Below are 55399 nucleotides of genomic sequence, written 5' to 3'. Positions count from 1 at the left end.
ACAACTCGTCCCTGATGACCCGGGTGGAGTAGCCCTTCCAGACGCCGAACTCCACGATGTGGCCGGGCACCGGCCGGGACAGCTGCACGGACAGCTCCAGGACCTGGGCCCGGGACGGATAGGTGACCTTGTTCCTGAGCTCGGGCCACTCCCCGGGAGCGCCGCCTAACCAGCTCCCGTCGAGCAAGGTGCGTTCTGACATGCGTAACCCCTTCGCAGTCGCTCGCGTTTCCGCCGAGGCAATCAGTAAGGGTGGGGTGCGGACCACGCCTGAATACGCACAGCAGTATGGTCGCCGCGTGACCCCCGCGTCACGGGATGTCGCACAAAGGGCTTGGGGTCACTCCTCCGACAGGACGCGCTGGGCGACGGCGAAGGCGGCGTTGGCGGCCGGGACGCCGCAGTAGACGGCGCTCTGCAGCAGCACCTCGCCGATCTCGTCCGGGGTCAGCCCGTTGCGCAGCGCCGCCCGCACGTGCATGGCCAGCTCCTCCAGGTGGCCGTGGGCGACGAGCGCGGTCAGCGTGACGCAGCTGCGGGTCCGCCGGTCGAGGCCGGGCCTGGTCCAGATCTCCCCCCAGGCGTAACGGGTGATGAAGTCCTGGAAGTCCCTGGTGAACGGCGTCGTACGGGCCACCGCCCGGTCCACGTGCGCGTCGCCCAGCACCTCGCGCCGCACCCGCATGCCAGGCGTCGAGGGGAGGTGGGCGAGCAGCGCGGCGGTCAGGCGTTCCGGCTGGTCGGCGGGGGCCAGATGGGCGGCGCCCGCCAGCTCCACGAGCGTCGCGCCGGGGATGCCGTCGGCGAGCTCCCTGGCGTGCGCGGGCGGCGTCGCGGGATCGTCCCTGCCCGCCACGACCAGGGTGGGGGCCTTGATCGCGGACAGCTCGGCGCGCACGTCGTAGCCGGCCAGGGCGTCGCAGCAGGCCGCGTACCCCTCGGGGTCGGCGGCGGCCAGGTCGTCGAGCAGCGCCTGCCGCGGCGGGCCGGCGAACCAGCGGGCGGCCGTGCTCTCCAGCAGCGGGCCGGTGCCCTCGGCGCGCACCAGCCGGGCCCGGTCGTGCCAGGCCGCGGGCTCGCCGAAGCGGGCGGAGGAGCAGACCATGGCGAGCGAGCGCACCCGGCCGGGGTGGCGCAGCGCCAGGGTCGCGCCGATCGCGCCGCCGATCGACACGCCCGCGTAGTGAAAGGAGCCGAAGCCCGCCGCGTCGGCGGTCTCCAGCACCAGGGCGGCCAGGTCCTCGACCGTGGCCACCGGGGCCGCCGGGGAGCCGCCGTGGCCCGGCAGGTCGAACCTCAGCACCCGGAACGTCCGCGCCAGCGCGGCGACCTGCGGCTCCCACAGGCGCAGGGACGTGCCGAGCGACGGTCCGAGGATCAGCGGCTCGCCGTCCGCAGGGCCGTCCAGCCGGTGGTGCACCATCGTCAGTCCTCCTTGAGAGCCCGCTCCACCAGGGCGCGGGCGGAGCCCGTGGAGCCGGACAGGGTCAGGTTGGCGCGCATGCGCTCGGGGTGCACCCGCAGCCCTCCGGCCAGCTCGGCCGCGTCGCGGGCGGCCCCGGCGACCAGGCGCAGGCACTCGCGCAGCGGCTGCCACTCGGCGTGCCAGGCGCCGGAGGGGCGTTCGTCCTCGGCGGCGAGCGCGGCGTACAGGACGGCGGCCAGCGCCGGGACCTGCCGCGCCGCCGCGGCGATCATGGTGGCGCGGACCGGGTTGCGCTTGTGGGGCATGGACGACGAGCCGCCGCCGACGCCTTCGGACAGCTCGCCCACCTCGGTGCGCGAGAGCACGAGCACGTCGGCCGCCACCTTGCCGAGCGCGCCCGACGCGAACGCCAGCGCCCCGCCGAGGTCGGCCACCGGCGTGCGCAGCACGTGCCACGGCAGCACCGGCTCGGCCAGCCCCAGCTCGGCGGCGAACCGGGCCACGAGCCGCAGCCCGGGATCCCCGCCCGCCCCCACCTCGTCAGGGCCGGGCTCCGGGCGCTCGGGAGCCTCACCCAGCCCGACCACGTCGGGGCCGGGCTCCGGAGGCTCGGGGTGGAAGGCGGCGAGGGTGCCCGCGGCCCCGCCGAGCTGGGCCGGCAGGGAGTCGCGGGCGGCGCGCAGCCGGTCGCGGGCGTCCAGGACCAGCTTGCGCCAGCCCGCCGCCTTCAGCCCGAACGTCGTCGGCACCGCCTGCTGGGTGAGCGTCCGCGCGGCCATCACGGTGTCGCGGTGCGCGGCGGCCAGCCCGGCGAGGTCGCCGGCGACCCGGCCGAGGTCCGCCAGCACCGGGCCCAGCGTCCGGTGCGCCACCAGCATGAGCGCGGTGTCCATGATGTCCTGGCTGGTCGCGCCCCGGTGGACGTACGCGCCGTGCGGCCCGGCCGCCGCGCGCAGGTCCTCCACGAGCGGGATCACCGGGTTGCCGCCGGAGCGCGCCCGCGTGACGAGCCCCGGCAGGTCGAACGCCGCCTCCCGCGCCGCCCCGGCCACCGCCTCGGCCGCCTCCCGCGGGGCCGCGCCGATCGCGGCCTGGGCGCGGACCAGCGCGACCTCGGCGTCCAGCAGGGCCCGCAGGACGGCGGCGTCGCCGGTCTCCCCGGCCGCGCCCCGCATGGGGGACAGCAGCCCGAGATCGGCTCCGGGGCCGGCCGAAGCTCCCGGGTCAGCCGAAGTCAAGGAAGACCGTCTCCTTCTCGCCCTGCAGGTGGATGTCGAAGCGGTAGAAGTCCTCACGCTCCGGCACGGCCAGCAGCGTCTCCCGCCGCTCCGGCGGCACCGTGTCCAGGAAGGCCGCGTCCCGGTCGAAGTAGACGCGGGTGAACAGGTGGTGCAGCAGGCCGCGGGCGAAGACGCACACGCTGATGTAGCCGTTCCCCGGCATGAGCGTGCGCAACCCGTAGCGGCCGTCGGCGTCGGTCGGCACCCGGCCGAAGCCGGTGAAGTCGAGCCCGTGCCGCCCGATCACGGCCCCGGTGACCGGGTCGCGGCGCAGCGAGCCCGGCCGGCCGCGCAGGTCGCCCGACGGGCCGGCCTGCCAGAACTCCAGCAGCGCGTCAGGCACCGGCACGCCGTCGCCGTCGTAGACGTACCCCTGGACGGTGATCCCGCCGGTGGCGAGGTCGCCGCCGCCGGGGAACGGCAGCGCGAAACCGTAGAACGGGCCGATCGTCTGCGAAGGGGTCGGCTTCAACGGCCCTCCTCCATCCAGGTGGCGGCCGGGCCGTCGAGGACGATGTCCCAGCGGTAGCCCAGCGAGAACTCGGGCACGGACAGGTCGTGGTCGTAGGCGGACACGAGCCGCTGCCTGGCCCGCTCGTCCGTCACCGACTGCAGGACCGGGTCGAACGGGAACAGCGGATCGCCCGGGAAGTACATCTGGGTGACCAGCCGCTGCGTGAACGCCGTGCCGAACACCGAGAAGTGGATGTGCGCCGGCCGCCAGGCGTTGACGTGGTTGCGCCACGGGTACGGCCCCGGCTTGATCGTGGTGAAGAGGTAATGGCCCTCGTCGTCGGTCAGGCAGCGCCCGACCCCGGAGAAGTTGGGGTCGAGCGGGGCGGGGTGGTCGTCCCGCTGGTGCCGGTAGCGGCCGGCGGAGTTGGCCTGCCACACCTCGACGAGCTGGCCGCGTACCGGCCGGCCGTCGCGGTCGAGCACCCGGCCCCGCACGGTGATCCGCTCGCCGAGCGGTTCGCCGAGGTGCTGCTTGGTCAGGTCGGAGTCGAGCGCGGTCACGTCGGAGACGCCGAACACCGGCCCGGCCAGCTCGGCCGCCTCCGGGTCCTTGACCGCGAGCGCCGGCAGCTTCGGGTGGCGGAGGATGCTGCTGCGGTAAGGGGGGAAGTCGCGCAGCGGATGGTTCGCCTCCTCGCCGGCGTGCGCCGCGTGCACCTCGGCGGTCTCGCGGTCGATGTCGGCTTGCGAGGGGGGTGGGATCATGGAGCGGCTACCTTTCCAGTACGACGGCCAGCCCCTGGCCGACACCGATGCAGAGAGTGGCCAGTCCGACGCCGGAGCCGGCCGCCGCGAGGCGGTGCGCCACGGCGCCGGTGACGCGGGCGCCGGACGCGCCGAGCGGATGCCCGAGCGCGATCGCGCCGCCCTCCGGGTTGACCAGGGCGGGGTCGAGATCCGGCAGCTCGGCCAGGCAGCCGAGCGTCTGGGCGGCGAACGCCTCGTTCAGCTCGGCGGTGGTGAGGTCGGCGAAGCCGCGGCCGGCCTTGGCGAGCGCCCGGGTCGCGGCCTCGACCGGGCCGAGTCCGAAGTAGCGGGGTTCGAGAGCGCTCGCGGCGCCGGCGGTGATCCGCGCCAGGGGTTCGCGGCCGCCCAGCCCGTCCTCGTCGGTGAGCAGCAGCGCCGCCGCGCCGTCGTTGAGCGGGGAGGAGTTCCCCGCGGTGACCGTGCCCTCCTTGCGGAAGACCGGCTTGAGCCGGGCGAGCTTGTCCAGCGAGCTGTCCTCGCGGATGCCCTCGTCCCGGGTGACGTCCCCGACGGGGACGATCTCGCGCTCGAAGGACGCCTTGGCCGCCTTCTGGTGGCTGGCCAGGGCGTAGGCGTCCTGCTCCTCGCGGGTGATGCCGTGCTTGCCGGCGATCAGCTCGGCGCCCTCGCCGAGCGGCACCGTGTGCTCGGCGGGCATCCTCGGGTTGACCAGCCGCCAGCCGAGCGTCGTGGAGACCAGCTCCGCGCCGCCCGCGGGGAAGGCCCGGTCGGGCTTGGGCAGCACCCAGGGGGCGCGGGTCATCGACTCGACGCCGCCCGCGATCACGGTGGAGGCGTCGCCGAGCGCGATCATCCGGTACGCCTGGATGACCGCCTCCATGCCGGAGCCGCACAGCCGGTTCACGGTCGCGCCCGGCGTGCTCACCGGCAGCCCGGCGAGCAGCGCGGCCATGCGGGCGACGTTGCGGTTCTCCTCGCCGGCCCCGTTGGCGTTGCCGAGGATCACCTCGTCGGGGGCCTCGACGCCGTTGCGCTCGGCGACGGCCCTGACCACGTGCGCGGCCAGGTCGTCGGGGCGGATCCCGGCCAGCGCGCCGTTGTGGCGGCCGAACGGGGTGCGGACGGCGTCCACGATGTACACGGTCTTCATGCCAGGACCTCGGCTTCCGTACGCTCGCGCAGCTCCTCGACGCTCACTCCCGGCGCGGTCTCCACCAGCCGCAGCCCGTCCCCGGTGACGTCGAGCACGCCGAGGTCGGTGATGACGCGGTGCACGCACGCCTGCCCGGTGAGCGGCAGCGAACACTTCCTGACGATCTTGGGAGAGCCGTCCTTGGCCGTGTGATCCATGATCACGATGACCTTGCGGGCGCCGTGCACGAGGTCCATCGCCCCGCCCATGCCCTTGACCAGCTTGCCGGGCACCATCCAGTTGGCCAGGTCGCCCGTGGCCGACACCTGCATCGCGCCCAGCACCGCCACGTCGATGTGCCCGCCGCGGATCATCCCGAACGACAGCGAGGAGTCGAAGAACGACGCCCCCTCGCGCACGGTCACCGTCTCCTTGCCCGCGTTGATCAGGTCGGGGTCGACCTCGTGCTCGTACGGGTAGGGCCCGACGCCGAGCAGGCCGTTCTCCGAGTGGAGGATCACGTCCACGTCGTCAGGCAGGAACGACGGGATGCGGGTCGGCAGGCCGATGCCCAGGTTGACGTAGTCGCCGTCGCGCAGTTCGGCCGCCGCGCGCGCCACCATCTCGTCCCGCGTCCAGCTCATGATCGGGTGGTCCTCTTCTCGATGCCCTTGTCGGCGGCCTGCTCGGGGGTCAGCACGACGACGCGCTGGACGAAGACGCCGGGCAGGTGGACCTCGTCCGGGTCCAGCTCGGTCAGCTCCTCGACCTCGGCGACGGTGACGCGCCCGGCCATCGCGGCCAGCGGGTTGAAGTTGCGCGCGGACTTGTTGAAGACGAGGTTGCCGTGGCGGTCGCCCTTGGCGGCGCGCACCAGCGCGAAGTCCGTCGTGATGCCGTGCTCCAGCACGTACGGGCGGCCGTCGAACTCGCGCACCTCCTTGGGAGACGAGGCGACGGCGACGGAGCCGTCCGGGTTGTGGCGCAGCGGCAGCCCGCCGTCGGCCACCGGCGTGCCGACCCCGGCGGGGGTGTAGAAGGCGGGGATGCCCGCGCCGCCCGCGCGCAGCCGCTCGGCGAGGCTGCCCTGGGGGGTCAGCTCGACCTCCAGCTCGCCGCTGAGGTACTGGCGGGCGAACTCCTTGTTGTCGCCGATGTACGAGGCCGTCACCCGCGCGATGCGGCCGGCGGCCAGCAGCACGCCGAGGCCGCCGCCGTCCACGCCGCAGTTGTTCGACACGACGGATATGCCGGTGACGCCGGTGTTGTAGAGGGCCTGGATCAGCACGTTCGGGATGCCGCTCAGCCCGAACCCGCCGACCGCGAACGACGCGCCGTCCCGCACGCCGGCCAGCGCCTCCTCGGCCGAGGCCACCACCTTGTCTCTCCGCACGACGCTCCAATTCACCGGGAGTGTTCGCATAGTGAACTTTTGTCCACTATTGTGGTATCGAGTATCCGTACAGAGGGGTGACCTGTCAAAGGAGCCCCCTCGACCGGAGGAGTGGCGGATGGAAGCGGCCGAAACCCCCGAAGCCGGACCCCCGGCCCCCGGGACGCTCGAACGCGGCCTCGCCGTGCTGCGCGTGCTCGCCGGCGACCCGGGCCGGCCCATGGCCGCGACCGACCTCGTCCGGGCGACCGGGCTCGCGAGAAGCGCCGTGGACCGGGTGCTCGCCACCCTCACCCACCTCGGCTACCTGCGGCTCGACGGCCGGGAGGTGCGGCTCGCGCCGCGGCTGATGGAGCTGGGGGAGGCGTACCTCGCGGGCGGCGGGCTCCGCGACGCCCTGTCGCCGCCGGCCGGGCGGCTGGCCGAGGAGCTCGACGAGTCGGTGTCGCTGGCCGTGCCGGACGGGGACGGGGTGCGCTTCGTCGCGCAGTTCACCCGGCGGCGCACCATGTCCGTCGCCTTCAGGGTCGGCGACCTGCTGCCCGCCGGCCGGTGCGCGGCCGGGCTCGCGCTGCTCGACCCGGCCGCGCCGTGGGCCGTGGACGACCAGCTCGTCGAGCCGGGGCTGGTGGCGGTCGCGGTGCCGGTGCGCGACCCGGCAGGGCGGGTCGTGGGCGCGGCCAGCGTGGTCAGCCACACCAGCAGGCACACCGCCGACGGGCTGCGCGCGTACGCCCTGCCCCGGCTGCGGGCGACGGTGACCGAGATGGAGGCCGCACTCGCCCGCCCGCCCCTGGACGAGGACCGGGGCAGGGAGCCGGGGGACGCCGTGGACGGGTCGCGAACGGCCAAGCAGGAGCTCGGCGCCGGCTACCTCCAGTCGCTGGCCAGGGGCCTGGCCGTCATGGTGGCGCTCGGCCGGCCCGGCGGCGCCACCCTCGCCGACGCCTCCCGCGCGACCGGCCAGCCCCGGGCGACCGTACGCCGCGCGGTGCAGACCCTGGAACGGCTCGGCTACGCCGCCGCCCGCGGCACCCGCTTCGTCCTGCTGCCGAAGGTGCTGGAGCTGGGCTACGCGCACCTGTCCGGCCTGCCCTTCCGCGCCGTCGTGCAGCCGCACCTCGCCGACCTGGTCGCCCGGGTGCACGAGTCGGCGTCGGTCGCCGTGCTGTCCGGCGAGGACATCGTCTACCTGGCCCGCCGCCCGACCCGGCGGATCATGAGCGTGGACATCACGGTCGGCACCCGCTTCCCCGCCTACGCCACGTCCATGGGCCGGGTCCTGCTCGCCGACCTGCCCGAGGAGCGGCTGGACGCCATCGCGGTCAAGCCGCTGTCCAGCCGCACCATCGCGACCACCGCCGAGCTGAAGGCGGTCGTGCGCCAGGTCGCCGCCGACGGGTACGCCCTGGTGGACCAGGAACTGGAGGAGGGGGTGCGGTCGCTGGCGGTGCCCATCAGGGACGGCTCAGGCCGGGTGGTCGCCGCCGTCAACGTCGCCACGCACGCCAGCCGCGCCACGCCCGGCGACCTGGTGCGCGAGGTCCTGCCGGAGCTGCGGGAGGCCGCCGCGCGGATGGCGGCCGACCTCGCGTACGTGCACGGCCCGGCCTGGAACGGCGACCTGCGCCAAGTGGTCCACCTCGGCCGCTGACCCGTCGCGGGCCCGCCGGCCGGGACTCAGCCGCGCCGGCGGCCGTGGCCGCGCTTGTCGGCGACGGCCCAGGCGGCGTCCCACGAGCGGTAGCGGCGGCGGTCGAGGACCCAGCGCCCGGCCGTGAAGCCGATGACGGCCAGCAGCACGGACGCCAGCACCGTGAAGACCGCCATGCCCGCCCCGCGGAAGCCGATCTCCACCGGCTTCTTCGGCGCGGTCGCCGGCCGCCCCTCGGCGTCGATCCAGATCCGCACCGCCGTGCCGCTCCTCGCCAGCCCCGGAGCCGGCACGTCACCGGTGCGCGCCGCGCCGTCCGGGCCCGTCCATCGCGCCTGCGCGCGCGGCAACTGCGGCGACGCCTCGCCGAACGCCGCCCTCGGCGGCGGCGCGTCCTGCAGCAGGGTCGCCGTCACCTGCTGCCGCCCGCCCGGCCCGACCCGGGTCTCGGCCATCCCGGTCTCGTACACCGCCCTTCCCGCCAGCACCGCCGGCCAGACGCTCGCCAGGACCAGCAGGACCGCGGCCACCAGCAGCGCGGACTCCAGACGATCGGTACGGCGGCGCAGCGGGTTGCGGTCCCATCGGTACCCGCGCGTCACCCTCTTCAGGGAATCCAGAGCAGCTCTCACCGCGCACCTCCTCGACACCCACAAAGGTGCGCTCCACCTGCCCGTACGAGGAGTGCCATAAGCCTCACCCCCAGGGGACCTTCGCCCTCTCCCGCGGCCTGAACCACCCCATACCCCCAAAAACCCCCTGCACGCTGGGGTTTCAGGAACTCGGCCGCGACGCCGCTCGTTGCACGGGCGCAAGAAGTGATCATCACCTGATCACCCACCCGATCATCGACAGGGAGAGCAAAAGTCGTGGTCTTCAAACGCATGCTGGGCGCGTTCGGCGTCGGCGCGCCCTCGGTGGACACCGTCCTCACCACGTCCCGCACGCGGCCGGGCGGCACGCTGGAGGGCGAGGTCCGGCTCAAGGGCGGCGACTTCGACGCCGAGATCGAGCACGTCACGCTCGGCCTGGTGGCCCGCGTGGAGGTCGAGTACGGCGACTCGGAGGGCGCCGGCGTCAACGAGTTCGCCCGCCTCGACGTCTCCGGGCCGTTCACGCTGCGCAAGGGCGAGGACCGCACGCTCGGCTTCACCATGCCCGTGCCGTGGGAGGCGCCCGTCAGCGAGATCGGCGGGCAGCCGCTGCGCGGCATGGTCCTCGGCGTGCGCACCGAACTGGCCATCGCCAAGGCCGTGGACAAGGGCGACCTCGACCTGTTCGCGGTCGAGCCGATGCCGTCGCAACTGCGCATCCTGGAGGCGTTCCTCGCCCTCGGCTTCTCGTTCAAGTCGGCCGACCTGGAGATGGGGCGGCTGGTCGGCGTGGACCAGCGGCTGCCGTTCTACCAGGAGATCGAGTTCTATCCGCCGCCGCAGCACCAGGGCCTGGTCAACGAGGTCGAGGTGACCTTCGTCGCCTCACCTGACGGGCTGACCGTCGTCCTGGAGGCCGACAAGCGGGCCGGCCGCTACTCTTCCGGCGACGCCATCGACCACTTCACCGTCAGCCACGACGACGCGCTGCGCACCGACTGGACCGGCGAGATCGGGCGCTGGCTCCAGCGCCTGGCCGAGTACGGCGGCCACCACGGCGCCCCGCACGGCTACCACGATCCGCACCACGACCCCCACCACCACGGGCACCACGACCCGCACCACCACGGGCACCATCACGGTGGCGGGCCGGGCGTCGGCGCGGTGGTCGCCGCGGGCGCCGCCGGCGTCGTGGGCGGACTGGTGGCCGGCGAGATCGTCGAGGAGATCTTCGAGGGCGACGACGACGGCGGCGGCGACGACGAGTGGTGACCCCGCGCGCTGAGCGGAGCGGGGCCTGAAAAGGGGAGCTTCGAGCGGGTTGTGGCGGGCGGCCGCGGGGATGTGCCCCGTGGCCGCCCGCCGGCGCTCACTCGCGGCGGCGCTTGACGTACAGACCGGCGGTCAGCGAGACGCCGAGCGCCGCCAGCGCCACCTGGATCAGCAGCTCGATCCAGTCGATGCCGCCGGTGTCGGCCACGCCGAGCGCAGCGGCGAGCGCGGTCCCGATGAGGGCCGCGACCACGCCGATGAGGATGGTGAGCCAGATCGGGATGCGCTGGCGTCCGGGCACGACGAGCCGCCCGAGAGCGCCGACGACGACGCCGATGACGATGCCGGAGATGATGCCGGTGATTTCCATGGTGCGACTCCCGGAGAGACGACGTTGGACCGCCATCCCGACAACGAACGGACCGGTGCTCCCGGTGCCCGCCGCCGCCTCCTGATCGCCCCTAGAACGTCACCAGCGGGTCGCCCACGAAGTCGGCGATGAAGTTGACGAAGAAGAAGCCGAAGAACAGGAAGTTGAGCACCAGGATGACGTAGTGCCACGGCCGGGGCCGGGCCGGCCGGGGCAGCCTGCTGTTCAGGTACATCAGCAGGAACGGGTAGATCAGCGCGCCCAGGTTCGACATGTTCGCCGACCACTCCACCAGCCCCACCGGCAGCGACTGGAAGATGACGATGGAGATGACCACCAGCAGCACGAGCATGAAGGGGTAGTAGAAGCGCCGCGGGTCGCCCTCGACGAGCGCGCGCAGGCGGGGGCTGGAGGCGTTGGCGGCGTCGGTCGTCACCCGGACCATCGCCTCGAAGATGCCGAGCTGCGTGGAGAACAGGATCAGCACCCCGACCGCCAGCGCCACGTAGAACACCACCCGGCCGTACTCTCCGCCGAGCGCGCTCGCCACGAACGTCGGCACGTTGGCCCGCGTCGGCTTCTCGCCGCTCAGCGCGACCGCCTGCGCCATGAGGATCGTCGGCAGCAGCATGCCGAGAATGGCGCCGACGAAGAACACGCCCCACATGTCGATCATGAGCAGCCGGTACCAGCGGCGCCACAGGCCCCGGTTCCTGTCGTCGTCGGGGAAGGTGACACCGCTGGACAGCAGGCGGTTACGGCCGCCGCGCAGCCCGGAGAGGTAGCCGACGCGGTGGCCCATGCCGTAGCCCTTGTCGCGGTAGTGGCCCATCACGTACCAGTTGAGGCCCGAGGCCAGGGCCGTGAACCCGGCCAGCGCGCCGAGCTGGGTGGCCGTGATCCCCGCGGGCGGCGCGGCCGGGGTGAGGAAGCCGCGGATGCCCTCCCACCACAGGTCGAACGGCACCACGAGCAGGTCCACCGCGATCAGCGCGAGCAGGATCGAGCCGACCATCACCCAGTTGGCCAGCTCCAGCGCCCGGCTGATGCGGCGGGCGAAGGCGGTGATGAGGAACACCAGCACCAGCAGGCCGACCGCCCACCAGCGGGGTTCGGCGTCCGTCGCGGCCGGGGGCACGCCGTGGACCAGCGCGTACACGCCCTGCCCCGCCGAGGCGGCCCAGCCGCCCGCGATGAAGGCGAAGATCACGATGAGGACGGACAGCGGTACCCACAGCGGCCAGCCCGGCGGCACCCGGCCCCAGCCGACCACCGGCGACTCGCCGGTCGCGATGACGTACCGCGAGCACTCGACGTTGTAGAACGTCTGCAGCAGCGCCGAGACCACGATCACCCAGCCGACGCCGACGAAGCCGTACTGGCCCACGTTCAGCGGGCCGAGCAGCCATTCGCCGCTGCCGATCGAGATGCCGAGCGCGATCAGGCTGGGCCCGACGGCGTACTTCACGATCTCCTTGAACCCGATTCTGGAGACCTTGAAGACCTCTTCGGGTGTGGGTAGATCGGTGACCTCGAGATCGGGGCGGCTGACTCCCAGTGGATGCGTCATGTCAATGCCTCCTGACGTTCAGGGTGATCCCGTACAGGTGCGGCATCAAGGCCCAAATCCGTGGTGACAGGTCGGTGCGTGGCGTTACCCGTCGTATCGCCCGTGGCTACTTACAGTTAGTGAGCGTTGTCACATCGTGACCACAGGGAGAAATGGTGAAAGGTAACCTCATAGCCGCAGGCGGCGTGCTCGCCGCGGCTGTCGCGGTCGTCGGCCTGGCCGGTCCGGCGAACGCCATCTCGCGCTGCGAGATCGGCATCAGCGACAGCAGGCACTCGTTCGGCATCGACGCCGAGGGCGTCTGGGTCGGGCGTCGCGACGCCAAGGCCTGCAAGAACCCCGACCGGCACCGCCACTACGGCTGGCGCGGCTTCGACGACGGCTTCGACGACGACGGCTTCGACGGCGACTTCGACGACGACTTCGACGGCGACGAGTCCGATGACGGCTTCGGCGACGAGTTCGACGGCGGGTACGACGACGAGTTCGACGGCGGGTACGACGACAGGTCCGATGACGGCTTCGACGGCGGCTTCGACGGCGGCTTCGACGGCCGGTACGACGGCCGGTACGACGACGGCTTCGACGGCAGGTTCGAGCGCGGATACGACGACAGGTACGAGCGCGGCTTCGATCGCGGCTTCCACGACGAGGCCGATGACAGGTTCCACCCCAGGTTCCGCCCCGGGTTCCACGGCAGGTTCCACTGGGACGACCATCCCGGCCGAGGCTGGGACCGGCGATGGGGCTGGGCACAGCCCGACGAGGACTGGCGCAACTGGGGCGCCCATGGTTACCGCTACCCGGTCGCCATGCACGGCCGTTACTAGAGACCTCTAGAGCGGACCGGTCCCGGGGCCGCGCGAGCGCCCCGGGACGCCTCCCTGTGGCACACCCTTGATGACGACGCGCCCCTCCTCCCCCTCCGGGGCCCGCGGCCGCCGCGCGGGCCTTCCGGCGTTCAGCGGTCCACGATCTCGTTCTTGCCGATGACCACGACGCCGCCGCGCGTGAGGGCGAAGCGCGTGCGGTCGTAGTCCAGGTCGAACCCGATCCGCGCGCCGTCGGGGATCACGACGTTCTTGTCGATGATCGCCTTGCGCACGATCGCGCCCCGCCCGATCTTGACGTTCTCCATCAGCACGGAGTCCTCGACCAGCGCGTGCGAGTGGATCACCACCTTCGGCGACAGGACCGAGCGGAGCGCCGTGCCGCCCGAGACGATCACGCCGGGCGAGACCAGCGAGTCGATGGCCCGCCCCACCCGGTCGCCGTCGTTGTGGACGAACTTCGCCGGCGGCAGCGGGTCGTGACCGGTGAAGATCGGCCACTTGTCGTTGTAGAGGTTGAAGATCGGATGCGCCGAGATGAGGTCCATGTGCGCCTCGTAGTAGGCGTCCAGCGTTCCCACGTCGCGCCAGTAGCCGCGGTCGCGCTCGCTGGAGCCGGGCACGATGTTGTTCTTGAAGTCGTAGACGTCGGCGCCGCCCGACTTGACCAGCATCGGGATGATGTTGCCGCCCAGGTCGTGCTTGCTGGTCGGGTCGAGGGCGTCCTCGCGCAGCGCGTCGATCATCGACTGGGTCTTGAACACGTAGTTGCCCATGGAGGCGTAGACCTCGTCGGGGGAGTCGGCGAGCCCCACCGCGTCCTTCGGCTTCTCCCTGAACGCGACGATCCTGCGGCCCTCGGGGTCGGTCTCGATGACGCCGAACTGGTCGGCCAGCGCCAGCGGCTGCCGGATCGCGGCGACGGTGACGTCCGCGCCGGAGTCCTCGTGCTGCTCGACCATCTGCCGCGGATCCATCCGGTAGATGTGGTCCGCGCCGAACACGATCACGTGCTCGGGCATCTCGTCGTAGATGAGGTTGAGGTTCTGGAACAGCGCGTCGGCCGAGCCGGAGAACCACCGCGGGCCGAGCCGCTGCTGCGCGGGCACGGGCGTCACATAGTTGCCGAGCATCGCCGACAGCCGCCAGGTGCGTGAGACGTGCCGGTCGAGGCTGTGGTTCTTGTACTGCGTCAGCACAACGATCTTGAGGAAGCCGCCGTTCGCCAGATTGGACAGCACGAAGTCTATGAGCCGATATATCCCCCCGAACGGCACCGCTGGTTTGGCCCGATCCGCCGTGAGCGGCATGAGCCTCTTACCCTCTCCACCTGCCAGCACGACCGCAAGCACCCTCCGGGACCTCATGCCCGAGACGCTACCCTCAAATGGCCGTTCTATCGACGAATCGCGGCGCGGTTAACTTCCCTCGTGTCCCGATTTGCCGCCTGGCGGCCGGGCGCGGGTCACCGACCCTGAGCTTGTCGATCGTGTCCCATGCTCGCGTTGATCGTAAGGTCGTCCCTATGCGTGTTGATCTGCTCAGCCGGGAGTATCCACCCGAGGTGTACGGCGGCGCCGGGGTCCACATGGAATACCTCGCACGGGAACTGCGCCCGCTGGCCGACGTACGGGTCCGCTGCTTCGGCGCCGACCGCGCCGAGCCGGGCGTCTCCGCCTACCGGGTGCCGGGCGGGCTGGAGAAGGCCAACGCCGCCCTCCAGGTGCTCGGTGTCGACCTGGAGATGGCCGCCGCCTGCGAGGGCGCCGACGTCGTGCACTCCCATACCTGGTACGCCAACTTCGCCGGGCATGTCGCCAAGCTCCTGCACGGCGTCCCGCACGTGATCACCACGCACAGCCTGGAGCCGCTGCGTCCGTGGAAGGCCGAGCAGCTCGGCGGCGGCTACGCGATCTCCTCCTGGTCCGAGCGCACCGCCCTCGCCGCCGCCGACGCCGTCATCGCGGTCTCGGCGGGCATGCGCCGCGACGTGCTGGCCGCCTACCCCGAGATCGCGCCGGAGAAGGTCACCGTCATCCACAACGGCATCGACACCGCCGAGTACGCCCCCGACCCCGGCGCCGACGTCCTCGCCCGGCACGGCATCGACCCCGGCCGCCCGTACGTGATCTTCGTCGGCCGCATCACCCGCCAGAAGGGCCTCGTCCCCCTGCTGCACGCGGCGCGCTCGTTCGACCCCGACGCCCAGCTCGTGCTCTGCGCGGGCGCGCCCGACACCCCCGAGATCGCCGCCGAGGTGAGCGGGCTCGTGCGCGACCTCGACCGCGACGGCGTCCACTGGATCCGGGAGATGCTGCCGAAGCCCGAGGTCATCCAGCTCCTCACGCACGCGACGGTCTTCGTGTGCCCGTCGGTCTACGAGCCCATGGGCATCGTCAACCTGGAGGCGATGGCCTGCGAGACGGCCGTCGTCGCGACCGCCACCGGCGGCATCCCCGAGGTCGTGGCCGACGGCGAGACCGGCCTGCTCGTGCCCGTCTCCCAGGAGCGCGACGGCACCCCGCACGACCCCGGCCGCTTCGCCGCCGACCTGGCCGAGCGGGTCAACACGCTGCTGCGCGACCCAGGGCGGGCCCGCGCCATGGGCCTCGCGGGGCGGGCCCGGGCGGTCGAGCACTTCTCGTGGGAGCGCATCGCCCACCGCACCATGGAGCTCTACGCCGCCCTGTGAGGCGCCCGCGGGCGGGAGCCGGGAGCCGGTCCGCCCGCGAGGGTCACCTCACGTGCGTTCCAGGACGACGATCGGAATCTCCCGGTCGGTCTTCTGCTGGTACTCGTCGTACTGCGGCCAGGTCGCCGTCATGACCCGCCACATCTCCGGCTTCTCCTCGGGCCGGGCAGGGCGGGCCCGCGCCGCGAACTTCTCGCCCTTCACCTGCACCTCGACCTCGGGGTCCGCCCTCAGGTTCTTGTACCACTGCGGGTCGTCGGGCGCGCCGCCGTACGAGGCCACGATCAGGTAGACGTCGCCGTGACGCTGGTAGATCAGTGGTGTGGTGTACGGTCGGCCCGAGTTGCGGCCCTTCGTGGTCAGCAGGAGGACGGTGGTGTTGTTCCAGTCGTGCCCCTCCGCCCCGTCGGTCTCCTGATAACGCCGGACATGTTCCTTGCCATAGAGCATGCCGCGACCCTACCCAGCGGGACGAGCCCCGCACCGCCGCCCACCTGGTCTGTACGAAGAGTTGGCCGCCGCCGGCCGCGCCGCCGCCCGGCCCCCCACCTGTACGCACGGGCGCGCCGGTGAGAGCCTGTGCCCATGACCGATCCGGCCGAGGCGCTGGCCGCCCGCATCGAGCGGTTCGAGCAGGCCGCCGATCCCGAGCTGATCTGGGATCCCGCGGCGCTGGTCGAGGCCGAGCAGGCGATGCGGGCGTGCGCCGGCGACCGCTCCGACGCCGCCACCTGGCGGCTGATCGGCGTGCTCCACCTGGCCCGCTACCGCCTCGACCCGGACCGCCTCGACCCGGACCGAGTTGACACGGACCGCCTTGACACGGGCACCGGTCAGGACGCCGCCGTCGCGGGCGCCTTCTTCGCCGCCGTTGCCGTGCTCGACCCCGGGCGGCTGCCGGAGAAGCTGCGCGGGGCCGCCGCGCCCTCCGCCGACGCGGCCGGCACCTGGGCCGGGCTGGTCGAGGAGGTGTTCCGGCACGTGGACCCGGCGGCGTACCGGCACGTGGGGCTGCTCGTGCACGCCCTCGTCCGGCGCGCCGCGGCCCACCTCACCGCCGACGCCGCCGACCGGCTCGGCGAGCTGCTGCTGCACCAGGCCATGCGCACCGCCGACCCGTCCTGGGCGCCCGGCGCGCTGGCCCTGCTCGGCGGCGGGCTCGTCCGGCTGTACAGGCGGACCGGGGAGCGGGAGCTCCTCGACGACGCCGTGCACGTGCTGTTCCGCGCCGCGCTCGCGGCCCCCGGCGAGGCCGCCCACCTGGCGGAGCTCGCCGCCGCGCTCGCCCTGGCCGTGCCCGACGACGAGGACCTGGTGCGGGCGTACCTGTCGGCGGCCGAGTCCGAGCCCGGCTCCCGCGAACGCTCCCGCGCCCTGCTCAGCCTCGTCGGCCTCGCCCAGGCCCGCGCCGCCCGCTCCTGCCTGGACGACGACCTGCTCGCCTTCATCCGCGTGGGGCAGTGCGCGCTCGACTTCTGGCACGAACGGTGGGCGCATCCGGGGGTGCTGGGGCCGTACGCGGCGGGACTGGTCGAGTGGTACGTGGTGACGGGCGACGAACGGTCGTTGGAGGCCGCCCACGAAATGCTCCAGGCCCTCGGCCTCCCCACCCCCGGCCACCACCACCCCACCTCCGCGCGAGAGCCCACCCCCGCTCAACTCCCTGCTCCCGCCTTCCCGGCCGGCCCGGCCACGTGGGACAGCCCCGACCGTCCGGACGCCCCCGACATCACCGACGACCCCGCTGCTCCGGGCGACCCCGCCGATCCGGGTGCTCCAGCCCTTCCTGGTGGTTCCGCCCATTCGGGCGACCCAGCTGATCCGCGTGGTTCCGCCCCTCCCGAGGGTTCCGTCGCTACGCGGGGTCCTGGGGTGGAGCGGGTCGCGTACGGTGCGACCTTCGAGCTGGCGCGGCGGCTCTCCGGGGACCCGCTCGCCCGCCTGGCCATGCTCGGCGAGCGGCGCCGGCGGCGCTACGAGGCGACCGGCGCGCAACAGGACCTCGACGTGGCCGTCGAAACCCTCCGGGAGGCCACCCGGGCCGTCCCGCCCAGCCACCCCGACCGCCCCGGACTCCTCACGGACCTCGCCGCCACCCTCCTCGAACGCACCCTGACCACAGGCGGCAACCCCGCGGCCCCCGTCGCCGCCGCCCGCACCGCCCTGGCCGCCCACGCCCCGGACGACCCGGCCCGCCCTGGCGCGCTGCTCCTCCTCGCCCGCGCCCTGCGCGTCCGGCTCACCCCGACCACCGCCGCCGAGGCGGTGGCCGCCCTGCGCGAGGCCCTGGCCACCGGCGACCGGCCGGCGCCGCGGCTGGAGGCGTACACGCTGCTCTCCGAGCTGCTCCGCCGGCGCGCCACCCACCAGGACGGCGTGCCGCACCGCGAGGAGGACCTCGACGGCGCGGTGCTGGCCGCCCGCCAGGCCGCCGAGCTGGCCGTGAAGAGCTCCCGTGACCAGGCCCCCGCCCACCGCCTGCTCTCCCGCGCCCTGCTCGCCCGCTTCTCCCACGTCGGCGACCCGCGCGACCTCGGCGAGGCCCTGGCCCTCGCGAGGGACGGCGACCCCGACCTGCTGGCGCAGCTCGACGTCCTGCTCAGCGACCCCACCCGGCTTCCCGCCGACGAACACCTCGCCAGGGCCGCCGCCGACCTGGCCCTCCAGACGTCCGACGAGTCCCTGACGCTCAAACTCCTCGCGTACGCCGAGCGGAACGCCGCCCCGCGCCGGGACCTCGGCCGCGGCGCGTTCCTCCTGGAGACCGCGCTCCGGCTGGCCCGCGCGGGGCGGCGCCGTACCGCCGGCACCGTTCTCGACCGCGCCGCCGCCGCCTTCGACGAGGAGGGCGACCGGGCCCGCACCGCGCACGTCCTCTCCCTCCAGGGCGTCAACCACGACCACCTGAACGACCCGGCCCGCGCCGCCGAGGCGTTCGAACGCGCGGCCGCCGTCCACCGCACGCTCGGCGACGCCCCGGCCGAGGCGGAGCAGCTGGGCCACCTGGGCGACGTCCTGCTGCGCGCGGGCGATCCTGCGGGGGCCGTGGAGCAGCACCTGCGGGCGATCGCCCTGTGCGCGGGGGCCGGGCTGACCGCGGGCGAGGCGGTCCACCAGATGAAGGCGGCGGCCGCGTACCTGTCGGCCGCCGACCCCGCCGCCGCCCTCGCCTGCGCGGGCCGGGCCCGCGAGCTGTACCTGGCGCTCGGGGAGGCGAGGGAGGCGGCGCTGGTGCTGGTCCCGGCCGCCCGCGCCGCCGTCGACCAGGGCGACCTCACCGCCGCCGGGGAACGCATCGCCGCCTGCGCGATCGAGCTGGAGGCCGCCGGAGCCTGGGAGGACGCCTGCCGCGCCCTGGACGCGCACGCCGTCCTCCTGTCCGTACGCGGCCACCACGCGCAGGCCGCCGCCTGCGAGGCCCGCCTGGTCGAGGTCGTACGCCGCCACGGCGGCCGGCGCGAGCCCGCCGACGAGTGGTACCGCATCGCCCAGCGCCGGCGCGCCACCGAAGACCCGGCCGGGGCACGGGCGGCCTTCGAGCTGGCCGAGCACGAATACCAGGCGATCGGGCACCTGGACGGCGCGGCCGCCGTCCGCTACAACCTCGGCGCGCTCGCCTACGCGGAGGGGGAGCCGGGGCGGGCGCTGGAGGAGTTCGGGGCGGCGGCCGAGGCGTTCGCCCGGCTGCGCGTGCCCGGCAAGGAGGCGACGGCCCTGACCATGCGCGCCGCCGCCCTGTCCGCCCTCGACCTGCCGGACGACGCGGCCACGGAGCTGGACCGCGCCCTGGACCTGGCCGCCGCCGGCGGCGACCTGGACGCGCTCTTCCTCGCCACGCTGCACCGGGCGGTGCTGGACGAACGCCTGGGGGAGTTCGCGGTCGCCGGGGAGCGCCTGCGTGCCGCCCTCGGACTGGCCGCCGCCGACCCGCTGAGGGAAGCCGTCGTCCGCGACCGCCTGGCCTCGCTCGCCGCCCGCCTCGGCGACCTGCCCGCCCGGATCGACGCCCTGGAGCAGGCGGTCACCGCCTTCCGCGCCGCCGCCCAGCCCCGCCTGGCCGCCCTGACCTCGCTCCGGCTCGGGTTCGCCCTGGAGGAACGCGGCGAACACCGCCGCGCCCGCGCCGCCCTGGAGTCCGGCCTCATCACCCTCACCCCAGCTCACCAGCCGCCCGACTCGGCCGGGTCACCTCGGCCCGGCCGGGAGTCCGCCCCTGACCGGGTGAGCGGTTCCCAGGACCAGAGCGATGACGCGGGGGAGGGGAGCGGTGGGCGGTGGGCGGCGGCGCCGTTCGAGATCGTGGCGGCCATGGCCCTGTCGGGCGGGCTGGACGCGGACGTCCTGTCCCGGGTGGCCGCCGTCCAGCTCGCGCTCGGCGACCTCACGCGCGGCCGGGCCACCCTGGCCGAGGCCGTCTCCACCCTCCGGGGCGCGCGCGACCGCGTGGAGGAGATCGGTCCGGCCGCCGCGGAACGCCTGGAGACGTGGCTGCGCCTGGAGGAGGCCGAGTCCGCGGGCGATCTTCCGCTGGCCCGCGCCATGGCCGAGCAGACCCTGGCCCAGGCCCGCCCCGACGCACCCGCCGGCCGCCCCCAGGACGGTCCCCCGTACGGCCTCCAGGACGGCGGCGCATTCGGCGGCCCGCCCGGCTGGGGCGACGACGACCCCGGCGCCGCCGTCCCGCTCCTCCCGCAGGACCGTTCCCACCTTCTCGCCAAGCTGTCCTCGTACTGCCTGGCCCTGGGCGACCTCACCGCCGCCTACAGCTACGCCGCCGAGGGCTTCGAGCTGCGCGACGCCCGTACGGTCGAGCACCTGCGCAACCTGGGGGCCGCCGCGCACGCACTCGGCCGGCCCGACGAGGCCATCGGCCACCTCACCCGCGCCGTGCAACTGGCCCGCGACAACGCCGGTCCTGCCCTTCCCACGTCCCTGGTCCACGCCCTGACCGCGCTGGCCCGGGCCCTCGCCGACCAGGGCCGCTGGACGGACGCCGCCCGCGCGTACGACGAGGGCCTGACCCTGACGACGGCCCCCGTGTGGCGCGCCCTTCGCGCGCCCCTGCTGTCCGGCCGCGCCTCCCTCCACCTCGAACTCGGCGAGCTGGACGCCGCCGCCGCCCTCTACCGGTACGCCATCGCGCTCCGCGAGGAGCTGGCCGAGCGGGCGGGGCTCGGGGACGACTGCGCCGACCTGGCCCTCGTCCATGTGCTGTGCGGCGAGCCGGCCCAGGCCGGGCCGCTCCTGGAACGCGCACTGACCGTCCACCGCGAGACCGGCGACGACCGCGCCACGGTCCTGACCCTGATCGCCCTCGGCACCCACACCCCCGCCTCAGGCCCGGTCGCGTCGCCCTCCGGTCCTGTGGCGCCGGCCGCCGCCGACCATCTGGAGGAGGCGGCCGGTCTGGCGCGGCGGATCGGCTTCACCGGTGGGGAAGGGCTCGCGCTGGCCGCTCTCGGCGCCTTGGACCTGGCCGCCGGCGACCCGGGACGAGCGCATGACCGGCTGTCCCGCGCCGTCGAGGTGCTGGCCGACCTGGGACACGAGCCGGCGCTGAGACTCGCCCTCGAACGCCGCGCGGACGCGGCGGCCCAGCTCGGCGACCTCACCGCCGCCTTGGCCGACGCCGACCGAGCCTGCGACCTCCCCAGCCCGGCTCCTGCCCTGGGTCCCCCCGCCTTCTTCACCAGCCGGGGGCCTGCCGCGGACCGCCCCGCCCACTCCACCGGCTCGGGGCCTGCTTCGGGCCGCCCCACCCCCTTCGCCGGGCCGGGGTCCTCCGTCTCACCGGATGGGGAGGGGAGCGTGCTGGATCGTGTCGTGTCCCTCGCGGTGCGCCTGAGCCGGGGCAGGGTCGCGTGGGCGCGGGCCGAGCAGGCCAAGGCTCGGTCGCCGGCCGCGGACCTGGGCGACGGGAGCCGGCCCGCGCCGCCCGGCGTCCCCCCGGAGCTGCTGGAACGCGAGGAACGCGACCTCGCCCGGGCCCGCACCCTGATGGCGGCGGCCGGGCGCGCCCGGGACCCCGTGCGAGCCGTCGCGCTCGTGCGTCGCGCCCACGCCGTACGGGACGAGCTGGAGACGTTGTGGCGGCACCTGGAGCCCCTCGCTCCCTGGCACGTGGCCGCCCGGCGGGCCGCCCCGCTGACGGGGGCGGAGCTGGACGCGCTGGTCGCGCGGGACGAGCCGGCCGGGCTCCTCGGGTTCCACGTGGGGGAGGGCGGCGTCACCGTGCTCGCGCACCGCACCGGCTGGGCCGAGCCGCGCGCGTTCAGGTCGGCCGCCGATGCCGCGCTGCTGGCCGAGTTCGTGGCGGGGATCGACGGCGAACGTCCTGGCCTGCTCGACCTCGCCGCCCGCAGACGCCGGCTCGACCTGTGGCGCCGCCTGGCGGACCTGCTGCTGGCGGACGCCCTGCGGGAGCTCGGCGACGACCTGGCGATGCTCCACCTGCTGCCGCACCGCGAGCTGTGCCGCGTGCCGCTGCACGCCCTCGCCCCCGGGGGCGGGCCGCCGCTGATCGAGCGCTGCCCGGTGACGTACGCGCCTTCGGCCGCCGTCCTGGCCCGGCTGGCCCGTGAGGCCCCGGTCCGCGCCGGAGGGCGGTCGCTGGTGATGGCCCATGGCACGGACGCGGATGCCGGGACCGCCGCCGCCCTGCTCGGAGCCGACCCCTGCACCGGCTCCGCCGCCACCTCCGGCCGCCTGGCAGGGAGCTGGGAGGTCGTGGACCTGTCCGCCTACGTGGTACGCGACCCCGACGATCCCGCCCACCCCGGCGACCCGGGCCGCCTGCGTGGCCTGGGCGACCCGGGTCGCCCGGGCCGCCTGCGTGGCCTGGGCGACCCGCTGGGTGTGGGTCTGCGGCTGGCTGACGGCGTGCTGAGCGCGAGGCGGCTCATGAGCCTGCGCGTGAGAGCCCGCCTCGTCGTCCTGGCCGGCTGCGCGCGCGACCCTCGCACCGGCGACGGCCCCGCCGCGCTCGGGCAGGCGTTCCTGCACGCGGGTGCCCGTGCCGTGCTCCTCCCCCTGTGGCCGCCCGCCCCCGAGATCACACGGGCGCTCCTACGGGACCTGTACGGCCGGATGCGCGCGGGCGCGGACCCGGCGCAGGCGCTGCGCGAGGCCGTGCTGGCGCTGCGCGAACTGTACGGAGCCGCCGAGCCCGAACTGTGGGCACCGTACGCGCTGCTCGGCCTGCCGCGTTGACGTGGACGCGCCGCTCGGCCTGCGGAGCCCCGGTCTGTCGCGCGGGCTACAGGTGGAGAGCGCCGGGCTAAAGGTGGGACAGCACTGCCGTCGTGTGGCGAATCGGGAGGGGGAGGGCGGTGTCGGGGGTGCGGTCGCGGACGTCCTGGTCGCGGATGGCGAAGACGGCCGGGGTCACGCCCACGTCGCCGTAGCGCTCCGCCACGGCGGCGCCGACCGCGCGCCGCACGTCGCCGACGACCGCGCGTACGGTGTGGCCGGGCCCGGTGGCGGTGAGGTGGCCGAGCATGCCGGCGAAGCGCAGCTCGCCCTCGGCGGCGGGCCGCTGCCCGGCCGGCACGGGACGGTCGAGCCAGAACACCCGCCCGGCGAGGGACCCCGGGTAGCCGCCGCCCAGCTCGCGCACCGTTTCGGCGAGCAGCTCGCCGAACCCGGCCAGGTCGGCGTCGGGCGGCAGGTCCGTGGTGACGAACAACGGCACGATCAGCGAGTCGAGCATCAGGCCATCCCTCCGTGAGGAGGCTCATCGTAGGGTGCCGCACCGACAATTCCCGGCGCACTTGACCGGGGCGAGGTAATGGCCGGGGAATTGGCGGAGCTTCCTTGACAGGGCGCGAAAGAATGGTGGCGCTGGGAGAAGTCGTCCGCGCGGCGCTAGCGTTCGGTCCATTCGTCTTCGAGCACCGAGTGCACGACGGAGTCCCGCCAGCCGGCGGGCGTGCGCAGGTGGTGCCGGATGCGGCCCTCCTCGACCATGCCGGCGGTCAGCATGGCGAGCTGGGCGGGCAGGTTGGAGGGGGAGCGGGCGCCCCAGATGCGGTGCAGCCCGAGCTGCTTGAACCCGAACGACAGCAGCAGCCGCACCAGGTCGGTGCCGATGCCGCGCCCCCACTGGTGGGGATGGAGGCCGAAGCCGATCTCGGCGCTGTGCGGGTGCTCCGGCTCGATGCGCAGCCGGGCCACGCCGATGACGTCGCGGTGCTCGGCGTCCACCACGGCGAGCACGTACAGCAGGCGCGGCTCGGCGCGGGCGGCCTCCATGGCCTGCCCGACGAGATCGGCGACCTCCCGTGGCGAGCGGGGCGCGAACGGCATGTGCTGGGTGGCGGCGGCGTCGCCGTAGACGGCGTGCAAGGCGGGGACGTCGGCCTCCGTGACATCACGAAGGCCGAGTCGCAAACCGTTGCATACCACGCGCCGCATGCGCAGACGGTAACGCGATTCCCGCGATCTTCACAAGCCCTTGTCAAGTGGCGAGTTGACTACCGTAAGCTCGGGCTACAAGTTCGGCTACGGCGCCGTGCGCGCCGAGCGGCTCGGCGTGGCCGGCGTCGATCTGCTCGGCGGCGCGCTCGACCGTCCCGGCGGGCGCCTCGTGGCCGATCATGCAGGGGGCGATGGCCAGCCGCTCCGCCCCGGCCGCCCGCAGCCGCTGGGCGGCCACGCTCACGCCCGGCTCGGTGTCGAGCGAGGCGGCGACGACCGGGAGGGTGAGCCGGGAGGCCAGCAGCACGGCGGTGGCCTGCACGGCCCGCACCGCGCGCTCGCCGCCGACGGTGCCGAGGATGACGGCGTCGACGGGACTGGAGACGTTGAGCAGCCGCACCCGGTCGGCGCGGGCGAGGCCGCGCTCGGCCAGCCGGATGTGCAGAGCCTCGGCCAGCAGCGGGTGGGGGCCGAGCGCGTCGGTGACCACGGCGCCGCTGCCGGTGGCGGCCACGGCCTTGCCGATCTCGGCCATGACGACGGGGTCTTCCCAGGTGAGCAGCGGCACCACCACGGCCTCGCGCCCGCCGGGCAGCGCGCCCGCCAGGTCGGTAACGCTCGTCAGCCGTACCTCGATCTGCGGATTGTCGACGCGCACGACGGCTGCGATCTCCTCCGCCACTCCGGAGGTGTCGCCGGGGGTGGCGAGCACGAGCATGGGAGCGTCCGGCGGCAGGGACGTGGGCACGGGACGGCGGTGACGACCGCCGCCCGGGCGCGGGGAACGTTCACGTACAGGCAGGCTCACAGGCGCGCAGTTTATGCCCATTCCATGAGGCTTGTTCCGGGAATTGATGGCGATTCCGTCACGACGACCGAGCGGTGATCGAGATCACATCGTGATCGCGCCGCTCGTTGACTTGGACGCGCGGAAAGCCGAGCTTGGGAGCAACTAGAAGCCGGTTCTGGAGTGACGTCCCAAGGCGGTCGGCCCGGAGGCGGGGAATGAAGCCGTTCTATGTCCGTGAGCTGAGCGTCTATCCGGTGGGCCGCCGCAGGATCTTCCTGCTGTCCATCGCCGTGCTGGCGAGCCTGGTCGCCAACTTCGAGACCACGATCGCCACCATCCTGCCGCTGCTCATGCAGGACCTCGACATGTCGCTGACCGTCTACGGCCAGATCGCCGCGCTGTCGGTGCTGGTGGGCGGCCTGTCGGCGGGGTTCGGCGGGATCCTGTCCGACCGGTGGGGCCGGGTCACCATCCTGGTGCCCACCCTGACGATCACGGCCGCCTGCAACTTCCTGCTCGCCACCGTGGACAGCGTCGCCGGGCTCTTCTGGGTGCGCTGCCTCATGCTGTTCATCGAGGGCGCCGGCATCACGATCACCGCCTCGCTGGTACGCGACTTCTCGCCCCGCATGGGACGGGCGCAGGCGTTCGCGTTCTGGACGTGGGGGCCGGTCGGGGCATCGTTCCTGGCCTCCGCCATCGCGGGTTTCACGCTCCCGCTGTTCGGCAACTCCTGGCGCTCGCAGGCGATCATCATGGGCGTCGTCTCGCTGAGCCTGTGCGCGGTCATCATCTGGAAGATCGCCGAGCCGTCGGCGGCGCTGCGGGCCGAGGTGATGCACCACGAGGCCGAGGTCGAAGCCGCGGCCGAGGGCCACGCCTACCATGCCCGCCTCGCCGAGCTCTTCCGCCATCCGCACCTGTGGGCGCACGTCCTCGGCAACACCGGCTGGCAGGTCCTCTACTGGACGTTCGCGATCTTCGGGCAGACCATACTCAGCGGCGGGTTCGGCATGGACCCGGCCGCCGCCAACCGCGTCGTCGCGCTCGGCATCGTGCTCAACGCGGTCGCGGTGGTCGTCGTCGGCCGGCTGTCCGACCGGCTGCAGCTCCGCAAGCCGTTCATCGCCGCCGGGACCGTGCTGACCGTGGCGACGCTCGGCTACTTCATCGCGCTGATCGGGCCCGGCGTCCCCGCCGGCCGGGTCACCGTCGTCTACGCGCTGCTCTACCTGTTCATGGGCGTCGCGTACGTGCCGTGGATGGCCAGCTTCTCCGAGAACGCCGAGGACGTCGATTCCCGGCTGCAGGGCTCCGCCCTCGGCATCTGGGGCATGGTCGTCCGCGTCATGATCGTGGCGCTGCTGGTCGTCTCGCCGATGGTGGTCGAGGCGTCCGGCTGGCAGACCTGGCTCGGGGTGGCGCTCGCCGGGCAGGTCCTGTTCCTCGTGTCGATGGCGGCGTTCAAGGGGCGGTGGCGTGCCCGCCGGCCGGCGGACGTGCCCGCCGCCCCGTCAGCGTGAGGGCACGACCACCGACCGCGGGCTGCCCGGGGCGTAGACCGTGACGCCCTGCGGCAGCGAGCGCAGCTTCTCGATCTCGGCGCAGGCCGGGCACTTGTCGTAGCCGTACTGAAGCGTGGCCGGCAGGTCGCGGGCCAGGGAGGCGTTGACCGCGTTCTGCACCCTCGCGGTGACGGCGTTGCTGCCGGACGCCCTCAGGTCCGAGCTCTCCAGGCCCCCCCACGCCCCCGATGGGCAGGGGGACGGCGATCAGCGCGGCGACGACGGCCAGGACGGTCCTCATCGATGACCCCCTTTCCACGCGGGCGGCGGTGGCAGCCGCCGCCCGCGCATTCGCGGCAGACGGAAGGGAACGGTCACGTCTCAGGCGAGCGGCTCCACCGGGCGGGAGGCGGGCTCCGCCGCCGGAGCGAGGTCCATGTCGCGGGTCTCCGGGGCGATGGCCAGGCCCACGGCGGTGACCGCCAGGGCGGCGACCACGTACGCCGACACCGCCACCGTGCTCCCGTACGCCTCGAAGAGCTGCAGCGCGATGATCGGCGCCAGCGCGCCGCCCACGATGCCGGCCACCTGGTAGCCCATGGACGCGCCGCTGTAGCGCAGCCGGGTGGTGAACAGCTCGGCGATGAAGGCGGCCTGCGGCCCGTACATGGCGGCGTGCGTCACCAGTGCCACCACCGCGGCCAGCGCGATCAGCGGGAACGACCTCGTGTCCAGCAGCGGGAAGAACGCGAACACCCACACCGCGGCCCCGACGACCCCCGCGAGGTACACCGGCCGCCGCCCCAGCCGGTCCGACAGCGCGCCGAACAGCGGGATCAGCGCGAGCTGCAGCGCCGAGCCGATGAGCACGGCGTTCAGCGCGTACGAACGCGGCAGGCCGAGCGACCCGGTCAGGTAGACGATGATGTAGACGGTGAAGGTGTAGAACGCCACGTCCACCCCGATGCGGGCGGTGAAGGCCGACAGCAGGGCGCGCGGGTGCGTGCGCAGCACCTCGACCAGCGGCATCCTCGCCTTGGCCCCGCTCTGCTCGACCTCGGCGAACAGCGGCGACTCGGTGATCCTCAGCCGCACCCACAGGCCGACGAACACCAGCGCCCCCGACAGCAGGAACGGCACCCGCCAACCCCAGGACAGGAACGCCGCGTCCGACTGGACGAGGGACAGCAGCGTCAGCAGGCCGGTGGCGAGGACGTACCCGGCGGGCACGCCGACCTGCGGCCAGCTCGCGTTGAAGCCGCGCCGCCGCCCGTCGCCGTGCTCCAGCGACATGATGACCGCGCCGCCCCACTCGCCGCCGAGCCCGAGCCCCTGGACGAAGCGCAGCAGCGCCAGCAGGACCGGCGCCGCGATCCCCACGCTCGCGTACCCGGGGAGCACGCCGATGAGGAACGTCGCGATCCCCATCACCAGCAACGTCACCACCAGCACGGTCTTGCGGCCCGCCCGGTCGCCGAAGTGGCCGAACACCACCCCGCCGAGCGGCCGGGCGACGAACGCCACCGCGTTGGTGGTCAGCGAGGCGAGCGTCGCGTTGAAGGGGTCGAGGGACGGGAAGAACAGCTTCGGGAAGACCAGCGTCGCGGCCGTGGTGTAGAGGAAGAAGTCGTACCACTCCAGCGAGGTGCCGATCAGGCCGGCGAGGATCACCCGCCGGGTCTGTCGAGCGGAGCCTGCCATCCGATTGCTCCTTCATCGTGGGGGGAATCGTTGAGGGGGCTGAATTCAACGTAAGGATCGTTCAACAATTCGACAAGGGATTTGCTCCATGATTTCCTGTGACGGTGGAGGACCTCGTCGCCGATCTCTCCCAGGACCGGCCGCGCCTGGGGCGCAGCAGCACGGCCGAGCGCGTGGCCGACATCCTGCGCGAGCGCATCAGCGAGGGCTTCTTCCCGCCTGGCAGGCGGCTCTCCGAGGAGGCCATCTCCGAGGCCCTGCGCGTCTCGCGCAACACGCTGCGCGAGGCGTTCCGGCTGCTCGGGCACGAGCGGCTGCTCGACCACCAGCTCAACCGCGGCGTGTTCGTCCGCCTCCCATCCGTCGAGGACGTGGTCGACCTCTACCGGGTGCGGCGCGTCCTGGAGGGCTCGGCCGTGCGCCGCCCGCCGTCGCGGGAAATCCTCGCGCTGGTCAGGGAGGCCATGCGCGACGCCGAGCGGGCCGCCGCCGAGGACGACTGGCAGCGGGTCGGCACCGCCAACATCCGCTTCCACCAGGCCCTCGTCTCGCTCAACGGCAGCCCCAGGATCGACGAGCTCATGCGCCAGCTCCTCGCCGAGCTGCGGCTGGTCTTCCACGTGATGGACAACCCGCGCGCCTTCCACGAGCCGTTCGTCGAGCGCAACCGGGTGCTGCTCGGGCTCGTCGAGTCCGGCCGGCGGGAGGAGGCCGCCGCCTATCTCGACGACTACCTCGACCACGCCGAGAAACTGCTCGTCCACGCCTACGAGCCGAACCGCTAACGTGGGCGGGATGAACCGCCTGTTCACCGTCGACGAGGCCCGCGCCCTGCTGCCGGAGATCATCGACGACGCCGGGCTGGTCGTCGCCGCCCGCGCCGACCTCGCCGAGATCGCCCACGACCGGCGGACGCGCGGCTCCTCGGAGCTCGGCGGCCTCCCCGAGATCAAGGCGCTGGAGGCCCGGATCGAGGAGATCCTCGGCGGATGGGCCGAGCGGGGCATCGAGGTGAAGGGCGTCGCGCCCGTGCTGGTGGACTTCCCCGCGATGCTCGACGGCGTGTCCGTGCGGCTCTGCTGGATCGAGGGCGAGCCGGAGCTGGCCTGGTACCACCGCACCGACCTCGGGTTCGCCGGCCGCCGCCCGCTCTGATCCCCTTGCCCTCTTGACGGCGGCGCTCCGCGCGTGCCTATATTCAACCAGTAGGTTGATAAACCGAAAGGTTGAATACCATGCTCCTTCAGGACAGGACCGCGATCGTGTACGGCGCCGGCGGGCCCATCGGCGGCGCCGCCGCCCGCGCCTTCGCCCGCGAGGGCGCCAGGGTCGTGCTCGCCGGCCGCACCCGGGCCTCGCTCGACGCCGTGGCCGCCGCCATCGGCGCCGCCGGCGGCACGGCCGAGGTCGCCGAGGTGGACGCGCTCGACGAGGCCGCCGTCGACGCCCTCGCCGCCGGGGTCGCCGCGCGGCACGGCCGCGTCGACGTCTCCTTCAACGCCATCGGCGTCGGGGACGTGCAGAAGCCGCTGCTGGAGATCAGCCCCGAGGACTTCGTCCACCCGGTCGCCACCGCCGTACGCACGCAGTTCCTCACCACCAGGGCGGCCGTCCGGCACATGATCCCGCGGAGGTCCGGGGTGATCCTCATGTTCGGCGGCGGCGGGCCGCAGACGCAGCCGGGACTCGGCGGGTTCAAGGTCGCGCTCGACGCCGTGGAGGGCGTACGGCGGCAGTGGGCGTGCGAAGCCGGCCGCCACGGGGTCCGCGTCGTCACCATGGTGACCGGCGGCGTGGTCGAGAGCATCCCGGACGGCTACGACGGCAAGGAGGAGATCGACGCGGCCATCACCGGGGCCACCCTGCTCGGCCGGGCCGCGACGCTCGCCGACGTGGGCGACGTGGCCGCGTTCGTCGCCTCCGACCGGGCGAGGACGATGACCTCGGCCACCGTGAACATCTCCTGCGGCGCGATCGTGGACCACTGACGGGGCCGGCGAGCGACCCCGTGAACACCGTGGATCATTGACCTCGTGCCCGACGATCCGCTCAGCCTGACCTTCGCCGCCCTGGCCGACCCGACCAGACGCGCCATCCTCGCCCGCCTGGCCGAGGGGGAGGCGACGGTCAACGAGCTGGCCGAGCCGTTCGACATGAGCCTCCAGGCCGTCTCCAAGCACCTCAAGGTGCTGGAGCGGGCCGGGCTGATCAGCCGGGGCCGCGACGCGCAGTGGCGTCCGTGCCGGCTGGAGACCGCGCCGCTGGACGGCGCATCGGAGTGGATCCGCCGCTACCGCGACCGGTGGGACGATCGCTTCGACCGCCTCGACCAGGAGATCCGGCGCCTGCGACCAGGGAGTGACACCGATGGGTGAGACCGAGTTCGTCATCGAGCCGGGACGGCAGGACATCGTCATGATCCGGCACTTCGCCGCGCCGCGGGAGGCCGTCTTCCGTGCCGTCGTCGATCCGGAGCTGGTGCCCCGGTGGTGGGGGCCGCGCCACCTGGCCACGCGGGTGGAGCACCTGGACGCCCGCCCCGGCGGCCACTGGCGCTACGTCAACATCGACGCCGAGGGCCGCGAGTACGCCTTCCGCGGCTTCTACCACGACGTGGTGGCCCCCGAGCGGTACGTACGGACCTGGCAGTACGAGGGCACCCCCGAGGACGTCGCCCTGGAGACGGTCACGCTCACGGAGGCGGACGGCGGCACCCGCTACGTCGCCCAGTCCGTGCACCGGTCCGTCGAGGCCCGCGACGCCCTCGTACGCGCCGACGCCGCGCGCGGCGGCGGCGAGTCCATGGACCGCCTCGCCGAGCTGCTGTCCACGCTTCACTGACCCGCCCTGCCGTGACCGATCCATGACGAACCTGCCGCCGGCCGGCGCCCGCGCGGCACGTGCACGTGGACGACGCCGACGACGCCGACGACGCGCGCTGCCGGCGGCCTTACCTCGACCTCGGCGGGGGCAGCCCACACGAGCGAGACGTTAGATCGAAAGCCGCAAGAGCCAAAGATCAATCGAAAACGTGTTTGAAGGATCACGTAGGATGGGCGGCATGAGAGTCGCGTTCCAAGCATCTCTGCTGGGTCTCGACGAGGAGCTGGGGCTGGGGCCGCTCGGCGGGTCGGTGCGCCGCACGCACCTCGCCCACGGCGCCTGGATCGACCTGCGCCCGGGCTGGCTGTCCGGCGCCGACACGCTGTTCGAGCGCCTGGCCGCCGTGGTGCCCTGGCAGGCCGAGCGGCGGCGCATGTACGACCGGTTCGTGGACGTCCCCCGCCTGCTGAGGTTCTACGGCGAGGACGAGCCGCTGCCCGACCCGATCCTCGACGACGCGAGGCGCGCGCTCGACGCCCACTACGGTGCCGAGCTGGGCGAGCCGTTCCGCACGGTGGGGCTCTGCTTCTACCGCGACGGGCGCGACAGCGTGGCCTGGCACGGCGACACGATCGGCCGGGGCGGCGCCGAGGACACCATGGTCGCCATCGTCTCGGTCGGCGACCCGCGCCCGCTGCTGCTCCGTCCCCGGGGCGGCGGCCCGTCGATCCGCCACGAGCTCGGGCACGGCGACCTCATCGTGATGGGCGGGAGCTGCCAGCGCACCTGGGAGCACGCCATCCCCAAGACGGCCCGGCCGGCGGGGCCGCGCATCAGCGTCCAGTTCCGCCCGCGCGGCGTCCGCTGACCCGCTCTCACCCCAGGCGCAGGCGGGCGAGGCGGCCCTGCTCGCCGGAGGCCCAGCAGGAGCCGTCCCGCGCGCACGACACCGTGTCGAACGAGCCGCCGTCGAACGTCCGCCATGTCCGCCCGCCGTTCCACGTCACGTCGCTGCCGGCCGGCCCCACCGCGACCGCAGCGAACGGCGGGAACGGCAGCCACGTCACCCCGGACCGGTAGGCCGGCGGCGGCGTCGCGGCCGGCCGCCAGGTGGCGCCGCCGTCCCCGGTGACGGCCGCGGCGCTGGGCGACTGCTGGTCCGGCCGGTAGTCGCCGCCGACCGCGAGGCCGTGCCGCGGGTCACGGAAGGCGAGCCCGAACACGCCCCGCGCCGGATCCCCGGCCGGCACCGGCGTGTCGGCGACGGTCCACGTCCGGCCGCGGTCGGCCGAGTGGAACACCCGCGCCCGCCCGGCCCCGCCGGTGGCCAGCCAGACGTCCCGGCCGCCCGCCGTCACCAGGCACTGCCCGCTCGCCGCGAACCCGGCCTCGCCCGGCAGCGCCTCCGGCATGCCCTCGGACGGCAGCACCCGCCAGCTCCGGCCGCCGTCCTCGGTGGCCAGGATGCGGAACCTGCCGTCCACCGGGTCGCTCATCGCCAGGCCGTGCCGGTGGTCGAAGAAGGCCAGGCAGTCGTAGAAGGCGCGCGGCTCGTCGTTCCTGAACGTCTCCGCCCACGTACGGCCGCCGTCCTCGGTGCGGTAGACGCGCGAGTCCGTGCCCTCGCCGATGGACAGCGCCACCGCCTGGCGCGCGTCGAACGCCTCGATGTCGCGGAACTGCAGCCCGGTCGTGCCGGGCGGGGGGACGTTCTGCCAGCTCCGGCCGCCGTCCGTGGTCCGCAGCACCGTGCCCTCCGAGCCGGAGGCCCAGGCCACGTCGCGGCTGACGGGGGACAGGCCGCGAAGGCGCGCGGTCACCCCGGTCTCCTTCAGCTCCCAGCCGAGCCCGGGCAGGCCGCCGGCCGCCTGGGCGGGGGAGGGGGAGCCCGCCGCGAGGACGGTGGCCGCTGACAGCACGCTCAACGCGATGCGAAGCTTCATGTCGGGAAAACTAGACCAAAAGGATCATCCCGTCCATGCCGGGCGCCGCCGGGGTCAGGCCGCGGTGCGGGCGGCTCCCCAGGACAGCAGCGACTCCGCGGTCGAGAAGCGGCGGGCGGAGACGGACTCGCCGAGGATCACGCCCACCAGCGTCCGCCCGTCCTGCTCGCCCGCGAAGGCCAGGCAGTAGCCGGCGGCGCGGGTGAAGCCCGTCTTCAGCCCGATCGCGCCCGGCGTGCCGAGCAGCCGGTTGGTGTTGCGCCAGCCGTACGCGCGGTGCTCGCCGGAGGCGGCCAGCTCGTGGTAGCGGCTGCCGGCGGCCTGCTTGATCAGCGGGTTGCGCAGCGCCTCCGCGGCGAGGACGGCCTGGTCGCGGGCCGTGGAGTAGCCGTTGCCCCTGGGGCTGGGCAGGCCGTCGGCGTTGACGTAGTGGGTGTCGTTCATGCCGAGCTCGCGGGCGGTCGCGTTCATCCTGGCGACGAAGCCGTCCACGCCCGGCCCGTACGTCCGGGCCAGCGCGTGCGCCGCGTCGGCCCCGGACGGCAGCATGAGGCCGTAGAGCAGCTCGCCCACGGTCAGGCGCTCGCCGGGCCGCAGGTCGGCGGTCGTGCCGCCGCCGTTCTCCGCGTACGCGACGTCGGCGCGGGTGATCTGGACCACGTCCGCCGGCTTGGCGAGCTTGAGCACCACGTGCGCGGTCATCGTCTTGGTGAGGCTGGCGATCGGCATGCGCTCCCCGCCGTGGTCGTCGAGGAGCGCCTTGCCGGTGGAGGCGTCGAGCAGGTAGGCCGCGCGCCCGTACAACACGGGCGCGTCGAGGGCCGCGTGCGCGGCGGTGACGGGGGCGGGCGCGACCGCGTGCGCGGGCGCCACGATCCCGGTGGCCAGGGCCAGGGCGCCGGCCACGGCGGCCAGGCGGGCTTTCCGGTTACGCATTACCCCAGGTTGCCGCCTGCTTTGGGGTGAATTTGACAACGAATTGGACACGGAGTGCGGAACCGTCGACACCAACGGCGGTTCCGCACGAGGTAGATCTTTCGCGGGTCACTGCCCGGCCAGGCCGGTGTGCGCCACGCCGCGCACGATCTGCCGCTGGAACAGCACGAACACCACCAGCAGCGGCAGCCCCGCCAGCACCACCGACGCCATGATCTGCGCGTACCGGAGGCCGAAGGTGCCCTGCACGACGTTGGCGAGCCCGACGGGCAGCGTCATGGTGTTCGGGTCGGTGGAGACCAGGAACGGCCAGAGGAAGTTGTTCCACGTCGTGATGAAGGTGAAGATCGACACCGCGGCGAGCACCGGCCGCGACAGCGGCAGCACGATGGTGAAGAACACCCGCCACCGGCCCGCCCCGTCCACGAACGCGGCCTGCTCCAGCTCCGGCGGCACGTCCTGGAAGAACTTGAACAGCACGTACAGGATGAGCGGCGCGGCCACCTGCGGCAGGACGATCGCCCACCAGGTGTCCACCAGGCCGAGCGCCACCATCTCGGCGAACAGCGGCGCCATCAGCACCTGCGGCGGCACCATGATCCCGGCCAGGATGAGCGCCAGCAGCGCCCGCCGGCCGCGGAAGTGCGTGCGCGCGAAGCCGTAGGCGGCCATCGCCGACAGCAGCACGGTCAGGAACGTGACGAGCACCGCCGTGACCGTCGAGTTGATCGCCCACGTGACGATGTCGCCGGTACCGAGCACCAGCCGGTAGGCGTCCAGCGTGAGCTCGCTGCCGAACCACTCCAGCGGCAGCTTGGTCGTCTCCGTCTCCGGCTTGAGCGAGGTGGCCACGGCCCAGGCGATGGGCGCGAGCCACACGGCCGCCAGCACCAGCGCCACCAGCAGCAGCGCGAGCTGCCCGGGGCGGAACCGCTTGGTCATGAGTCCTCCGCGCGCTTGCGGAACAGCCGGAGCTGTGCCAGGGAGACGACGACGATGATGGCGAACAGGATGTACGAGACCGCCGAGGCGTAGCCGATGCGGTAGCCGGTGAAGCCGACGTCGTAGGCGTACTCGATGATGGGCCTGGTGCTGTCCTGCGGGCCGCCGCCGGTCATGAGGTAGATCTGGTCGAAGACCTTCAGCGAGGCCAGCAGTTGCAGCACCACGATGAGCGCGGTGGTGCGGCCGAGCATCGGCAGCGTGATCGAGCGCAGCCGGGCCCAGGCGCCGGCGCCGTCGAGGGCGGCGGCCTCGTACAGGTGGTGGGGGATCGACTGGAGCGCGGCCAGGTAGAGCAGGAAGTTGAAGCCGACCGTCCACCAGACCGTGGTCAGCACGACCGACCACATGGCGACGGACGGATCGCCCAGCCACAGCACGTCGAGGCCGAACGTGCCGTTGATCAGGCCGTACCCCGGCGGGTAGATCATCTGCAGCCACAGCAGCGACACCACGGCCGACGGCAGCAGGAACGGCCCGAAGAACGACAGCCGCCACAGCCACTGCACGAACCGCAGGTGGTGCACCAGCAGCGCGAGGGCCAGCCCGAGCAGCACCAGCGGCACCGTGCTGAGCGCCGTGAAGACGAGGGTGTTCCACAGCGAGCGCCACATGCGCGGGTCGCCGAACGCCTCGGCGTAGTTGCCGAAGCCGACGAACCGGTCGTTGGTGCCGGCGATGTTGACGCTGGACAGGCTCATCCGCACGCCCAGCACCACGGGCCAGACCAGGAACGCCAGGTAGACGGCCAGGAAGGGCACCACGAACAGCAGCCCGTGCTGCGTCCAGGCGTGCCTGACCTTGGCCTCGGCGGCGGGCGGGGCGGCCGCGGGGGCCGCGACGGCGGTCGTCATCAGCGCTCCTGCCTGGGGAAGGGGTTCGGGGCGGCGAGCAGCCGGGACAGCGACGCCTTGGCCGCGGCCAGGCCGTCCTCGGGCGAGCGCTCCCCGCTGATCACCGGCGAGAACGCCTCGCCGAACTCGATCCACAGCCGCGACGCCGAGCCGGCGAACCACACCTGCGGGTCCAGCGCGACCTCGGTGACGACGGAGCGGTACTCCGACTGCGGATGCAGCGCGAGATAGCCGGGCTCCTCCAGCGCCGGCAGGTACGCGGGCACGTGACCCGCCACCGCCCAGTCGGCGCTGTGCTTCACGAGGTGGGCGATGAAGCGGTACGTGGCCCGCTCCACCTCGGGATCGCGGTCACGCTGGTGCGGCAGCACGAACGAGTGACAGTCGGCCTGCGCCGCGCCGCTGCCGAAGACGCTGGGGAAGCGGGTCATGCCGAACGGCGTCCCGCGCTCCTTGAGGCCGGTCACCTCCCAGTCTCCGTTCCAGAGGAACGCGGCCTCGCCGTTGGTGAACTTCGCGACCGAGGCGCCGTAGTCGGTGCGCCAGTCGCACAGCCCCTCCTTGCCGAGCCGGGCCATGAGACGCAGTGCGGCGAGGGCCTTGGCGTCGTCGATGGCGATCGTGGTGCCGTCCGGCGACAGCAGCGTGCCGCCGCTCTGCGGGTAGAGCGACCCCCAGACCCGCCAGGGCCCGACGGTGCCGAGGCCGAGCGCGTCGAAGGCGAGCGGCGGCCGGCCGCCCATCGCGTCCTTGGCCTTGCGCAGCATGGCGATGAGGCCGTCCTCGCCCTCGGTGGGCGCGAGCTTGCCGCCGGAGTCGAGCAGGCCGGCCTTGGCGCAGATGTCGGTGTTGTAGTACTGCACCATGGGGTGGGCGTCGAACGGGATCGCGTACAGCACGCCGTCGAGGTGGGCACGCTCCCAGATCGGCGGGGAGAAGTCCGCGCCGCGCAGGCCCGCCTCCTCCAGGAGCCGCACGTTGATCGGGTCGAGGATCGCGCCCGCGCCGATGCCGGCCAGCCGGGCCAGGTGGAAGGTGGCGAGGTCGGGGGAGCGCCCGCCCGACCCGGCCATGGCGACCTTGGTGTAGAACGGCTCGCCCCAGGCCAGCACGTTCTCCTCGACGAAGATGTCCGGGTTGGCGCGGCCGAACGCCTGGACGAGCTGGTTCATGATGATGCCGTCGCTGGCTCCGAGGAAGTGCCAGTACTGGACACGGGTACGGGACGAGCCGAGCCCCACGGGGAGGGCGCAGCTCGTGGCGGCGGCTCCGGCGAGCGCCAGGCTGCCGCCGAGCAGGCTCCTGCGGGTGAGAGGGGAGGGGGGACCTTGCACGGTGGCCTCTTCCTTCACCGGGCTGTCGCCCGGCCGTTGATCGAGGACGTTCGAGGCTGTTACGGCGGGGTTACCCGAGTGTTAGCGGTAACACAATGTGTGTCAAGGCCCATGTGGCAACCGTTTTCCACGATGTCGGCCGGGCGCCCCTGGCTCTTGACCAAGGTCGCTGATAACGCTAACAATGCCTCCGTGACGTAACGCCCGCGAAATCCGAGGAGCCCCTTTCGTGCACCAGGCCGCACTCACGCTCGATCCCGCCTTCCGCGTGGCCCCGGTCCAGCGGCGCACCTTCGGCACGTTCGTCGAACACCTGGGCCGCTGCGTCTACACCGGCATCCACGAACCCGGCCACCCCACCGCCGACGAGGACGGCTTCCGTACCGACGTCCTGGAGCTGACCCGCGAGCTCGGCGTCTCCACCGTGCGCTACCCCGGCGGCAACTTCGTCTCCGGCTACCGCTGGGAGGACGGCGTCGGCCCCAAGGAGCTCCGGCCCCGCCGGCTCGACCTGGCCTGGCACAGCACCGAGACCAACGAGGTCGGGGTGGACGAGTTCGTCCGCTGGTGCCGCAAGGCCGGCGTGGAGCCGATGATGGCGGTCAACCTCGGCACCCGCGGCATCGAGGCCGCGCTGGACCTGCTGGAGTACTGCAACCACCCCTCCGGCACCGCCCTCGCCGACCGGCGGATCGCGGGCGGCGCGAAGGAGCCGCACGACGTGCGCATGTGGTGCCTGGGCAACGAGATGGACGGCCCCTGGCAGACCGGGCACAAGACCGCCGCCGAGTACGGACGGCTGGCCGCCGAGACAGCCCGCGCCATGCGGATGATCGACCCGAAGCTGGAACTGGTCGCCTGCGGCAGCTCCAGCTCGGCGATGCCGACCTTCGGCGCGTGGGAGGCCGAGGTGCTCACCCACACCTACGACGTCGTCGACTACATCTCCTGCCACGCCTACTACGAGGAGAAGGACGGCGACCTGGGCAGCTTCCTCGCCTGCGCCACCGACATGGAGTTCTTCATCCGCTCCGTCGCGGCCACCGCCGACCACGTGGGCGCGAAGCTGAAGTCGCGCAAGCGGATCGACATCTCCTTCGACGAGTGGAACGTGTGGTACCTGTCCCGCTTCCAGAACGCCGACCCTCCCACGGACTGGCCGGTCGCGCCGCGCCTGCTGGAAGACCACTACCACCTGGCCGACGCGGTCGCGGTGGGCGGGCTGCTGATCACGCTCCTGCGGCACAGCGACCGGGTGCGCGCCGCGTCGCTGGCGCAGCTCGTCAACGTCATCGCCCCGATCATGACCGAGCCGGGCGGGCGGGCGTGGAAGCAGACCACGTTCCACCCGTTCGCCCAGGCCAGCAGGTACGCGAGCGGCGACGTGCTGCGCGTGGAGCCGACCTGCCCGAGCTACGAGACGGCCGCGTACGGACAGGTGCCGCTGCTGCACGCGGTCGCTACCCACGACGAGCGGTCCACCACCGTGTTCGCGATCAACCGCGCCACCGACCGGCCGATGGAGCTGCGCATCGACGCCCGCGCCCTCGGCGGGAAACGCGTCGTGGAGGCGAGCACCCTGAGCGGACCGGACGTCTACGCCCGCAACACCGCCGACGACCCCGGCCGCGTCGCGCCCCGCCCCAACCCGGACGTGCGGCACGACCCGGAGACCGTGGTGCTGCCCCCGGTCTCCTGGAACGTCATCAGGCTCGGCTGAGCCCCGGCGCGGTGCCGGTGCTCTCGCGCACGACCAGCTCCGGCTCCACCAGCCGCCTGGCCTCGGGCTCGGTGCCCGCCATGCGGTCGAGCAGCATGTGGAAGGCGTGCCGGCCCACCTCGCCGAAGTCCTGCCTGACGGTGGTGAGCGGCGGCCAGAAGTACGCGGCCTCGGGGATGTCGTCGAACCCGACCACGCTGACGTCCTCCGGCACCCGCCGCCCCGCCTCGCGCAGCGCCCGCAGCACCCCGAGCGCCATCTGGTCGTTGGACACGAACACCGCGGTGACCTCGGGGTCGGCGGCCAGCCGGCGGCCGAGCTGGTAGCCCGAGCGCGAGCTCCAGTCGCCGCGCAGCACCTCGGGCACCGGCCGGCCGGCGGCCTCCAGCACCTCGCGCCAGCCCCCGATGCGGCCGTTGGCGTCGATCCAGTCGACCGGCCCCGCCACGTGCCAGACGCTCTGATGGCCGAGGCTGAGCAGGTGGCGGGTGGCCCTGACCGCCCCGGCGCGCTGGTCGACCTTCGCCACCGGCACGGGGATGTCGTCACCGGCGTCCACGGCGACCACCGGCATCTCCGGCGGCAGGTGGTGCAGCCCGTCGGCGGCCGACTCGTGCGGCGCCACGATGATCACCCCGTCCACCGCCTGCGCGCGCAGCCGCTCGACGCCCTCACGGATGGAGGTGCGGTGCAGCGAGCTCAGGCTGGCGATGCTGACGTTGTAGCCGGCGTGCCGGGCGGCCTGCTCGACGCTGTAGAGCGTGGAGGCCGGGCCGTAGAGCGTGGTGTCGATGCTGACCACGCCGAGCACCCCGGACCGGCCGGTCACGAGCTGGCGGGCGGCGTGGTTGGGCCGGTAGTCAAGCTCCTTGACCGCGGCGAGCACCCGCTCCCTCGTCTCGGCCCGGACCCGCTCGGGCGCGTTGAGCACCCGCGAGACGGTCATCGTGGAAACCCCCGCGAGCACGGCGACGTCCATGAGCACCGCCGGCCGCCCCGTCTTGGCTTTGACCACAGCCCACCCCCTGCCAGGTAACGCTAACAGGCGAATGGGGCAGACGCGCGCACCATTTCAGGGCAGATGTTCAGCGGATGACGGTTGAAGGACGTGTCAGCTCACGGAGTGGCCGTTGTGGAGGTAGGCGACGGTGCCGGCGTCGGCGGCGCTGATCGCGGCGGCTAGGCGCGCCCAGACGAAGGGGCGTAGCCGCTTCCGCGCCTCCTCCGGGGGACAGAACTCGAACGCGGCCAGCTCCGCATCCCGCACGCGGAGGGCTGTGGTCTGGTCAGGTGTGAGCGTCCCGGCGTTGAAAATCATCATCACCGAGTCGTCCCATGGGCCGTGCGGCGCGACCCAGTCCACACACACCAACGCCATGCCGCCGGGGAGGTCGAGACAGAGCTCCTCGGTGAGTTCCCGGCGCAGGGCGTCGAGTGGTGGTTCGTTGGCCTCGGCCATGCCGCCGGGCAAGTCCCAATCCGGCTTGTAGGTGGGGTCCACGAGCAGAATCCTGCCGTCGCGATCGCGGACCAGCGCATCCACACCGACGCGTTTGCGGGCCTGGTTGGCGTTGCCCTCGGCCAGATGGGCGCGGTAGGCGGCGGGATCGCGTTCGTAGAGCGGCCGGGTGTCGGGGTCGGTCATGAGGTCGGGCCGGTCCTGGGGCGGGGAAGGTCGGTGGTGAGCTGGTAGAGCCATTCCCGCCGCCGCAGCGCCTCGTCCAGGTGGTCGAGGAAGCTCCGCGCGCAGGACGAGGCGCGGTGCGGGTGGAGCTGGTCGCGCAGCTCGTGGAGTTGTCGGTTCACCAGGTACGAGCCTAGCGACCCGGTGGCATGGAGAACATCCGTCGCGATCGCACACGCCCGCTCCAACTCGCCGCGTTCGATGAGCACACCGGCCAGGGTGAGGCATCCGAACGCGCGGGAGCGGGTACGGCCGGCCGGCCGCAGCTCCAGGACCCGTTGGGCATGGCGCTGGGCGGCGGGCAGATCACCGAGCAGGCGCAGGCACCGGGCCGCGTCTCCCGCGAGCGACCCGGCGTCGAACGGCGACACCCACGGCGACAGCGCCGCGCCGTGGGCACCTTGCAGGGCGGTCTCAGCGCGCCCGAGCAGCGCGCGTGTCTCTCGTGATCGGCCTGCGGCGGCATGCCCGCGCGCCTGCAACGCCCACAGCCGCGCGGCCAGCTCAGGATGTGACGGCCCCGCCGCGAGCTCTCGCTGTCCTTGGGCGGCATAGCCGATGGCGTCATCAGCGTGAGCCCGGTGGGCAGCCAGATGCGCCAGACTCGCCAGCACGTGAACCCTCAGCTGGGTGTCATCGCCGACCCCGGACAGATCTCGCGCCCGCGCGAAGTGCCGCTCCGCCTGATCGTCGTGTCCGGCGTCGTGGGCCATCCACCCAGCCATCTCCGTGAGCGCTGCAGCGGCGGTGAACGCCTCTGCACCCCTACCCTCGAACAGACGGGGGGGGGCGATGTGGTCTCGCAGGTAGCCGGTGACGGTCGCGTACAGGTGCGCGCCGCCGATCTGGGCGTCCACCGTTCGCCACGCCGCCACCACAGCCGCGTCACCACCGCCACCGTCCGGCCTTGGAACGGCGGCCCGCGCAACTGCCGGAACCGTGGGCGTGGGCGCCGCGCGTTGCCGCGGCACCTGAAACCACAACAGACCCGGTGGGATGCACAGCAGCCGCGCCCACTGAGTGAGCTTGCCCAGGTCGGTCATCGGCGGGCCGTTCTCGATCCGGGACAGTTGAGGTTGGGTGATACCCACCCACGCGGCGACGGTCTCTTGCCGGAGGGGTCGGCCGTGGTGGGGATGGGAGCGGTAGGCGGCGATCACCCGGCCCATGTGCCAGGCGTCGAGCGCGGTCCGCACGCCGGGGTGGTTCCAGAACTGCGGCGGCACCTCCGGTGGGCCTGCAGGCGTGCCGGCGGCGCTGCGCGTGCCCGTGGCGCAAGCCGCGCACCGGCCCGTCGCGTTGTCGCGCGCCAGCCGTGTCCCGCAAACGCAGTACCGCGCGTGATCGTCGGTCATGGGTGCACCGCCCCATCGGATACGCCAGAACCCTCGCATCGAATGTAAGCACGCGATCACACTTCGCATCCAGATATGCGCCTGAACGCATGCCGGGATGCGTGATTGATCATGGCCGTGCGCGTCGGCCGCTGGTCACTGTGGGATCACCCCTCCGCTGGCCAGTACGAAAGGCAGCCAATGACCACGCAGCACGCAGCACCAGAGCCGGTGATCGGCAAGGGCTTCCGGGCGGCCCGAGGCACTGGACCGGTCACGTATCCCGGATCGGCCCAGCCATCGCGACCACTCGCGGTCGGGTACGTACGCCGGAGGCCGGGCTCCGACACCGCTGAGCGCGACCACCTGCCCGAGAGCCTGCGCGGGTTCGCGGCTCGGGCCGGGCTGGACCTGGTAGACATCTACACCGACCGGCATGCCTACCGTCGTCCGGCATTCGGTGAACTCCTCCAAGCTCTGTGCCGCCCTGAGGTCAACACGGTCATCATCCCGACGCCCGAGCATCTGTCGGAGTTCGACGGCATCTATCAGGCCATGCGCGCCCTGATCGAGATAGAGACCGGCGCCTACGTCTTGGTGATGTCCCAGAATGACGAGGCATTCGATGATCGCGCCGGTGAGTGACCGGTTCGCGCCCCTGCCGCCCGCCGTACGCGCCTCAGAACTCACCCTGTTGGCGCTGCACACCGCGATCACCATCGGCGGGCAGCTCGCGCGGATCACCGCCCGAATGTGGGACCTGCCCCACCTTGAACACGTCGCCGAACAGACCGCCGGGCACTTGCTCGCTCGCGCGGTCGAGGGCACGGGACGCCCCGCCCCCAACCTCCGATACTCCGACATCGACCCCACGACGCTCGCCACGGTCGGCGTTCGGGTTCACCCCAGCGCCGATGCCCTGATCATCGATGTGTGGGACACCGACCCCGTTCCACCGAGCACCACGCCACCTGACCGGCACCTGAGCGCCGTGGACTCCCTGGCGCGGCGCTGGGGCTCCTATCCGGCGCCCCGAGGCGGGAAAGTTGTGTGGGCCGAAGTCGGCCCCAAGGCTGCATAAGTCCCTACAAACACAGCAACGCCGTGCCCGAAACCGGGTACGGCGTTACAGAGTGGACGATACTGGGATTGAACCAGTGACCTCTTCCGTGTCAGGGAAGCGCTCTCCCGCTGAGCTAATCGTCCTTGTGAGGTGGCGACGGGATTCGAACCCGTGTGGACGGCTTTGCAGGCCGCTGCCTCGCCTCTCGGCCACGCCACCGCGTCAACATCCCACTCCGAGCGGAAGACGGGATTCGAACCCGCGACCCTCACCTTGGCAAGGTGATGCTCTACCACTGAGCCACTTCCGCGTTGCTGCTTTCACAACTCTAGCGGGTTTTCGGCGTTGATGCTTACTTGCGGAGCTGCCGGGCCACGCTCCGCTCGGTCGCGGGCAGGCTGAGGAAGATCTCCAGGATGCGGGTGAGGCGGTGGACCTCGATGCGGTGGAAGGCCGGGCCCTCCCTGCGGGCCAGGACGAGGGCCAGCGCCAGCGGCGGCAGCGGGGCGTGGATGATGTGCAGGCCGTCGCCGAGGGTCATCGCGGCCGGGCGGGACGGCGCCTCGGCCGGGACGTCGAGCTCCTGCGGGGCCCGCCAGCTCGCGTAGACCACCCGGTCGCCGGCGGTCGTGGCCGCCCAGTCGGCGCTGAACAGCACCGGCAGCGAGTCCACGAGCGTGGTCAGCGCCCGGTCGCCCGCCGTGGTGATGTACTTGAGTATCTCCAGCTCCGGATAGGTGCCGGGCGCCTCGCGGGTGGTCCAGACCGCCTCGACGGCGACGCCCTCGACGCCCTCCAGGCTCTTGACGAGATCCTGCCGGGAGATGGTCTCGGGACAGAAGACCGTCAGGTCGTCGAGCGCGCTGCCCGCGCCCCGGTCGAGGACGATCATCTGGGTGATGTCGGCCCCCGCCGCACCCAGGACCCTGGTGACCTGCGCCAGGGAGCCCGGCCTGTCGGGCAGCCGCACGCGAACGCGAAGAAGCATCCATTCCCCCTCGTCGAGATGCTGATCACAGCCTATCGGCCGAATACCGGTCACGGCCTGACCTGCGCTACAACTGGGCGGATGAAGATTGGGCCTCTCGGGGTGTGGCCGCCGGTGGTGCTGGCGCCGATGGCGGGCATCACGAACGCGCCGTTCCGGGTGCTGTGCAGGGAGCAGGGCGCCGGGCTGTTCGTGTGCGAGATGATCACCACGCGCGGGCTCGTGGAGCGCAACCCCAAGACCATGCGGATGATCCGCTTCGACGGCTCCGAGCGGCCGAGGAGCATCCAGCTCTACGGGGTGGACCCCGTCATCGTGGGCCGGGCGGTCCGCATGATCGCCGAGGAGGGCCTCGCCGACCACGTCGACCTCAACTTCGGCTGCCCGGTGCCCAAGGTGACCAGGCGCGGGGGCGGGTCGGCGCTGCCGTACAAACGCGGCCTGCTGCGCCGCATCCTGCGGGCCGCGGTCGCGAACGCCGGGACGCTGCCCGTGACGATGAAGATGCGCAAAGGCATCGACGACGACCACCTGACCTACCTCGACGCGGGGCGCATCGCCGCCGAGGAGGGCGTCGCCGCGATCGCGCTGCACGCCCGCACGGCCCGGCAGCACTACGGCGGGGTCGCCGACTGGGCGGCGATCGCGCGGCTGAAGGAGGCCGTGCCGGAGATCCCCGTGCTGGGCAACGGCGACATCTGGTGCGCCGACGACGCCCTGCGGATGGTGGCCGAGACCGGCTGCGACGGCGTGGTGGTGGGGCGCGGCTGCCTGGGCCGCCCGTGGCTGTTCAGGGACCTGGAGAACGCCTTCAACGGCAGCCCCGAGCGCGTCCGCCCCACGCTCGGCGAGGTGGCCGCGGTGATGATCCGGCACGCCGAGGGGCTGACCCGCTGCTTCGACATCGAGCGCTACGCCGTCGCCGACTTCCGCAAGCACGTCGGCTGGTACCTGAAGGGCTTCACGGTCGGCACCGAGCTGCGGCGCGAGCTGGGCACGGCCGAGTCGCTCGACGGACTGCGGGCCGGCCTCGCCAAGCTGGAGCACGACCAGCCGTGGCCGCCCAACACCGACACCCCGCGCGGCAAGTCGGGCGAGCGGTCCAAGGTGCTGCTGCCGGACGGCTGGCTGGACGACCCGTGGGACGGCGCGGTGCCCGAGGACGCCGAGTCCGAGGTGTCCGGCGGCTGACCCCGGCGGCCGGTCAGCGGGCCACGGGCCGCGGTCCGCCGCCTTCCCGCTGCCGATCACCACCGGCTTCACCGGCTTCGAGACGAAGCTTAACCAGCTCTTCAACCGGATGTCCCTCGGAGAACTCTCTCCGCAGGTAGCCGCGGGCCAGGCTGTCGCGGAAGGCAACGCACCGTCAAGTAGTCAGTGAGGATCCCCCATGATCACCCGGCGTTCACTGTTCGCCGGGGCCGCGAGCCTGGGCCTGTCCGCCGCGCTGGGCACCCCACCCGTGTGCGCGGCGGCCCGCCGTGCCCCTCTCTGCGACCCCTTCCAGCTCGGGATCGCCTCCGGCGAGCCCGCCTCCGACGGTGTGGTCCTGTGGACGCGCCTCGCCATGGACCCGGTGGCGCTCGACGGGCTCGGCGGCATGCCGGACCGGGCCGTTCCCGTCCAGTGGGAGCTGGCCAGGGACGAGGGCTTCCGCCGCGTCGTGCGCCGCGGGGGTCCGTCGCCGTCGAGCTGGTCACCACCTCGGTCACCAGCGCGGGCGACGGCCTGGACGAGTACCCCGACACGCAGAACCTGCTGGCGGAGAACCCGCACGTGAAGTTCTTCAACGGCCGCCGCGGCTACGTCCGCACCCGGATCACCCGGCAGGAGATGAAGGTCGACTTCCGCTCCCTGTCCCGGGTCACCGAACCCTACGCCCCGGCCTACACCTCCGGCTCCTTCGTCATCGAGCCGGGCCGCCCGCAGCTCAACCCCGCCTGACAGGACCCCCACGCGCACCCTCACGGCCGCCGCCGCGCCGCCCGCCGTCGTCGCCGGCCCCGACGTGATCGCCGTGGACCTCGTCAGGAGCGACGGCTGGTACCACGTGCCGGCCAAGCCGCTCGCGAGCGGCGACCGGGCGGGCGGTCGCGCTGTTCAACGAGAGCGACCGGGCCGCCACGATCTCCTGGTCGCTCGGCTCCGGCGGCTACCGCGTCGAGGAGCTGGGGACGGCTGCCTCAGATCTCGACGTGACCGCCGCTGCGCCAGTAGACGTTGCCCTCCCGTGACAGCAGCTCCTCGTCCACCAGGTAGCGGCGCAGGGCCGCGTAGTCGTCGTGGAAGGCCCGCAGCGCGACGTTGACGTCCTTCTCGGCGTAACGCATGCCCGGCTCGAAGACCATGGCGATGTAGCGCAGCACCACCAGCCGCTTGTCGCGGCGCATCGCCAGGGTCGTCAGCCGCCCGTCGACCAGGAACGTGCGCAGCACCCGCTCCTCCTCGCTCAGCGCCTCGGCGGGCGCGGCGCTGGAGCGCAGCAGTTCCCTGAAGCGCTCGGGCGCCGCCCGCCACTTCCCGCTCTCGTCGCACGCGGCCAGCCCGCCGGTCGCCAGCTTGCGCAGGGTCTTCGGGGGGAGGCCGTCGCTCTCGCCGAGCACCAGGGAGGCGAAGGCGCGCAACGTGTCGTCCTGGGAGAGCAGCCCGAGGACGCGCCTGATCTCTTCGTCGCTCACCGGTCTATTTTGTCGCACGATCGCGGATCTTTCCGGGCCGCGAAGGACCTGGACGGGTGGTCGCGAAATGTCACGATCTTAAGACAGTGTCATGACACGACCCCTACGTCCCGCGTCAGACACTGAATCGACAGGCGTGTGCCGGGACGCCCTTGCCAGTCCGTTCCGGCACACGGCTTGTCATCCTCCTACAGCCGGTTGAGCCCCTGCACGTGCAGCACGGCCCGGCCCTCCTCGTCGGAGGCGGCGAGGTCCACCTGGGCGTCGATGCCCCAGTCGCCGTCGCCCGCCGGATCCTTGATCGTCTGGCGCACCTTCCAGAGCCCCTGCTCCTCCTCGATGCGCAGCAGCGCCGGCCCGCGCGCGTCGGCGTCGGTGCGGATCTCCTCGTGGTCGGCGTAGTAGGCGTCCAGCGCCGCGCCCCAGTCGACGTCGGGAGCCAGCTCCTCCAGCTCCTCCTCCTTCTCCAGCGCGCACAGCTCGACCAGCCGGAACATGGCGTTGCGGACCAGCACGCGGAAGGCCCGCGGGTTGCCGGTGACCGGCCGCACCCGCGCCTCCAGCTCCTGCTGCCGCTCCAGCGCCTCCGCCGGGTTGGCCAGCTTCTCCCACTCGTCGATGAGCGAGGAGTCGACCTGCCGGACCAGCTCGCCCAGCCACTCGATGAGATCCACCAGATCGTCGGTCTTGAGATGCTCGGGCACCGTGCGCGACAGCGTGCGGTAGGCGTCGGCGAGGTAACGCAGCACCGTGCCCTCGGAGCGGGCCAGCTCGTAGAACTGGATGTAGTCGCCGAAGGTCATCGCCCGCTCGAACATATCGCGCACCACCGACTTCGGGCTCACCGTGTGGTCGGCGACCCACGGATGGCCGCGCCGGTAGGTCTCGTACGCGCCGAGCAGCAGGTCCTCCAGCGGCATCGGGTACATGACCTCGGTGAGCCGCTCCATGCGCTCTTCGTACTCGATGCCGTCGGCCTTCATCTGCGCGACGGCCTCGCCCTTCGCCTTCTTGAGCTGCGCCGACAGGATCTGGCGCGGGTCGTCGAGGATCGACTCGACGATCGAGACGAGGTCCAGCGCGTACGACGGCGACTCGCGGTCCAGCAGGTCGAACGCCGCCAGCGCGAACGTCGACAGCGCCTGGTTGAGCGCGAAGTCCTCCTGCAGCTCGATCGTGAGGCGGGCCCTGCGGCCCTGCTCGTCCGGCTCCGCGAACTGCTCGACGATGCCGCCGGCGAGCAGCGACCGGTAGATGGCGATGGCCTGGCTGATGTGCCGGCGCTGCCACTTGCGGTCCTCGTGGTTGTCGGTCAGCAGGTGCTTCATCGCCTGGAAGCAGTCGCCCGGCCGGTTGATGACGGCCAGCAGCATCGCGTTGGTGACCTTGAAACGCGACTGGAGCGGCTCGGGCTCGGCCTCCTGCAGCTTCTGGAAGGTCTCCTCGCTCCAGCCGACGAAGCCCTCCGGCGGCTTCTTGCGGGCGTAGCCGCGCCGCCGCTTGGGATCGTCGCCGATCTTGGCGAGGGCGCGGGCGTTGTCGATCTCGTGCTCGGGGGCCTGGCAGGCGACGTAGCCGATGGTGTCGAACCCGGCCCGGCCGGCGCGGCCGGCGATCTGGTGGAACTCGCGGGCGCGCAGCCGGCGGACCTTGTTGCCGTCGTACTTCGACAGCGCGGTGAACAGCACCGTGCGGATCGGGACGTTGACGCCGACGCCGAGGGTGTCGGTGCCGCAGATGACCTTGAGCAGGCCCGCCTGCGCCAGCCGCTCGACCAGGCGGCGGTATTTCGGCAGCATGCCCGCGTGGTGGACGCCGATGCCGTGCCGCACCAGCCGCGACAGCGCCCGGCCGAAGCGGGTGGTGAAGCGGAAGCCGCCGATCATCGCGGCGATGGCCTCCTTCTCGGCCTTCGTCGCCATGTTGATCGACATCAGCGACTGCGCCCGCTCCATGGCCGCGGCCTGCGTGAAGTGCACGACGTAGACCGGCGCCTGGCCGGTGGAGAGCATCTCCTCCAGCGTCTCGTGCAGCGGCGTCATCCGGTAGGAGTAGATCAGCGGGACCGGCCGCTCGGCGTGCTTGACCACGGCCGTCGGCCGGCCGGTGCGCCGGGTGAGGTCGCGCTCGAACATCGTGACGTCGCCGAGCGTCGCCGACATCAGCACGAACTGCACGTGCGGCAGCTCCAGCAGCGGCACCTGCCAGGCCCAGCCGCGGTCGGGCTCGGCGTAGAAGTGGAACTCGTCCATGACGACCTGGCCGATGTCGGCCTGAGCGCCGTCGCGCAGCGCCACGTTGGCCAGGATCTCGGCGGTGCAGCAGATGATGGGGGCGCCCGGGTTGACGCTGGCGTCGCCGGTCATCATGCCGACGTTCTCGGTGCCGAAGACGGCGCACAGGTCGAAGAACTTCTCCGACACCAGCGCCTTGATCGGCGCGGTGTAGAAGGTGCGCTGGTCGCGGGTCAGGGCCGTGAAGTGGGCCCCGGCGGCCACGAGCGACTTGCCCGAGCCCGTGGGCGTGGCCAGGATGAGGTTGCTGCCCGAGACGACCTCGATCAGCGCCTCCTCCTGGGCCGGATAGAGGGTGAGCCCGCGCTCGGTGTTCCAGGCGGCGAAGGCGTCGAAGATGGCGTCCGGCTCGGCGTCGATCTCTTCTGGCAGGCGGTCCACGAGTAGGCTCACACCCTCTATCCTGCCGAAGTTTGCCCGGTGCTCGAACCGGTCCCCGCCATCTCGGGTCAGGAACGGGCCCGCGGCGCGGTCATGAGCAGCCCGCCGAGGATCGCCAGCACCGCCAGGAACGGCCACGGGCCCGGCGCGAAGCCGCCCACCGTGAGGGCCAGCACCCCGGCCCCGACCAGCGCCGCCGCGCCCGCCATGGCGCCCTGGCCGGCCGTGCCGTACGGCAGCGCGGGCGGCGTCTCGAACCGGGCGAAGATCCGCGTCAGCGGCCACATCACCAGGCACAGCAGCCCGAACCAGAGCGGCCAGCCCGCCAGCCAGAACGCGCTCCCCGGCGCCGGCGTGTCCACCCGCAGCAGCACCACGACCACGCCCGTGACCGCGAACAGCGCCGGCATGTGCCACAGGTAGACCGTCATGATCCGCGGCCCGGCCCACGCCAGCAGCCGGCCGAGCGGCAGCCGGACCAGCGCCGGTCGCAGCAGCGCCGCCAGCCCGACCTGCCCGGCGCCCACGGCCAGCATGGCGAGCGTGGGCGGGGCCATGTTCGACACCTCGGCGCCGGGCAGCCCGATCATGCTGCCCGGGTAGGGGCCGAAGGCCACCAGCAGCGCCGCCGCGCCGAACCCGCCCGCCGCGAGCGCCCACGGCCGGCGCAGCCGCCCCTCGGCGTAGAAGAAGCCGAGCTGGTGCACGGCCAGCCAGACGAACACCACGTTCAGGTAGCCGGCGGCGTCGAGACCGGTCGTGAAGCGCACGACGTCCGTGAGCGCCGCCCCGGCCGCCAGCGCCGCCGGCACCGCCGCGCCGAAGCGGGCGTGCAGGCGCAGCGCGTACGGCGTCGCCACCACGGCCACGAGATAGACCGCCAGGAACCACAGGAGCTGCCCCGTGAGCTGCGCCCCCACCCGGAGCGGCTGCTCGGGCACGCCGAGCGTGAGCAGCACCTGGGGGAGCGGGATCCACACCGCCGCCAGCGGCAGCAGCGGCCAGGCCAGCCGCCGCTGCCGCACCGCCAGCCAGCGCGGCGTCCCCTCACGGGAGCGGGCGAAGCCGATCGCGTTCGCCGCGCCGCCCGCGAAGAACACCAGCGGCATCACCTGGCTGAGCCACGTCACCACCCACACGCCGGGCGTCGCCAGCGCGTTGCCCGTGGTCAGCCGCGCGCCGTCGTACGACAGCACGGGGATCGTCCAGTGCTGGAGCACGACCAGCGCGATGCCGAGCACGCGCAGCAGATCGACGAACGAGTCCCGTCCGGCGGGGATGCTCGCGGGGGCGACCGCGGACGGACGCGGTGGCGCGGCGGGGGCGGCCGGGCGGTCCAGCAGGACGGTCATGAGGAGCCTCGATTCAGGGGGGAGCCGATGGGTCAAGGCTCCCGCCGGGGGCCGGTCCGGCACATTGCCGCGAGCCGCCGTACTCCGGTCGAGATCACACCACTGAGGAGGGTAGGGACAGCCCTACCCCCGCACACCTGACCGCCTGCTCGTCACGTCCGGGCCGAGGTTCTAGCGTTGAGGCCATGCGCTCCCTGATGAGGCGGGTCCTCCTCGACACCCGCTACACCGTCGTCGGCTTCCCCACGGCCGTCATCGCCTTCGTGCTGATGGTCGCCGGCTTCTCGGCCGGCGTCGGCACCGCGGTCGTGTGGATCGGCGTGCCGCTGCTGGCCGGCACGCTGATGGTCGCGCGCGGTTTCGCCGACGCGGAGCGCGGCTGGTTGTCCGACGTGCTCGACCGGCCGCCGGTGCGGCCCCGGTACACGCCCGCCCCGTCCGGCGCGGGCCGCTTCCGCCGCCTGGTCAACCCGCTCACCATCGGGCAGTCCTGGCTCGACCTGCTGCACGGGGTGCTCAACTTCCCGATCTCGATCGCGTCGTTCGTGCTGACCGCGGTGGCCTGGGCGGTGCCGCTGGCCGGGCTGACGTACCCGATCTACGGGCTCGTCACCTCCCGCATCCCCGGCAACGTCGAGCTGCCCGAGCTGCTCGGCCTCGGCGAGGGCTATCTCGTCAACTCCGCCTTCTACCTCGTGCTCGGCCTGGCCTTCGCCGTGCTCATGCCGGTGCTGGTGCGCGGCTCGGCGCTGCTGCGCGCCTCGCTCGGCCGGGCGCTGCTGACCGGCGTGGCCGAGCTGCAGGAGCGCATCAGCGACCTCACCGAGGGCCGCGCCGCCGCCGTCTCCGCCGAGGCGAACGCCCTGCGCAAGCTGGAGCGCGACATCCACGACGGGCCGCAGCAGCGGCTGGTCTCGCTGGCCATGGAGCTGTCGCGGGCCCAGCGCCAGCTCGCCAGGGACCCGGAGGCGGCCTCGGCCACGATCAAGTCCGCGATCACCGCCACCCGTGAGACGCTGGACGAGCTGCGCGCGCTCTCGCGCGGCATCGCCCCGCCCATCCTGTCCGACCGGGGGCTCGCCCCGGCGCTCGCCGCGCTCGCCGGACGCGCCACCGTCCCCGTGGACCTCGACGTGCAGACCATCGAACGCTACCCCGCAGCCATCGAGAACGCCCTCTACTTCGTCTGCGCCGAGACCCTCACCAACGTGGCCAAGCACAGCCGCGCCACCGTCTGCACGATCCAGCTCCAGCGCCTCGGCGACGCCCTCATGCTCACCATCGGGGATGATGGGGTCGGCGGCGCGCACGTCGCCAAGGGACACGGTCTCGCCGGGCTGGCCGACCGGCTCCGCGCCGTGGACGGGGAGCTGACCGTACAGTCGCCGGACGGCGGGCCGACGTTGATCGTGGCGGAGGTGCCGTGCGGGTAGTCGTGGCCGATGACGCGGTCCTGATCAGGGAGGGCCTGGTCAGGCTGCTGGAGGAGTTCGGCTTCGAGGTGGTGGCCACCGTCGGGGACGGCGACGCGCTCGTCGAGGCCATCGCCGAGCACAAACCCGACGTGTCGGTCGTCGACGTGCGGATGCCGCCGTCGTTCACCGACGAGGGGCTGAGGGCGGCGGTCGAGGCGCGGCGCAGGGTGCCGGGCGCGCCCGTGCTCATCCTGTCGCAGTACGTCGAGGTCTCCTACGCCGACGACCTGCTCGCCGACGCCCGCGGCGCGGTCGGCTACCTGCTGAAGGACCGGGTCGTCGACGTGGACGAGTTCCTGGAGGGCCTGCGGCGGGTCGCCGCCGGGGGCACCGTGTTCGATCCGCAGGTGGTGTCCCAGTTGATGGTGCGCAGACGCAAGGACGACCCGCTCGCGCAGCTCACGCCCCGCGAGCGCGAGGTGCTCGGGCTGATGGCCGAGGGGAAGTCGAATCCGGCCATCGGGCGGCAGCTCGTCATCAGCGACGGGGCGGTGGAGAAGCACATCAGGAGCATCTTCAGCAAGCTCGGCCTCTACGCGGAGGACGCGGACCAGCATCGCCGGGTGCTCGCCGTCCTGGCGTACCTGCGCTCCTGAGGCGTGGGGCCGCGCCGGTTCCCGGCCCCCGGCCGGCCCGCCGGTGAAGAGCGGGGCGGCTCGCCGCTCTTCCGGCCCCTCCACGGCCTGATCGAGGGGGGTCAATGGCCGGTCCGCGCGACGCCGCGCGGACCTGGCCGCCCTACCTAGCCGAGCGCCTCGACCAGCTTCTTGCGCTGCTGGGCGCCCAGGCCGCCGAGGCGGCGCTTCTCGTCGACGCCGGCCTCCTCCATGAGCGCGGTGGCCTTGGCCGGGCCGACGCCCTTGACGGCCCGCAGGGCCTGCGACACCTTGATCTTCTTGGCGATGTCGTCGTCACGCTCCAGGAGCTGGGAGAAGGTCAGCTCGCCGGCCTTGACCTTGGCCAGCAGGGCCGTACGGGCGGCGCGGGCCTCGGCGGCCTTCGCCAGAGCCGCCTGCCGCTGCTCGGGGGTGAGAGTGGGAAGTGCCATCTCTGTTCTCTCCTCGGGGAGTTGGGGTTCGGGTCTTTGTTACCCGTGGTGCAGTGGCTAATCATGGCGGATGCCGGGGGTTCTTGTTTGCGGAAAGCCCCCGCTCAACGCCATCTCCGACCTGAGCGGTCGCTCAGGCGGCCCGCCGGGGCCCGGCCGCGGGCGCCGGCTCCGGCCGTCCGGCGGCCCGCCGCACGATCGTGCCCGCCGCCGCGCGCCCCCGTCCGGACGCCGGCCCGGGACGGCGTCAGGCGGGCCTGCCGGGCTCGCCCGCCGGGACGCGGGCGGGGAAGAGGGGGGACGGCGCGGCGCGGCGGGCGGCCGGATCCGTGCCCGGGGCCTGTCCAGGGGCACGCAGACCCCCGATGAGCTGCGAAGACGCGATCAGCTCCGGTCGTGTGGCGCGTTCCGGCGGCGGCGGGTGAGCGGCGGGTGCGGCCTTCCGCCCGCCGGCGGGCGCGGCCGGGGGAGCGGCGGCGTGATCGGTGACGGCCGGGGCGGACCATGATTGTTCCGCGCCCCGGCCGTCCCCGGACGGCGCCTCGCCTCCGCCCGGCCCTGCAAGATCACTTGGCCGGGCCGAAAGGTGGCCCTTATGGCGTGTTTTCCGGCTATGACGTGGAATTCATCACATTCTGCCGATCGGGCGTGTCGCGGCCCTGGTCAGGGTGGTTCCCGCGCCACCCGCCGAGCCCTTCCGGCGTCAGGAAGGCGTCGAAGACCGACTCCATCGCGCCGAGGAGCGCGCCGCGCCAGCCCAGGGCCGAGCCCTCGACGCGGGGCGGGACCTCGCGGCGGATCGCCATCAGGTACGGCTCCGCCGCCGCCCGCAGCGTCTCGCCCGCCCGCTCGTACAGCTCGGCGCCGTGACCGGAGAGCGTCACGGCCTCGGGGTCGTGCGCGTTCACCAGGGCGGCGATGCCCCGGCCGAGCGCGCGGGCGTTCGCGGCCACCGCCTCCCGGCTCGTCGCCAGCACCCGCTCGGCCTGCTCCCGGCCCCGCCCGCCGCCGTGGGCCAGACCGGCGTGACGCAGGAGGGCGTTCGCGCCGACCTCCGTGCTCCAGCAGCCGAGCGCGCCGCACGCGCAGAGGCGCTCGCCGCCGGTCAGCGGCATGTGGCCGAACTCGGCGCCGGACCCCGCCGCGCCGCCGAGCGGCCGGCCGTCCACGACCAGCACCCCGCCGAGGTCGAAGTCCACATGCAGGTGCAGCCCCACACGCACGCCCCGCAGCCGCCCGCGCCGCGCCTCCGCCAGCGCCGCGAACGCGGTGTCGTTCCCCACGAACAACGGCACCCCCCGCCCGGCGAGGGGAAGGGGGGCCTTTGGGGTGGGGGGGTGGGTGAGGAGGTGGGGGACGTCGACGGCGTGCCAGGACAGGTGGGCGATGTCGACGAGGCCGCCGTGGCGGACCGGGCCGGCGAGGGCCACGCCGACCCCGGCCACGCGGTGGCCGAACCGCTCCAGCTCGGCGCCCAGGGCCTCGCCGAGCGTGCCGAGCGCGTCCTCGGGGGTGCCGTCGTGGGGCCGTACGGCGAGCACCGTGACGCGGCCGCCCAGCTCGCAGGCCGCCAGCTCCCAGGCGTCCTCGCGCACGTCGGCGGCCAGCGCCACCGGGCCGCGCGGATGCGGTCCCGGCACCTGGGTGGGCCGGCCCCTGCCGTGCTCCCTGGCGGGCTCCTCGTGCAGGAGCTCGTCCGCCACCAGCCCCGCGACCAGCACGGAAGCGGTCCCGCGGGCCAGGTCCAGGTCGCGGGTGAGCTGGGAGCGGGTGCGGGTGGCCCCGCACTCGTGCACGGCCCGCAGCAGCCGGGCCCGGTTGTGCGCGCGCAGCTCGCCGCTCGTCGTGGCTCCGTTCACGCCATGCCTCCGGTCACCCGTCGCCCCGCTCACCCCGTGCCTCCGTTCACCCGGTCGCTCCGTTCACGTCAGTGTTCCGCTCACATCGTGACGTCGTGCGTGGGGACAGTTTATGCTCTGGGCGTGAACAAAAGCCTCATTGACGCCAGGCGCGCTCGTGTCGGAGTTTTCGGATTCTTCGTCTTCGCCGGATTAGTGATGGGTCTGTGGGCCGCCGGGCTGCCCTCGCTCGACGAGCGGCTCGATCTCGGCCCGGGCCGGCTCGGCACCGTCCTGCTGCTGATCTCGGCCGGCGCGCTGGTGTCGATGCTGGCGGCGGGTCCGCTCGTCGACCGGTACGGCAGCCGCCGCGTCTGCTGGGTGGCCGGGCCCCTGTCGGCCCTGACGCTGCTCGGGCCCGCACTGGCCCCGTCGTTCCCGGCACTGGCGGCGCTCGCGGTGGTGTTCGGGCTCGGGCTCGGCGCCTGCGAGGTCGCCATGAACGCCCATTCCGTCGAGGTCGAGCGCGCCTACGGGCGGCCGGTCATCTCGGCCTTCCATGGCACGTGGAGCCTCGGCGGGGCCGCCGGCGGCGCGCTGACCGCGCTGTTCCTGAGGGTCGGGGTGGACCCGCAGCTCGTGCTGGTCGTCGCGGCCGTGGTCGTGGCGCTGCTCTACCTGCCGGCGGCGCGGCTGCTGCTGCCGTCCGCCCCGGCGCACCCCGAGACGGCCTCCGGCGAGGTGCGGAGCGGCGGCGGCGGCTCGCTCACGTGGGGGCTCATCGCGCTGCTCGGCCTCGCCGCCT

Annotated in this window: 53 protein-coding genes and 3 tRNA genes (2 of these 56 only partly in view); 21 read left to right on the top strand and 35 right to left on the bottom strand. The window is 73.2% G+C overall.

Translation table 11 applies throughout. The features are described 5' to 3' along the window. The 8 genes from Nocox_RS28335 to Nocox_RS28300 form a co-directional block, all read right to left on the bottom strand. Positions 1 to 202, bottom strand: partial view of a TylF/MycF/NovP-related O-methyltransferase gene (locus tag Nocox_RS28335; RefSeq protein ID WP_020547283.1) — the start only. Its footprint begins 527 nt before the window's first position; the window shows 202 of its 729 coding nt (coding positions 1-202); it begins with the start codon at positions 200 to 202; the stop codon falls past the left edge of the window. Between the two features lie 138 nt (positions 203 to 340). Beyond that, entirely contained in the window at positions 341 to 1423 is a 1083-nt protein-coding gene (pcaDC, locus tag Nocox_RS28330) for a bifunctional 3-oxoadipate enol-lactonase/4-carboxymuconolactone decarboxylase PcaDC (RefSeq protein ID WP_020547282.1), read from the bottom strand. 2 nt (positions 1424 to 1425) lie between these two features. Further along, positions 1426 to 2664, bottom strand: a complete 1239-nt coding sequence (gene pcaB / locus Nocox_RS28325; RefSeq protein WP_084685937.1) for a 3-carboxy-cis,cis-muconate cycloisomerase — start codon at positions 2662 to 2664, stop codon at positions 1426 to 1428. Beyond that, positions 2651 to 3178 (bottom strand): protocatechuate 3,4-dioxygenase subunit alpha, encoded by a 528-nt coding sequence (gene pcaG, locus Nocox_RS28320; protein WP_020547280.1) that lies wholly within the window; start codon positions 3176 to 3178, stop codon positions 2651 to 2653. The genes pcaB and pcaG overlap by 14 nt, the downstream gene beginning before the upstream one ends. After that, positions 3175 to 3927, bottom strand: coding sequence for a protocatechuate 3,4-dioxygenase subunit beta (gene pcaH, locus Nocox_RS28315; RefSeq protein WP_020547279.1), 753 nt, complete (start codon positions 3925 to 3927; stop codon positions 3175 to 3177). Before pcaH ends, pcaG begins: the two co-directional genes overlap by 4 nt. A 7-nt stretch (positions 3928 to 3934) precedes the next feature. After that, entirely contained in the window at positions 3935 to 5080 is a 1146-nt protein-coding gene (locus Nocox_RS28310; RefSeq protein WP_020547278.1) for a thiolase family protein, read from the bottom strand. After that, entirely contained in the window at positions 5077 to 5706 is a 630-nt protein-coding gene (locus Nocox_RS28305; RefSeq protein ID WP_020547277.1) for a CoA transferase subunit B, read from the bottom strand. The genes Nocox_RS28310 and Nocox_RS28305 overlap by 4 nt, the downstream gene beginning before the upstream one ends. Continuing rightward, complete coding sequence (locus tag Nocox_RS28300) at positions 5703 to 6455, bottom strand: CoA transferase subunit A (protein WP_020547276.1); 753 nt, start codon at positions 6453 to 6455, stop codon at positions 5703 to 5705. Before Nocox_RS28300 ends, Nocox_RS28305 begins: the two co-directional genes overlap by 4 nt. Positions 6456 to 6573: 118 nt before the next feature. Here Nocox_RS28300 and Nocox_RS44025 point away from each other — a divergent pair, with 118 nt between their 5' ends. Continuing rightward, the gene (locus Nocox_RS44025) at positions 6574 to 8109 is read left to right on the top strand and encodes an IclR family transcriptional regulator domain-containing protein (protein ID WP_020547275.1); all 1536 of its coding nucleotides are present in this window, start codon (positions 6574 to 6576) and stop codon (positions 8107 to 8109) included. A 26-nt stretch (positions 8110 to 8135) separates the two neighbouring features. Here Nocox_RS44025 and Nocox_RS28285 read toward each other — a convergent pair whose 3' ends face one another. Continuing rightward, complete coding sequence (locus tag Nocox_RS28285; RefSeq protein WP_020547274.1) at positions 8136 to 8711, bottom strand: Rv1733c family protein; 576 nt, start codon at positions 8709 to 8711, stop codon at positions 8136 to 8138. Positions 8712 to 8978: 267 nt separating this feature from the next. On the opposite strand from Nocox_RS28285, the gene Nocox_RS28280 reads away from it, so the two are divergent. Next, the gene (locus Nocox_RS28280) at positions 8979 to 9974 is read left to right on the top strand and encodes a sporulation protein (RefSeq protein ID WP_020547273.1); all 996 of its coding nucleotides are present in this window, start codon (positions 8979 to 8981) and stop codon (positions 9972 to 9974) included. 97 nt (positions 9975 to 10071) lie between these two features. On the opposite strand, the gene Nocox_RS28275 is transcribed toward Nocox_RS28280, so the two are convergent. Together Nocox_RS28275 and Nocox_RS28270 are read right to left on the bottom strand one after the other, a co-directional pair. Then, positions 10072 to 10344 carry a GlsB/YeaQ/YmgE family stress response membrane protein gene (locus Nocox_RS28275; protein WP_020547272.1) on the bottom strand — a complete coding sequence of 91 codons (273 nt, stop codon included), beginning with the start codon at positions 10342 to 10344 and terminating at the stop codon, positions 10072 to 10074. A gap of 91 nt (positions 10345 to 10435) precedes the next feature. Next, positions 10436 to 11914 (bottom strand): Nramp family divalent metal transporter, encoded by a 1479-nt coding sequence (locus Nocox_RS28270; RefSeq protein ID WP_020547271.1) that lies wholly within the window; start codon positions 11912 to 11914, stop codon positions 10436 to 10438. A 152-nt stretch (positions 11915 to 12066) separates the two neighbouring features. On the opposite strand from Nocox_RS28270, the gene Nocox_RS28265 reads away from it, so the two are divergent. Beyond that, complete coding sequence (locus Nocox_RS28265; protein ID WP_157383465.1) at positions 12067 to 12744, top strand: hypothetical protein; 678 nt, start codon at positions 12067 to 12069, stop codon at positions 12742 to 12744. Between the two features lie 131 nt (positions 12745 to 12875). Here Nocox_RS28265 and Nocox_RS28260 read toward each other — a convergent pair whose 3' ends face one another. After that, positions 12876 to 14054 carry a glucose-1-phosphate adenylyltransferase gene (locus tag Nocox_RS28260; protein ID WP_246649573.1) on the bottom strand — a complete coding sequence of 393 codons (1179 nt, stop codon included), beginning with the start codon at positions 14052 to 14054 and terminating at the stop codon, positions 12876 to 12878. 215 nt (positions 14055 to 14269) lie between these two features. On the opposite strand from Nocox_RS28260, the gene glgA reads away from it, so the two are divergent. Continuing rightward, on the top strand, positions 14270 to 15436 hold the full coding sequence (gene glgA / locus Nocox_RS28255) for a glycogen synthase (protein ID WP_026215181.1): 1167 nt from the start codon (positions 14270 to 14272) through the stop codon (positions 15434 to 15436). Positions 15437 to 15484: 48 nt separating this feature from the next. Here glgA and Nocox_RS28250 read toward each other — a convergent pair whose 3' ends face one another. Beyond that, the gene (locus Nocox_RS28250; RefSeq protein WP_020547267.1) at positions 15485 to 15886 is read right to left on the bottom strand and encodes a nitroreductase family deazaflavin-dependent oxidoreductase; all 402 of its coding nucleotides are present in this window, start codon (positions 15884 to 15886) and stop codon (positions 15485 to 15487) included. A gap of 135 nt (positions 15887 to 16021) precedes the next feature. Between Nocox_RS28250 and Nocox_RS43790 the strand changes: the two genes are divergently transcribed. Then, on the top strand, positions 16022 to 22645 hold the full coding sequence (locus Nocox_RS43790) for a CHAT domain-containing protein (RefSeq protein WP_026215180.1): 6624 nt from the start codon (positions 16022 to 16024) through the stop codon (positions 22643 to 22645). Between the two features lie 67 nt (positions 22646 to 22712). Here the strand turns inward: Nocox_RS43790 and Nocox_RS28240 are convergent, their stop codons facing one another. The 3 genes from Nocox_RS28240 to Nocox_RS28230 form a co-directional block, all read right to left on the bottom strand. Beyond that, complete coding sequence (locus Nocox_RS28240) at positions 22713 to 23144, bottom strand: hypothetical protein (protein WP_020547266.1); 432 nt, start codon at positions 23142 to 23144, stop codon at positions 22713 to 22715. 155 nt (positions 23145 to 23299) lie between these two features. Continuing rightward, positions 23300 to 23848: a GNAT family N-acetyltransferase gene (locus Nocox_RS28235; RefSeq protein ID WP_026215179.1), complete on the bottom strand. Its 549-nt coding sequence runs from the start codon at positions 23846 to 23848 to the stop codon at positions 23300 to 23302. 43 nt (positions 23849 to 23891) lie between these two features. After that, positions 23892 to 24599, bottom strand: coding sequence for a sirohydrochlorin chelatase (locus Nocox_RS28230; RefSeq protein ID WP_246649570.1), 708 nt, complete (start codon positions 24597 to 24599; stop codon positions 23892 to 23894). A 257-nt stretch (positions 24600 to 24856) separates the two neighbouring features. Between Nocox_RS28230 and Nocox_RS28225 the strand changes: the two genes are divergently transcribed. Continuing rightward, the gene (locus Nocox_RS28225; RefSeq protein WP_020547263.1) at positions 24857 to 26164 is read left to right on the top strand and encodes an MFS transporter; all 1308 of its coding nucleotides are present in this window, start codon (positions 24857 to 24859) and stop codon (positions 26162 to 26164) included. Here Nocox_RS28225 and Nocox_RS28220 read toward each other — a convergent pair. Both Nocox_RS28220 and Nocox_RS28215 read right to left on the bottom strand, forming a co-directional pair. Beyond that, positions 26156 to 26326 carry a hypothetical protein gene (locus Nocox_RS28220; RefSeq protein WP_020547262.1) on the bottom strand — a complete coding sequence of 57 codons (171 nt, stop codon included), beginning with the start codon at positions 26324 to 26326 and terminating at the stop codon, positions 26156 to 26158. The genes Nocox_RS28225 and Nocox_RS28220 overlap by 9 nt on opposite strands. Positions 26327 to 26527: 201 nt before the next feature. Beyond that, the gene (locus Nocox_RS28215) at positions 26528 to 27847 is read right to left on the bottom strand and encodes an MFS transporter (protein WP_033411241.1); all 1320 of its coding nucleotides are present in this window, start codon (positions 27845 to 27847) and stop codon (positions 26528 to 26530) included. Between the two features lie 98 nt (positions 27848 to 27945). On the opposite strand from Nocox_RS28215, the gene Nocox_RS28210 reads away from it, so the two are divergent. From Nocox_RS28210 to Nocox_RS28185, 6 genes are all read left to right on the top strand, one after another. Then, the gene (locus Nocox_RS28210) at positions 27946 to 28632 is read left to right on the top strand and encodes a GntR family transcriptional regulator (protein ID WP_020547259.1); all 687 of its coding nucleotides are present in this window, start codon (positions 27946 to 27948) and stop codon (positions 28630 to 28632) included. A 10-nt stretch (positions 28633 to 28642) separates the two neighbouring features. Continuing rightward, complete coding sequence (locus Nocox_RS28205; RefSeq protein WP_020547258.1) at positions 28643 to 29002, top strand: DUF2203 domain-containing protein; 360 nt, start codon at positions 28643 to 28645, stop codon at positions 29000 to 29002. A gap of 80 nt (positions 29003 to 29082) precedes the next feature. After that, positions 29083 to 29835, top strand: coding sequence for an SDR family NAD(P)-dependent oxidoreductase (locus tag Nocox_RS28200; protein ID WP_020547257.1), 753 nt, complete (start codon positions 29083 to 29085; stop codon positions 29833 to 29835). Between the two features lie 45 nt (positions 29836 to 29880). Then, complete coding sequence (locus tag Nocox_RS28195) at positions 29881 to 30222, top strand: ArsR/SmtB family transcription factor (RefSeq protein ID WP_020547256.1); 342 nt, start codon at positions 29881 to 29883, stop codon at positions 30220 to 30222. Then, the gene (locus Nocox_RS28190) at positions 30215 to 30688 is read left to right on the top strand and encodes an SRPBCC domain-containing protein (RefSeq protein WP_020547255.1); all 474 of its coding nucleotides are present in this window, start codon (positions 30215 to 30217) and stop codon (positions 30686 to 30688) included. The genes Nocox_RS28195 and Nocox_RS28190 overlap by 8 nt, the downstream gene beginning before the upstream one ends. A 220-nt stretch (positions 30689 to 30908) precedes the next feature. Next, the gene (locus tag Nocox_RS28185; protein WP_026215177.1) at positions 30909 to 31538 is read left to right on the top strand and encodes an alpha-ketoglutarate-dependent dioxygenase AlkB; all 630 of its coding nucleotides are present in this window, start codon (positions 30909 to 30911) and stop codon (positions 31536 to 31538) included. A gap of 7 nt (positions 31539 to 31545) precedes the next feature. On the opposite strand, the gene Nocox_RS28180 is transcribed toward Nocox_RS28185, so the two are convergent. The 5 genes from Nocox_RS28180 to Nocox_RS28160 form a co-directional block, all read right to left on the bottom strand. Next, positions 31546 to 32613, bottom strand: coding sequence for a WD40/YVTN/BNR-like repeat-containing protein (locus Nocox_RS28180; protein WP_020547253.1), 1068 nt, complete (start codon positions 32611 to 32613; stop codon positions 31546 to 31548). 54 nt (positions 32614 to 32667) lie between these two features. Further along, entirely contained in the window at positions 32668 to 33549 is an 882-nt protein-coding gene (locus Nocox_RS28175) for a D-alanyl-D-alanine carboxypeptidase family protein (RefSeq protein WP_020547252.1), read from the bottom strand. Between the two features lie 108 nt (positions 33550 to 33657). Next, positions 33658 to 34491 (bottom strand): carbohydrate ABC transporter permease, encoded by an 834-nt coding sequence (locus Nocox_RS28170; protein WP_020547251.1) that lies wholly within the window; start codon positions 34489 to 34491, stop codon positions 33658 to 33660. Next, a complete protein-coding gene (locus Nocox_RS28165) occupies positions 34488 to 35405 on the bottom strand; it encodes a carbohydrate ABC transporter permease (RefSeq protein WP_020547250.1) in 918 nt (305 codons plus the stop codon). The genes Nocox_RS28170 and Nocox_RS28165 overlap by 4 nt, the downstream gene beginning before the upstream one ends. Then, positions 35405 to 36739 (bottom strand): extracellular solute-binding protein, encoded by a 1335-nt coding sequence (locus Nocox_RS28160; protein WP_026215175.1) that lies wholly within the window; start codon positions 36737 to 36739, stop codon positions 35405 to 35407. Before Nocox_RS28160 ends, Nocox_RS28165 begins: the two co-directional genes overlap by 1 nt. Positions 36740 to 36968: 229 nt before the next feature. On the opposite strand from Nocox_RS28160, the gene arfA reads away from it, so the two are divergent. Further along, positions 36969 to 38459, top strand: a complete 1491-nt coding sequence (arfA, locus tag Nocox_RS28155) for an arabinosylfuranosidase ArfA (RefSeq protein WP_020547248.1) — start codon at positions 36969 to 36971, stop codon at positions 38457 to 38459. Here the strand turns inward: arfA and Nocox_RS28150 are convergent. From Nocox_RS28150 to Nocox_RS28140, 3 genes are all read right to left on the bottom strand, one after another. Further along, positions 38446 to 39474, bottom strand: a complete 1029-nt coding sequence (locus tag Nocox_RS28150; RefSeq protein ID WP_020547247.1) for a LacI family DNA-binding transcriptional regulator — start codon at positions 39472 to 39474, stop codon at positions 38446 to 38448. The two genes, arfA and Nocox_RS28150, sit on opposite strands and share 14 nt — an antisense overlap. Before the next feature lie 96 nt (positions 39475 to 39570). After that, positions 39571 to 40104, bottom strand: a complete 534-nt coding sequence (locus tag Nocox_RS28145; protein ID WP_020547246.1) for an NUDIX domain-containing protein — start codon at positions 40102 to 40104, stop codon at positions 39571 to 39573. Continuing rightward, entirely contained in the window at positions 40101 to 41498 is a 1398-nt protein-coding gene (locus tag Nocox_RS28140; RefSeq protein ID WP_157383464.1) for a helix-turn-helix domain-containing protein, read from the bottom strand. Before Nocox_RS28140 ends, Nocox_RS28145 begins: the two co-directional genes overlap by 4 nt. 111 nt (positions 41499 to 41609) lie before the next feature. Here Nocox_RS28140 and Nocox_RS28135 point away from each other — a divergent pair, with 111 nt between their 5' ends. Further along, positions 41610 to 42122, top strand: a complete 513-nt coding sequence (locus tag Nocox_RS28135; RefSeq protein ID WP_157383463.1) for a hypothetical protein — start codon at positions 41610 to 41612, stop codon at positions 42120 to 42122. Further along, positions 42103 to 42558: an ATP-binding protein gene (locus Nocox_RS28130; protein WP_020547243.1), complete on the top strand. Its 456-nt coding sequence runs from the start codon at positions 42103 to 42105 to the stop codon at positions 42556 to 42558. Before Nocox_RS28135 ends, Nocox_RS28130 begins: the two co-directional genes overlap by 20 nt. 53 nt (positions 42559 to 42611) lie before the next feature. On the opposite strand, the gene Nocox_RS28125 is transcribed toward Nocox_RS28130, so the two are convergent. From Nocox_RS28125 to Nocox_RS28110, 4 genes are all read right to left on the bottom strand, one after another. Continuing rightward, positions 42612 to 42683 (bottom strand) — tRNA-Val (locus tag Nocox_RS28125). Between the two features lie 5 nt (positions 42684 to 42688). Next, positions 42689 to 42759 (bottom strand) — tRNA-Cys (locus Nocox_RS28120). Between the two features lie 19 nt (positions 42760 to 42778). Continuing rightward, a tRNA-Gly gene (locus Nocox_RS28115) sits at positions 42779 to 42850 on the bottom strand. Positions 42851 to 42892: 42 nt separating this feature from the next. Next, positions 42893 to 43528, bottom strand: coding sequence for an ACT domain-containing protein (locus Nocox_RS28110; RefSeq protein ID WP_033411238.1), 636 nt, complete (start codon positions 43526 to 43528; stop codon positions 42893 to 42895). Between the two features lie 81 nt (positions 43529 to 43609). Between Nocox_RS28110 and dusB the strand changes: the two genes are divergently transcribed. The 3 genes from dusB (at position 43610) to Nocox_RS43310 (ending at position 45472) form a co-directional block, all read left to right on the top strand. Further along, positions 43610 to 44719, top strand: a complete 1110-nt coding sequence (gene dusB / locus Nocox_RS28105; RefSeq protein WP_211212836.1) for a tRNA dihydrouridine synthase DusB — start codon at positions 43610 to 43612, stop codon at positions 44717 to 44719. 199 nt (positions 44720 to 44918) lie between these two features. Next, a complete protein-coding gene (locus Nocox_RS28100) occupies positions 44919 to 45308 on the top strand; it encodes a PhoD-like phosphatase N-terminal domain-containing protein (RefSeq protein ID WP_085996067.1) in 390 nt (129 codons plus the stop codon). Next, entirely contained in the window at positions 45221 to 45472 is a 252-nt protein-coding gene (locus Nocox_RS43310) for a hypothetical protein (protein ID WP_157383476.1), read from the top strand. The genes Nocox_RS28100 and Nocox_RS43310 overlap by 88 nt, the downstream gene beginning before the upstream one ends. Positions 45473 to 45711: 239 nt before the next feature. Here Nocox_RS43310 and Nocox_RS28090 read toward each other — a convergent pair whose 3' ends face one another. The 3 genes from Nocox_RS28090 to Nocox_RS28080 all read right to left on the bottom strand — a co-directional run bounded on the left by Nocox_RS28090 (position 45712) and on the right by Nocox_RS28080 (position 50233). Beyond that, the gene (locus tag Nocox_RS28090; RefSeq protein WP_020547239.1) at positions 45712 to 46206 is read right to left on the bottom strand and encodes a DUF2087 domain-containing protein; all 495 of its coding nucleotides are present in this window, start codon (positions 46204 to 46206) and stop codon (positions 45712 to 45714) included. A 188-nt stretch (positions 46207 to 46394) separates the two neighbouring features. Beyond that, positions 46395 to 48902, bottom strand: coding sequence for a DEAD/DEAH box helicase (locus Nocox_RS28085; protein ID WP_026215173.1), 2508 nt, complete (start codon positions 48900 to 48902; stop codon positions 46395 to 46397). A gap of 47 nt (positions 48903 to 48949) precedes the next feature. Beyond that, positions 48950 to 50233, bottom strand: a complete 1284-nt coding sequence (locus Nocox_RS28080) for an acyltransferase family protein (RefSeq protein WP_020547237.1) — start codon at positions 50231 to 50233, stop codon at positions 48950 to 48952. Between the two features lie 185 nt (positions 50234 to 50418). On the opposite strand from Nocox_RS28080, the gene Nocox_RS28075 reads away from it, so the two are divergent. Both Nocox_RS28075 and Nocox_RS28070 read left to right on the top strand, forming a co-directional pair. Beyond that, the gene (locus Nocox_RS28075) at positions 50419 to 51666 is read left to right on the top strand and encodes a sensor histidine kinase (RefSeq protein WP_020547236.1); all 1248 of its coding nucleotides are present in this window, start codon (positions 50419 to 50421) and stop codon (positions 51664 to 51666) included. Further along, a complete protein-coding gene (locus Nocox_RS28070) occupies positions 51657 to 52304 on the top strand; it encodes a response regulator transcription factor (RefSeq protein ID WP_020547235.1) in 648 nt (215 codons plus the stop codon). Before Nocox_RS28075 ends, Nocox_RS28070 begins: the two co-directional genes overlap by 10 nt. Before the next feature lie 146 nt (positions 52305 to 52450). Here Nocox_RS28070 and mihF read toward each other — a convergent pair whose 3' ends face one another. Together mihF and Nocox_RS28060 are read right to left on the bottom strand one after the other, a co-directional pair. Beyond that, positions 52451 to 52756 carry an integration host factor, actinobacterial type gene (gene mihF / locus Nocox_RS28065; protein WP_020547234.1) on the bottom strand — a complete coding sequence of 102 codons (306 nt, stop codon included), beginning with the start codon at positions 52754 to 52756 and terminating at the stop codon, positions 52451 to 52453. Positions 52757 to 53367: 611 nt separating this feature from the next. Then, complete coding sequence (locus tag Nocox_RS28060; RefSeq protein ID WP_020547233.1) at positions 53368 to 54615, bottom strand: ROK family protein; 1248 nt, start codon at positions 54613 to 54615, stop codon at positions 53368 to 53370. A 198-nt stretch (positions 54616 to 54813) separates the two neighbouring features. Here Nocox_RS28060 and Nocox_RS28055 point away from each other — a divergent pair, with 198 nt between their 5' ends. Next, positions 54814 to 55399 carry the 5' portion of an MFS transporter gene (locus tag Nocox_RS28055; RefSeq protein ID WP_020547232.1) on the top strand. It continues 578 nt past the right edge of the window, so only the first 586 of its 1164 coding nucleotides appear in the window; the start codon lies at positions 54814 to 54816; its stop codon lies beyond the right edge, outside the window.

This window comes from Nonomuraea coxensis DSM 45129, assembly GCF_019397265.1.
In the GTDB taxonomy this organism is placed as follows: domain Bacteria; phylum Actinomycetota; class Actinomycetes; order Streptosporangiales; family Streptosporangiaceae; genus Nonomuraea; species Nonomuraea coxensis.
The sequence above is the reverse complement of the archived record's forward strand: the minus strand, read 5'-3'. Positions and strand labels throughout refer to the sequence as shown.

Excerpts from the sequence above, each read along its gene's own strand:
- Nocox_RS28240 (WP_020547266.1), bottom strand. The coding sequence starts at position 23,144 with ATGCTCGACTCGCTGATCGTGCCGTTGTTCGTCACCACGGACCTGCCG.
- Nocox_RS28080 (WP_020547237.1), bottom strand. The coding sequence starts at position 50,233 with ATGACCGTCCTGCTGGACCGCCCGGCCGCCCCCGCCGCGCCACCGCGT.
- Nocox_RS28175 (WP_020547252.1), bottom strand. The coding sequence starts at position 33,549 with ATGCGTAACCGGAAAGCCCGCCTGGCCGCCGTGGCCGGCGCCCTGGCC.
- Nocox_RS28205 (WP_020547258.1), top strand. The coding sequence starts at position 28,643 with ATGAACCGCCTGTTCACCGTCGACGAGGCCCGCGCCCTGCTGCCGGAG.
- Nocox_RS28275 (WP_020547272.1), bottom strand. The coding sequence starts at position 10,344 with ATGGAAATCACCGGCATCATCTCCGGCATCGTCATCGGCGTCGTCGTC.
- Nocox_RS28130 (WP_020547243.1), top strand. The coding sequence starts at position 42,103 with ATGATCGCGCCGGTGAGTGACCGGTTCGCGCCCCTGCCGCCCGCCGTA.
- Nocox_RS28260 (WP_246649573.1), bottom strand. The coding sequence starts at position 14,054 with ATGCCGCTCACGGCGGATCGGGCCAAACCAGCGGTGCCGTTCGGGGGG.
- Nocox_RS28250 (WP_020547267.1), bottom strand. The coding sequence starts at position 15,886 with ATGCTCTATGGCAAGGAACATGTCCGGCGTTATCAGGAGACCGACGGG.
- Nocox_RS28075 (WP_020547236.1), top strand. The coding sequence starts at position 50,419 with ATGCGCTCCCTGATGAGGCGGGTCCTCCTCGACACCCGCTACACCGTC.
- mihF (WP_020547234.1), bottom strand. The coding sequence starts at position 52,756 with ATGGCACTTCCCACTCTCACCCCCGAGCAGCGGCAGGCGGCTCTGGCG.
- Nocox_RS28180 (WP_020547253.1), bottom strand. The coding sequence starts at position 32,613 with ATGAAGCTTCGCATCGCGTTGAGCGTGCTGTCAGCGGCCACCGTCCTC.
- Nocox_RS28190 (WP_020547255.1), top strand. The coding sequence starts at position 30,215 with ATGGGTGAGACCGAGTTCGTCATCGAGCCGGGACGGCAGGACATCGTC.
- Nocox_RS44025 (WP_020547275.1), top strand. The coding sequence starts at position 6,574 with ATGGAAGCGGCCGAAACCCCCGAAGCCGGACCCCCGGCCCCCGGGACG.
- Nocox_RS28235 (WP_026215179.1), bottom strand. The coding sequence starts at position 23,848 with ATGCGGCGCGTGGTATGCAACGGTTTGCGACTCGGCCTTCGTGATGTC.
- Nocox_RS28135 (WP_157383463.1), top strand. The coding sequence starts at position 41,610 with ATGGCCGTGCGCGTCGGCCGCTGGTCACTGTGGGATCACCCCTCCGCT.
- Nocox_RS28165 (WP_020547250.1), bottom strand. The coding sequence starts at position 35,405 with ATGACGACCGCCGTCGCGGCCCCCGCGGCCGCCCCGCCCGCCGCCGAG.
- Nocox_RS28310 (WP_020547278.1), bottom strand. The coding sequence starts at position 5,080 with ATGAAGACCGTGTACATCGTGGACGCCGTCCGCACCCCGTTCGGCCGC.
- Nocox_RS28140 (WP_157383464.1), bottom strand. The coding sequence starts at position 41,498 with ATGACCGACGATCACGCGCGGTACTGCGTTTGCGGGACACGGCTGGCG.
- Nocox_RS28265 (WP_157383465.1), top strand. The coding sequence starts at position 12,067 with ATGGTGAAAGGTAACCTCATAGCCGCAGGCGGCGTGCTCGCCGCGGCT.
- Nocox_RS28110 (WP_033411238.1), bottom strand. The coding sequence starts at position 43,528 with ATGCTTCTTCGCGTTCGCGTGCGGCTGCCCGACAGGCCGGGCTCCCTG.
- Nocox_RS28215 (WP_033411241.1), bottom strand. The coding sequence starts at position 27,847 with ATGGCAGGCTCCGCTCGACAGACCCGGCGGGTGATCCTCGCCGGCCTG.
- pcaH (WP_020547279.1), bottom strand. The coding sequence starts at position 3,927 with ATGATCCCACCCCCCTCGCAAGCCGACATCGACCGCGAGACCGCCGAG.
- Nocox_RS28225 (WP_020547263.1), top strand. The coding sequence starts at position 24,857 with ATGAAGCCGTTCTATGTCCGTGAGCTGAGCGTCTATCCGGTGGGCCGC.
- Nocox_RS28145 (WP_020547246.1), bottom strand. The coding sequence starts at position 40,104 with ATGACCGACCCCGACACCCGGCCGCTCTACGAACGCGATCCCGCCGCC.
- Nocox_RS28305 (WP_020547277.1), bottom strand. The coding sequence starts at position 5,706 with ATGAGCTGGACGCGGGACGAGATGGTGGCGCGCGCGGCGGCCGAACTG.
- glgA (WP_026215181.1), top strand. The coding sequence starts at position 14,270 with ATGCGTGTTGATCTGCTCAGCCGGGAGTATCCACCCGAGGTGTACGGC.
- Nocox_RS28170 (WP_020547251.1), bottom strand. The coding sequence starts at position 34,491 with ATGACCAAGCGGTTCCGCCCCGGGCAGCTCGCGCTGCTGCTGGTGGCG.
- Nocox_RS28100 (WP_085996067.1), top strand. The coding sequence starts at position 44,919 with ATGATCACCCGGCGTTCACTGTTCGCCGGGGCCGCGAGCCTGGGCCTG.
- dusB (WP_211212836.1), top strand. The coding sequence starts at position 43,610 with ATGAAGATTGGGCCTCTCGGGGTGTGGCCGCCGGTGGTGCTGGCGCCG.
- Nocox_RS28200 (WP_020547257.1), top strand. The coding sequence starts at position 29,083 with ATGCTCCTTCAGGACAGGACCGCGATCGTGTACGGCGCCGGCGGGCCC.
- Nocox_RS43790 (WP_026215180.1), top strand. The coding sequence starts at position 16,022 with ATGACCGATCCGGCCGAGGCGCTGGCCGCCCGCATCGAGCGGTTCGAG.
- Nocox_RS28270 (WP_020547271.1), bottom strand. The coding sequence starts at position 11,914 with ATGACGCATCCACTGGGAGTCAGCCGCCCCGATCTCGAGGTCACCGAT.
- pcaDC (WP_020547282.1), bottom strand. The coding sequence starts at position 1,423 with ATGGTGCACCACCGGCTGGACGGCCCTGCGGACGGCGAGCCGCTGATC.
- Nocox_RS28185 (WP_026215177.1), top strand. The coding sequence starts at position 30,909 with ATGAGAGTCGCGTTCCAAGCATCTCTGCTGGGTCTCGACGAGGAGCTG.